Source organism: Mycolicibacterium bacteremicum, from assembly GCF_002086115.1.
Classification (GTDB): Bacteria; Actinomycetota; Actinomycetes; order Mycobacteriales; family Mycobacteriaceae; genus Mycobacterium; species Mycobacterium bacteremicum.
In genome coordinates this window covers 1-55,161 of the sequence record NZ_MVHJ01000027.1, presented here as the reverse complement: position 1 = coordinate 55,161, position 55,161 = coordinate 1, and the positions used below count along the sequence as shown (strand labels likewise).

General features: G+C 68.2%; 55 protein-coding genes, 2 tRNA genes, 1 other RNA gene and 1 pseudogene (2 of these 59 cut by a window edge). 37 read left to right on the top strand and 22 right to left on the bottom strand.

Features of this window, described 5'->3' with window-relative positions; translation table 11 throughout:
- Positions 1-13, top strand: the 3' portion of a protein-coding gene (locus BST17_RS23085) for a nuclear transport factor 2 family protein (RefSeq protein WP_083061233.1). Its footprint begins 374 nt before the window's first position; the window shows 13 of its 387 coding nt (coding positions 375-387); the start codon falls outside the window, past its left edge; its stop codon occupies positions 11-13.
- Here BST17_RS23085 and BST17_RS23080 read toward each other — a convergent pair.
- On the bottom strand, positions 1-2,180 hold the 5' portion of the coding sequence (locus tag BST17_RS23080; protein WP_165762335.1) for a putative bifunctional diguanylate cyclase/phosphodiesterase. 25 nt of this gene lie to the left of the window's left edge; 2,180 of the gene's 2,205 nt are visible here — the first part of the coding sequence; the start codon lies at positions 2,178-2,180; the stop codon falls past the left edge of the window. The genes BST17_RS23085 and BST17_RS23080 overlap by 38 nt on opposite strands.
- Before the next feature lie 253 nt (positions 2,181-2,433).
- Here BST17_RS23080 and BST17_RS23075 point away from each other — a divergent pair, with 253 nt between their 5' ends.
- Positions 2,434-2,934 carry a metallophosphoesterase family protein gene (locus BST17_RS23075; protein ID WP_083061231.1) on the top strand — a complete coding sequence of 167 codons (501 nt, stop codon included), beginning with the start codon at positions 2,434-2,436 and terminating at the stop codon, positions 2,932-2,934.
- Here BST17_RS23075 and BST17_RS23070 read toward each other — a convergent pair.
- Entirely contained in the window at positions 2,931-3,269 is a 339-nt protein-coding gene (locus tag BST17_RS23070; RefSeq protein ID WP_083061230.1) for a winged helix-turn-helix transcriptional regulator, read from the bottom strand. The genes BST17_RS23075 and BST17_RS23070 overlap by 4 nt on opposite strands.
- A 98-nt stretch (positions 3,270-3,367) precedes the next feature.
- On the opposite strand from BST17_RS23070, the gene BST17_RS23065 reads away from it, so the two are divergent.
- From BST17_RS23065 to BST17_RS23055, 3 genes are read left to right on the top strand one after another with little or no spacing between them, the layout of a single operon-like run.
- Entirely contained in the window at positions 3,368-4,210 is an 843-nt protein-coding gene (locus BST17_RS23065) for an NAD(P)-dependent oxidoreductase (protein ID WP_083061229.1), read from the top strand.
- On the top strand, positions 4,207-5,049 hold the full coding sequence (locus BST17_RS23060) for an NAD(P)-dependent oxidoreductase (RefSeq protein WP_083061228.1): 843 nt from the start codon (positions 4,207-4,209) through the stop codon (positions 5,047-5,049). The genes BST17_RS23065 and BST17_RS23060 overlap by 4 nt, the downstream gene beginning before the upstream one ends.
- 42 nt (positions 5,050-5,091) lie before the next feature.
- Positions 5,092-6,984: an alkyl/aryl-sulfatase gene (locus BST17_RS23055; protein WP_083061227.1), complete on the top strand. Its 1,893-nt coding sequence runs from the start codon at positions 5,092-5,094 to the stop codon at positions 6,982-6,984.
- Here BST17_RS23055 and BST17_RS23050 read toward each other — a convergent pair.
- Positions 6,981-7,793 (bottom strand): SDR family NAD(P)-dependent oxidoreductase, encoded by an 813-nt coding sequence (locus BST17_RS23050; protein WP_083061226.1) that lies wholly within the window; start codon positions 7,791-7,793, stop codon positions 6,981-6,983. The genes BST17_RS23055 and BST17_RS23050 overlap by 4 nt on opposite strands.
- On the opposite strand from BST17_RS23050, the gene BST17_RS23045 reads away from it, so the two are divergent.
- Both BST17_RS23045 and BST17_RS23040 read left to right on the top strand, forming a co-directional pair.
- A complete protein-coding gene (locus BST17_RS23045; RefSeq protein WP_083061254.1) occupies positions 7,770-8,369 on the top strand; it encodes a histidine phosphatase family protein in 600 nt (199 codons plus the stop codon). The two genes, BST17_RS23050 and BST17_RS23045, sit on opposite strands and share 24 nt — an antisense overlap.
- Before the next feature lie 9 nt (positions 8,370-8,378).
- Complete coding sequence (locus BST17_RS23040) at positions 8,379-9,392, top strand: phosphotransferase family protein (protein ID WP_083061225.1); 1,014 nt, start codon at positions 8,379-8,381, stop codon at positions 9,390-9,392.
- 8 nt (positions 9,393-9,400) lie between these two features.
- Here the strand turns inward: BST17_RS23040 and BST17_RS23035 are convergent, their stop codons facing one another.
- Entirely contained in the window at positions 9,401-9,760 is a 360-nt protein-coding gene (locus tag BST17_RS23035; protein ID WP_083061224.1) for a LapA family protein, read from the bottom strand.
- Positions 9,761-9,887: 127 nt separating this feature from the next.
- On the opposite strand from BST17_RS23035, the gene BST17_RS23030 reads away from it, so the two are divergent.
- From BST17_RS23030 to BST17_RS23010, 5 genes are read left to right on the top strand one after another with little or no spacing between them, the layout of a single operon-like run.
- Positions 9,888-10,829: an ABC transporter substrate-binding protein gene (locus tag BST17_RS23030; RefSeq protein WP_109750259.1), complete on the top strand. Its 942-nt coding sequence runs from the start codon at positions 9,888-9,890 to the stop codon at positions 10,827-10,829.
- An 8-nt stretch (positions 10,830-10,837) separates the two neighbouring features.
- On the top strand, positions 10,838-11,944 hold the full coding sequence (locus BST17_RS23025; RefSeq protein ID WP_083061222.1) for an ABC transporter ATP-binding protein: 1,107 nt from the start codon (positions 10,838-10,840) through the stop codon (positions 11,942-11,944).
- Entirely contained in the window at positions 11,945-12,592 is a 648-nt protein-coding gene (locus BST17_RS23020) for an ABC transporter permease (RefSeq protein ID WP_083061221.1), read from the top strand. It begins immediately after the preceding gene.
- Positions 12,589-13,347 carry an ABC transporter permease gene (locus BST17_RS23015; protein ID WP_083061220.1) on the top strand — a complete coding sequence of 253 codons (759 nt, stop codon included), beginning with the start codon at positions 12,589-12,591 and terminating at the stop codon, positions 13,345-13,347. Before BST17_RS23020 ends, BST17_RS23015 begins: the two co-directional genes overlap by 4 nt.
- A 4-nt stretch (positions 13,348-13,351) precedes the next feature.
- Positions 13,352-13,936: a putative glycolipid-binding domain-containing protein gene (locus BST17_RS23010; protein WP_083061219.1), complete on the top strand. Its 585-nt coding sequence runs from the start codon at positions 13,352-13,354 to the stop codon at positions 13,934-13,936.
- Here the strand turns inward: BST17_RS23010 and BST17_RS23005 are convergent.
- Complete coding sequence (locus BST17_RS23005; protein WP_083061253.1) at positions 13,899-14,843, bottom strand: prephenate dehydrogenase; 945 nt, start codon at positions 14,841-14,843, stop codon at positions 13,899-13,901. The two genes, BST17_RS23010 and BST17_RS23005, sit on opposite strands and share 38 nt — an antisense overlap.
- Before the next feature lie 93 nt (positions 14,844-14,936).
- Between BST17_RS23005 and BST17_RS23000 the strand changes: the two genes are divergently transcribed.
- The 3 genes from BST17_RS23000 (at position 14,937) to BST17_RS22990 (ending at position 16,036) form a co-directional block, all read left to right on the top strand.
- Positions 14,937-15,455: a tRNA adenosine deaminase-associated protein gene (locus BST17_RS23000; RefSeq protein ID WP_083061218.1), complete on the top strand. Its 519-nt coding sequence runs from the start codon at positions 14,937-14,939 to the stop codon at positions 15,453-15,455.
- On the top strand, positions 15,452-15,904 hold the full coding sequence (locus BST17_RS22995) for a nucleoside deaminase (RefSeq protein ID WP_083061217.1): 453 nt from the start codon (positions 15,452-15,454) through the stop codon (positions 15,902-15,904). The genes BST17_RS23000 and BST17_RS22995 overlap by 4 nt, the downstream gene beginning before the upstream one ends.
- Positions 15,905-15,945: 41 nt before the next feature.
- Positions 15,946-16,036 (top strand) — tRNA-Ser (locus BST17_RS22990).
- 57 nt (positions 16,037-16,093) lie between these two features.
- Here BST17_RS22990 and BST17_RS22985 read toward each other — a convergent pair.
- A complete protein-coding gene (locus BST17_RS22985; protein ID WP_083061216.1) occupies positions 16,094-17,764 on the bottom strand; it encodes a hypothetical protein in 1,671 nt (556 codons plus the stop codon).
- A 113-nt stretch (positions 17,765-17,877) separates the two neighbouring features.
- On the opposite strand from BST17_RS22985, the gene BST17_RS22980 reads away from it, so the two are divergent.
- Complete coding sequence (locus BST17_RS22980; RefSeq protein WP_083061215.1) at positions 17,878-19,041, top strand: zinc-binding dehydrogenase; 1,164 nt, start codon at positions 17,878-17,880, stop codon at positions 19,039-19,041.
- Positions 19,042-19,099: 58 nt separating this feature from the next.
- Positions 19,100-19,267, top strand: a complete 168-nt coding sequence (locus BST17_RS29385; protein ID WP_165762334.1) for a hypothetical protein — start codon at positions 19,100-19,102, stop codon at positions 19,265-19,267.
- Here the strand turns inward: BST17_RS29385 and BST17_RS22975 are convergent.
- Entirely contained in the window at positions 19,231-20,562 is a 1,332-nt protein-coding gene (locus BST17_RS22975; RefSeq protein WP_083061214.1) for a PE-PPE domain-containing protein, read from the bottom strand. The two genes, BST17_RS29385 and BST17_RS22975, sit on opposite strands and share 37 nt — an antisense overlap.
- 113 nt (positions 20,563-20,675) lie before the next feature.
- On the opposite strand from BST17_RS22975, the gene BST17_RS22970 reads away from it, so the two are divergent.
- Positions 20,676-21,014 (top strand): DUF732 domain-containing protein, encoded by a 339-nt coding sequence (locus BST17_RS22970; RefSeq protein WP_109750258.1) that lies wholly within the window; start codon positions 20,676-20,678, stop codon positions 21,012-21,014.
- 61 nt (positions 21,015-21,075) lie between these two features.
- On the opposite strand, the gene BST17_RS22965 is transcribed toward BST17_RS22970, so the two are convergent.
- Both BST17_RS22965 and BST17_RS22960 read right to left on the bottom strand, forming a co-directional pair.
- Positions 21,076-21,588 (bottom strand): lipoprotein LpqH, encoded by a 513-nt coding sequence (locus BST17_RS22965; protein WP_083061212.1) that lies wholly within the window; start codon positions 21,586-21,588, stop codon positions 21,076-21,078.
- Between the two features lie 118 nt (positions 21,589-21,706).
- Positions 21,707-22,153, bottom strand: a complete 447-nt coding sequence (locus BST17_RS22960) for a lipoprotein LpqH (protein ID WP_083061211.1) — start codon at positions 22,151-22,153, stop codon at positions 21,707-21,709.
- Positions 22,154-22,212: 59 nt separating this feature from the next.
- Between BST17_RS22960 and tgt the strand changes: the two genes are divergently transcribed.
- The 6 genes from tgt (at position 22,213) to BST17_RS22930 (ending at position 29,480) form a co-directional block, all read left to right on the top strand.
- Positions 22,213-23,451 (top strand): tRNA guanosine(34) transglycosylase Tgt, encoded by a 1,239-nt coding sequence (gene tgt, locus BST17_RS22955; RefSeq protein WP_083061210.1) that lies wholly within the window; start codon positions 22,213-22,215, stop codon positions 23,449-23,451.
- A 19-nt stretch (positions 23,452-23,470) separates the two neighbouring features.
- Complete coding sequence (locus BST17_RS22950; protein ID WP_083061252.1) at positions 23,471-24,721, top strand: cytochrome P450; 1,251 nt, start codon at positions 23,471-23,473, stop codon at positions 24,719-24,721.
- 79 nt (positions 24,722-24,800) lie between these two features.
- The gene (locus BST17_RS22945) at positions 24,801-26,006 is read left to right on the top strand and encodes a saccharopine dehydrogenase family protein (RefSeq protein ID WP_083061209.1); all 1,206 of its coding nucleotides are present in this window, start codon (positions 24,801-24,803) and stop codon (positions 26,004-26,006) included.
- Between the two features lie 195 nt (positions 26,007-26,201).
- Complete coding sequence (locus BST17_RS22940) at positions 26,202-27,530, top strand: acetyl-CoA hydrolase/transferase family protein (protein WP_083061208.1); 1,329 nt, start codon at positions 26,202-26,204, stop codon at positions 27,528-27,530.
- A gap of 43 nt (positions 27,531-27,573) precedes the next feature.
- A complete protein-coding gene (hpnE, locus tag BST17_RS22935) occupies positions 27,574-28,923 on the top strand; it encodes a hydroxysqualene dehydroxylase HpnE (protein ID WP_083061207.1) in 1,350 nt (449 codons plus the stop codon).
- Positions 28,920-29,480 (top strand): TetR/AcrR family transcriptional regulator, encoded by a 561-nt coding sequence (locus tag BST17_RS22930; RefSeq protein WP_083061206.1) that lies wholly within the window; start codon positions 28,920-28,922, stop codon positions 29,478-29,480. The genes hpnE and BST17_RS22930 overlap by 4 nt, the downstream gene beginning before the upstream one ends.
- Here BST17_RS22930 and BST17_RS22925 read toward each other — a convergent pair.
- The 5 genes and pseudogenes from BST17_RS22925 to BST17_RS22910 form a co-directional block, all read right to left on the bottom strand.
- The gene (locus BST17_RS22925; protein ID WP_083061205.1) at positions 29,455-30,237 is read right to left on the bottom strand and encodes an amino acid ABC transporter ATP-binding protein; all 783 of its coding nucleotides are present in this window, start codon (positions 30,235-30,237) and stop codon (positions 29,455-29,457) included. The two genes, BST17_RS22930 and BST17_RS22925, sit on opposite strands and share 26 nt — an antisense overlap.
- Complete coding sequence (locus tag BST17_RS22920) at positions 30,234-31,688, bottom strand: ABC transporter permease subunit (RefSeq protein ID WP_407937764.1); 1,455 nt, start codon at positions 31,686-31,688, stop codon at positions 30,234-30,236. Before BST17_RS22920 ends, BST17_RS22925 begins: the two co-directional genes overlap by 4 nt.
- Positions 31,689-32,135: 447 nt before the next feature.
- A pseudogene (locus tag BST17_RS29990) lies at positions 32,136-32,321 on the bottom strand (transporter substrate-binding domain-containing protein); the annotation flags it as partial.
- A 164-nt stretch (positions 32,322-32,485) separates the two neighbouring features.
- Positions 32,486-33,352: a tRNA glutamyl-Q(34) synthetase GluQRS gene (gene gluQRS, locus BST17_RS22915; protein ID WP_083061204.1), complete on the bottom strand. Its 867-nt coding sequence runs from the start codon at positions 33,350-33,352 to the stop codon at positions 32,486-32,488.
- On the bottom strand, positions 33,349-33,990 hold the full coding sequence (locus BST17_RS22910; protein ID WP_083061203.1) for an MBL fold metallo-hydrolase: 642 nt from the start codon (positions 33,988-33,990) through the stop codon (positions 33,349-33,351). Before BST17_RS22910 ends, gluQRS begins: the two co-directional genes overlap by 4 nt.
- Before the next feature lie 115 nt (positions 33,991-34,105).
- On the opposite strand from BST17_RS22910, the gene BST17_RS22905 reads away from it, so the two are divergent.
- The gene (locus BST17_RS22905) at positions 34,106-36,301 is read left to right on the top strand and encodes a molybdopterin-containing oxidoreductase family protein (protein WP_083061202.1); all 2,196 of its coding nucleotides are present in this window, start codon (positions 34,106-34,108) and stop codon (positions 36,299-36,301) included.
- Here BST17_RS22905 and BST17_RS22900 read toward each other — a convergent pair.
- Positions 36,298-37,392 (bottom strand): ATP-dependent DNA ligase, encoded by a 1,095-nt coding sequence (locus tag BST17_RS22900; protein WP_207573702.1) that lies wholly within the window; start codon positions 37,390-37,392, stop codon positions 36,298-36,300. The genes BST17_RS22905 and BST17_RS22900 overlap by 4 nt on opposite strands.
- Before the next feature lie 20 nt (positions 37,393-37,412).
- On the opposite strand from BST17_RS22900, the gene BST17_RS22895 reads away from it, so the two are divergent.
- Positions 37,413-38,708, top strand: coding sequence for an aspartate aminotransferase family protein (locus BST17_RS22895; protein ID WP_083061200.1), 1,296 nt, complete (start codon positions 37,413-37,415; stop codon positions 38,706-38,708).
- Between the two features lie 86 nt (positions 38,709-38,794).
- Here the strand turns inward: BST17_RS22895 and BST17_RS22890 are convergent, their stop codons facing one another.
- The gene (locus BST17_RS22890) at positions 38,795-39,859 is read right to left on the bottom strand and encodes a threonine aldolase family protein (protein ID WP_083061250.1); all 1,065 of its coding nucleotides are present in this window, start codon (positions 39,857-39,859) and stop codon (positions 38,795-38,797) included.
- 57 nt (positions 39,860-39,916) lie between these two features.
- On the opposite strand from BST17_RS22890, the gene BST17_RS22885 reads away from it, so the two are divergent.
- On the top strand, positions 39,917-41,071 hold the full coding sequence (locus tag BST17_RS22885; RefSeq protein WP_083061199.1) for an acyl-CoA dehydrogenase family protein: 1,155 nt from the start codon (positions 39,917-39,919) through the stop codon (positions 41,069-41,071).
- On the opposite strand, the gene BST17_RS22880 is transcribed toward BST17_RS22885, so the two are convergent.
- Positions 41,046-41,576, bottom strand: coding sequence for a DinB family protein (locus tag BST17_RS22880; protein WP_083061198.1), 531 nt, complete (start codon positions 41,574-41,576; stop codon positions 41,046-41,048). The genes BST17_RS22885 and BST17_RS22880 overlap by 26 nt on opposite strands.
- Positions 41,577-41,761: 185 nt before the next feature.
- Positions 41,762-42,433, bottom strand: coding sequence for a GntR family transcriptional regulator (locus BST17_RS22875; protein ID WP_234807785.1), 672 nt, complete (start codon positions 42,431-42,433; stop codon positions 41,762-41,764).
- A 96-nt stretch (positions 42,434-42,529) separates the two neighbouring features.
- Between BST17_RS22875 and BST17_RS22870 the strand changes: the two genes are divergently transcribed.
- From BST17_RS22870 to ligD, 7 genes are read left to right on the top strand one after another with little or no spacing between them, the layout of a single operon-like run.
- Positions 42,530-43,312, top strand: a complete 783-nt coding sequence (locus BST17_RS22870) for an HpcH/HpaI aldolase family protein (RefSeq protein ID WP_083061196.1) — start codon at positions 42,530-42,532, stop codon at positions 43,310-43,312.
- Positions 43,309-44,106 (top strand): carbon-nitrogen hydrolase family protein, encoded by a 798-nt coding sequence (locus BST17_RS22865; RefSeq protein WP_083061195.1) that lies wholly within the window; start codon positions 43,309-43,311, stop codon positions 44,104-44,106. The genes BST17_RS22870 and BST17_RS22865 overlap by 4 nt, the downstream gene beginning before the upstream one ends.
- Before the next feature lies 1 nt (position 44,107).
- Positions 44,108-45,187, top strand: coding sequence for a C4-dicarboxylate TRAP transporter substrate-binding protein (locus BST17_RS22860; protein ID WP_109750257.1), 1,080 nt, complete (start codon positions 44,108-44,110; stop codon positions 45,185-45,187).
- Positions 45,184-45,702, top strand: a complete 519-nt coding sequence (locus tag BST17_RS22855) for a TRAP transporter small permease subunit (protein WP_083061194.1) — start codon at positions 45,184-45,186, stop codon at positions 45,700-45,702. Before BST17_RS22860 ends, BST17_RS22855 begins: the two co-directional genes overlap by 4 nt.
- Positions 45,699-47,069 carry a TRAP transporter large permease gene (locus BST17_RS22850; protein ID WP_083061193.1) on the top strand — a complete coding sequence of 457 codons (1,371 nt, stop codon included), beginning with the start codon at positions 45,699-45,701 and terminating at the stop codon, positions 47,067-47,069. The genes BST17_RS22855 and BST17_RS22850 overlap by 4 nt, the downstream gene beginning before the upstream one ends.
- Positions 47,070-47,110: 41 nt before the next feature.
- Positions 47,111-48,163, top strand: a complete 1,053-nt coding sequence (locus BST17_RS22845; RefSeq protein WP_083061192.1) for an ATP-dependent DNA ligase — start codon at positions 47,111-47,113, stop codon at positions 48,161-48,163.
- Between the two features lies 1 nt (position 48,164).
- Complete coding sequence (ligD, locus tag BST17_RS22840; RefSeq protein ID WP_083061191.1) at positions 48,165-49,217, top strand: non-homologous end-joining DNA ligase; 1,053 nt, start codon at positions 48,165-48,167, stop codon at positions 49,215-49,217.
- On the opposite strand, the gene BST17_RS22835 is transcribed toward ligD, so the two are convergent.
- The 4 genes from BST17_RS22835 to BST17_RS22820 form a co-directional block, all read right to left on the bottom strand.
- Entirely contained in the window at positions 49,214-49,468 is a 255-nt protein-coding gene (locus BST17_RS22835) for a hypothetical protein (protein ID WP_133053573.1), read from the bottom strand. The two genes, ligD and BST17_RS22835, sit on opposite strands and share 4 nt — an antisense overlap.
- A gap of 774 nt (positions 49,469-50,242) precedes the next feature.
- On the bottom strand, positions 50,243-51,265 hold the full coding sequence (locus tag BST17_RS22830) for a S1C family serine protease (protein ID WP_083061189.1): 1,023 nt from the start codon (positions 51,263-51,265) through the stop codon (positions 50,243-50,245).
- A gap of 92 nt (positions 51,266-51,357) precedes the next feature.
- Positions 51,358-52,149, bottom strand: a complete 792-nt coding sequence (locus BST17_RS22825; RefSeq protein ID WP_083061188.1) for a lipid uptake coordinator LucA — start codon at positions 52,147-52,149, stop codon at positions 51,358-51,360.
- Between the two features lie 85 nt (positions 52,150-52,234).
- Positions 52,235-52,320, bottom strand: a tRNA-Ser gene (locus BST17_RS22820).
- Between the two features lie 81 nt (positions 52,321-52,401).
- Between BST17_RS22820 and ffs the strand changes: the two genes are divergently transcribed.
- The 3 genes from ffs to BST17_RS22805 form a co-directional block, all read left to right on the top strand.
- An RNA gene (ffs, locus tag BST17_RS22815) (signal recognition particle sRNA small type) lies at positions 52,402-52,496 on the top strand.
- Positions 52,497-52,524: 28 nt separating this feature from the next.
- Positions 52,525-53,811 (top strand): aspartate aminotransferase type Ic, encoded by a 1,287-nt coding sequence (locus tag BST17_RS22810; RefSeq protein ID WP_083061187.1) that lies wholly within the window; start codon positions 52,525-52,527, stop codon positions 53,809-53,811.
- A 28-nt stretch (positions 53,812-53,839) separates the two neighbouring features.
- On the top strand, positions 53,840-55,161 hold a 1,322-nt coding region (locus tag BST17_RS22805; RefSeq protein ID WP_083061186.1), incomplete at its 3' end, for a DNA polymerase III subunits gamma/tau.

The following is a 55,161-nucleotide window of genomic DNA, read 5'->3' as shown; positions in this document are numbered from 1 at the left end:
TGGGGCCCCGTGACGCCGCGCTCGGGCAGCGGTAGCTCGTCGGCGTAGACGGGTTCGCCGAAATAGCTGCCCTGGGCGACCGCGCAGCCGTACCCGCGTAGCAGCTCGGCGGTGTCGGGGCTCTCCACCCCCTCCGCGACGCTGGTGATGCCCAGCGTGTGGGCCAGCCGCACGATCGAGTGCACGATGGCCGCTGCGCGCGGGTTGGTCAGCATCGGCGCGACGAAGTGGCGGTCCAGCTTGAGCTCGTCGACCGGCATGTCGCGCAGATAGCTCATGGTCGCGTAGCCGCTGCCGAAATCGTCGATGGAAACCCGGAACCCGGCTGCCCGGAGTTGTTCGATGACATGGCGGGCCTGGTGCACGTTGGACAGCAGGTAGTGCTCGGTGATCTCGATGGTCACCGAGGTCGGGGTGAGCCCGTGCGTGGCAAGCACCGCGGCGATCCGGGCCGGCAGTGTCGCATCGTCGAACGACGGGGCGAACAGGTTGATGGCCACCGGGATCTCCCGGCCGCCGTGCCGGTGCCAGGCCGCGGCGTCCCGGGCCGCCTGTTCCACCACCAGATCGGTGACGGCACCCACCAGGCCACTGCGCCGGATGAGCGGCAGGAACTGATTGGGTGTCAGCACACCCAGCTCGGGATGGGGCCAGCGCACCAGCGCCTCGACCCCGACGAGCTCGCCGGTCGCCAGCGAGATCTGCGGCTGATACGCCAGCCGCAGTGCGCCGCCGGCGACGACGCGCCGCAGTTGGCCCAGCAGCGTGATCTCCGGCACCGTCGGCGTCGGGCGGGTGTCCTCCGCCCAGGCGGTGTCGGCATCGGCCAGAGCCATCCCCGGTGTGTATATCTGGACACCGCCCACCCCGGACCGTTTGGCGATGTACATCGCGATATCGGCCTGTCGCAGCAGTTCCTCGGTGCCGATCGGCTCCTCGACGGGCCCCGGCGCGACCGCCAGTCCGATGCTGGGCCGGATGTACACCTCCTGCCCGGCGAGCACGAACACCTCCTCGAAGGCGCGGACCACCCGCTCGGCGACGTTCTCCGGGGGTTCGATGCCGGGTTCGATGATCACCGCGAACTCGTCGCCGCCCAGCCGAGCCACGGTGTGGCCTGCGGGCAGCGCGGCCACCAGCCGGCCGGCGATATCGCGCAGCAGCTCGTCCCCGCAGTGATGGCCGAGATTGTCGTTGACCAACTTGAAATCGTCGAGGTCCAGCGACAGCACGGCCAGCGGCCGCCCGTCGCGGTGTTGCAGATCGATGGCGTGGTCCAGCCGGTCGGTGAACAGCAGCCGGTTGGCCAGCCCGGTGAGCGGATCCTGAAATGCGTGCGCGGCCACCTCGTCGAGCAGCCTGCGGTTCTCCACCAGCACGGTGAGCTGGCGGATCAGCGCCGAGATCACCAGGATCGCCGCCCCCAGCAGCACCGGGCGGATGTCGGCATCGGGCCACAGGTACACCACCGACGCCACGACGGCGAACGGCATCGGCGCGTACGGCAGCCACATGATGCTCGTCGGCATGGGGCGTTCGTCGTCGCCGCGGTGATCGCGGGTCGCGGCGGCCGACAGGTGCGCACCCGCCGCGAGCATCAGCAGGCCGGTCAGTCGGCTGATGACCGGGAAGGAGCCGACGCCCCCAGCGCCCTGCAGGTCATCCTGCGCGCCGATGTGCAGCTGGATGTAGAGCGCGGCCACCTCGCCCATCGCGATCGCGGCCAGTCCGGTGGTCACCAGGCCGAGGATCTGTCGGCGGCCGGGCGGAACGACGGTGAGCACCAGCATCGACAGCGTCACCATGGTCAGCGCGGCGATCGGGTAGACGGCGGTCAGTGTGGCCGCCCACCGGGTCCGCGTGCCGTCGGTGAACAGCGGGTCCAGCACCGTGACCCAGACCAGCAGGAACAGTGCCGATGCGATGACCGTGCCGTCCATCAGCTGCCGGAACGCCGAGAGTCGCCCGGTGCGCGCCCGCAGCACCCACACCACGCAGACGGCCACCGGCAGCGCCAGGAAGCCGAGGTCGGCCACCGAGGGGAACGGCGGCTCCTGCTGGCGGACCACCTGGTGGTAGGCCCGGAACAGGCTGCCGCCCACCCAGCCGAGCAGGCCGACGGCCAGTACCGACCAGGCCAGCCGGATGCTGCCATGCCCGGCCCGGGCGGCGGCAACCATACCTGCGCAGGCACATGCACTGAACGCAACGAGCCCGAGTGAACCGACGGTCGTCACGACCTGCGCACCGCCCCAACCCAGCAGCAACCAGCAAACAAACAACAGGTAAACCGCCATTCCGGCGGCATAGCCCATGTTCGTTCTGATAGCGCCCATTACGTGCAGTTTAGAGCGCCGGCGTGATAATGCGACAGCAATTCCGTCCAGTCCGTCCAGCAACGCCTTTCACAGGCGTTGCGCTAACCTCGAGCCGATGCGTCTGCTGCTGATCTCCGACACCCACCTGCCCACCCGGGCACGCGACCTGCCGGCCGAGGTCTGGGCGGCCGTGGATGCTGCCGATGTGGTGATCCACGCCGGGGACTGGATGTCTGTCGACCTGCTGGACCAGTTGGCCGATCGCGCCGCGCGGCTCATCGGGTGCTGGGGCAACAACGACGGTGACGATCTGCGTGCCCGGCTCCCCGAACGCGCCGATGTCACCCTCGACGGGGTGCGGTTCACCGTGACGCACGAGACGGGGGCGTCGGCCGGACGCGATGAGCGGATGGCCCGGCTCTACCCCGACACCGATGTGCTGGTCTTCGGCCACAGCCACATTCCGTGGGATGCGACGGCGTCGACCGGACTGCGGCTGCTCAACCCGGGCTCCCCCACCGATCGTCGGCGCCAGCCGTACTGCACGTACATGACGGCCGAGTTGGCCGACGGGGTGCTGGGGCCCGTGCAGCTGCACCGCCTGGAGCGGGCCTAACCGACCTTCGCGGTGCAGATCTGCTCGATGTGCTCCTCGGCCCAATCACTCAGCGGCTCCAGGGCATTCAGCAGTTTGGTGCCGGCCGGGGTCATCGAGTACTCCACCCGGGGCGGTACCTCGTGATAGCTCTCCCGGTGCACCACGCCGTGGCGCTGCAACTCCTTGAGATGCTGGGTGAGCATCTTCTGCGAGACCCCGGGCAGGCTGCGGTGCAGGGCGTTGAACCGCTTGGGTCCGCCCTGCAGTTCCCAGAGGATCAGCGGCTTCCACTTACCGTCCACCACGGCGAAAGCGGCATCCAGGCCGCAGGTGAACTCGCCCAGCTGCGTCATGATTGCTCCTGTTCAGCGTCATTACTTACCAATAGGTGAGTATCCCACTAATAAGTGGGTACTTGCCGCAAACTCCGTGTGCTGTCGAAGATGGTGCCATGAACATCAGCTTCTTGGGACTCGGAGAAATGGGTTCGGTGCTCGCCCGGACCGCCGCCGACGCCGGCCACCGCATCACCGTCTGGAACCGCAGCGCCGCGAAGGCGGGCGGGTTCGGTGCGGTCGCGGCCACCGTGCGCGACGCCCTCGCGGCCGACCTGGTCGTCGTGTGCCTGTTCGACCACCGGTCGGTGCACGACGTCCTCGATCCGGTCGCCGAACACCTCGCGGGTGCACAGATCCTGAACCTGACCACCACCTCGCCGGCGGGGGCCCGCGAATTGGCGCACTGGGCAACGAGTCTGGGCGCGACCTACCTCGACGGTGGCATCCTGGCGACGCCGGACATGATCGGCACACCGCAGTCGCGGATCTTCTACAGCGGGTCGGTCGAGGTGCTCGAGAGCCACCGCGAGGTGCTCGGCTTGTGGGGGACGGTGGAGTACTTCGGCGCCGATGCGGGCATGGCCTCGCTCTACGACCTGGCGTTGTTGTCGGCGATGTATGTCATGTTCACCGGCTTCTTCCACGGTGCGGCGCTGCTGGCACCGGCCGGGGTGAGCGCCGGCGAGTTCGCCGCGATGGCGGTGCCGTGGCTGCAGAACACCGCGGCGGCACTGCCGGAGTACGCCGAGGTGATCGACCGCGGCGATTACGCCGCGCCCGGTCAGCAGAGCCTGCTGTTCTCCGATCTCACCGACATCGTCGACACCAGCCGGGCCCAGGGGATCAGTACCGAGGTGGTGGACGTGGTGCAACGGCTCATCCGCCGCCAGATCGACGCGGGCCACGGGACCGACGGCTTTGCCCGCATCATCGAGGGTCTGCGGGTGGCGGCATGAACGTGACCGTGCTGGGCCTCGGCCCGATGGGGCAGGCCCTGGCCGGGGCGCTGCTGACGGCCGGTCACCGCACCACGGTGTGGAACCGGACCGCGGCCAAGGCAGAGTCGCTACGACAGCGCGGTGCGCAGGTCGCCGCGTCGCCCGGTGCGGGCGTCGCCGCATCCGAGGTCAGCCTCGTCAACGTCGTCGACCACGACGCGGTCCACGCAGTGCTCGCCGCCGCCGGTGATGCGGTGGCGGGCAGGCTCATCGTCGGGCTGACATCGGACACCCCCGAGCGGTCCAACCGCACCGCCGAACTGGTGGCCGGTCTCGGTGGTCGGTATCTGGACGGCGCGATCATGACCCCGACCGCCACGATCGGGACACCGGATGCCGCGATCCTGTTCGCCGGGCCCCGGGACCACTACGACGCGGGTGCCGGGGTATTCGGCGCACTCGGCACACCGAGGTGGCTGGGGGCCGAATACGACCGCGCGGCAACCCACGACATGGCCCTGCTCGACCTGTTCTGGACATCGGTCAGCGGCTTCCTGCACGCCCTCTCCGTCGCCAGGGCCCACGGCATCGGCGCGGCCGAGCTGCTCCCGCACGCCCTGGGCATCGTCGCGATCCTGCCGCCGATCTTCACCGAGATCGCCGAACGCGTCGAGGCCGGACAGCACGGCCAGTCGAGCGCCCCGGTCGCCTCGGTGGCCGCCTCGCTGCATCACCTGATCGCGACGTCGCGCGCGGCCGGTCTGGAGACCGGTGCGCTGGAGGCCTTCGAGCGCGTGGTCGCCGAGGCGGTCGCCGCCGGGCACGGCGATCAGGAAATCAGTGTGCTGGCATCGTGATACCGGCGCGGCGGGCGGCCGGTCGTGGCAGTGTCGTCGACCATGACAGTCAAACCGCCGAGTGCCGGCATCGCGGCAGCCAACCGTGCACACCGCGACGCCCCGGCGTTCCAGGACACCCGCGATTTCGCCGACGCCGACCGGGGCTTCCTCGCCGCCCTGGACCCGTGCGTCGTCACCGGCGCCGACGGGAAGGTGGTGTGGGACAACGACAGCTACTCCTTCCTCCTCTCGGGCTCCGGGCCGGACAGCGCGCCCGACAGCGTGCACCCGAGCCTGTGGCGGCAGTCCCAGCTGTGCGCCAAACAGGGCCTCTACGAGGTGGTCCCGGGCATCTACCAGGTGCGCGGCCTGGACCTGTCCAACATCAGCTTCATCGAGGGCGACACCGGAATCATCGTCATCGATCCGTTGATCTCCACCGAGACCGCCGCCGCGGCGCTGGCGCTGTACCGGTCGCATCGCGGCGATCGACCCGTCGTCGCCGTCATCTACACCCACAGTCACGTCGACCACTTCGGTGGTGTTCTCGGCGTGACGACCCAGGCCGACGTCGACGCCGGGCGGGTACAGGTCCTGGCGCCGGAGGGATTCGTCGAGCACGCGGTGCAGGAGAATGTCTACGCCGGTACCGCGATGACCCGCCGCGCGGCGTACATGTACGGCGCGGTGCTGGCCCGCGGACCACAGGGACAGGTCGGCTGCGGGCTCGGCCAGGCACCGTCGCTGGGCGAGGTCGCGCTGATCGTGCCGACCATCGACATCCGTCACACCGGCGAGACGCACACCGTCGACGGCGTCGAGATCGAGTTCCAGATGGCGCCCGGCACCGAGGCACCCGCCGAGATGCACTTCTATTTCCCGCAACTGCGCGCCCTGTGCATGGCCGAGAACGCTACCCACAACCTGCACAACCTGTTGACCCTGCGTGGCGCGTTGGTGCGCGATCCGCACGGCTGGGCCGGATATCTGACCGAGGCGATCGACTCCTTCGCCGACCGGACCGACGTGGTGTTCGCCTCCCACCATTGGCCCACCTGGGGGCGCGAGCAGATCGTGGAATACCTGTCGCTGCAACGCGATCTCTACGCCTACCTGCACGACCAGACACTGCGTCAACTCAATCAGGGCCACACCGGTATCGAGATCGCCGAGAATTTCCAGATGCCGCCGGCGCTGGAGCGGGCCTGGCACACCCACGGCTACTACGGATCGGTCAGCCATAACGTCAAGGCGGTCTACCAGCGCTACATGGGATGGTTCGACGGTAACCCCGGCCGGTTGTGGCAGCACCCGCCCGAGGCTGCCGGACCGCGCTATGTCGAGGCGATGGGCGGCCTGGACCGGGTGGTCGACACCGCCCGGTCGGCCTTCGACACCGGGGATTACCGCTGGGCGGCAACGCTGTTGGATCACGCCATCTTCACCGACCCGCAGCATGCCGCGGCGCGCGAGCTGTATGCCGACACCTTGGAGCAGCTTGCCTACGGCGCCGAGAACGCGGTGTGGCGCAACTTCTTCCTCTCCGGGGCGACCGAGCTGCGCGATGGCAACTTCGGGACCCCGACCAAGACCACGGCGCCGACCCTGCTGGCGCAGCTCACCCCGGAGCAGATCTTCGACACGCTGGCCATCAGTGTGAACGGCCCACGGGCCTGGGACCTCGATCTGACCCTCGACGTCACATTCGTCGACCTGGCCGCCGACTACCGACTGACGCTGCGCAACGGGGTGCTGGTGCACCGCAAGACCCCGGCCGACCCGGCGACGGCCACGGCCACGGTGACATTTGCGACCAAGGCCCGACTGCTGGCATTCGCGGCGGGGGACCGGGAGTCGCCGGGGGTCGAGTTCACCGGTGACGCGTCGGCGCTGGCCACCCTGCTCGGGGTGCTCGACGCGCCGGACCCCGATTTCGACATCGTCACGCCCTAGGGCAAACCGCCGTCGGCACGCAGGATCGAACCGGTGGTGAAGCTGGACGCGTCGGACATCAGAAACAATGCGGCACCGATGATCTCGGCGGGATCACCGGCCCGCTGCAGGGGAAAACCCGCGAACGGATTCACCTGGTCCGGGAAATCCCAGGCCTTGCTGATATCGGTGAGGAACGGGCCGGCCATCAACGTGTTCACCCGCACCGTGGGCCCGAACGCCTTCGCGAAACCCTCGGTGAGCGCGTTCAATCCGGCCTTGGCGGCGGCATAGGGCAGCATGTCGGGCGCCGGCCGCAGCGAACCCGAGGAGCTGATGTTGATGATCGACCCGCCGCCGTCGGCGACCATGCGCTCACCGATGAGCGTGGTCAACCGGAACGGGCCCTTGAGGTTCAGATTCACCACCGAGTCGAACAGCTTCTCGGTCACCGACCCGAGCGAGTCGTAGAGCGGGGACATCCCGGCGTTGTTCACCAGGACGTCCACCCTGCCGAACCGGGCATAGGCCGCCTCCACCAGCGGATCGAGCTGATCCCACCGCCCGATATGCACCTGGTGGGCCAGCGCGGCACGTCCGGTCGCCGCCGTGATCGCCTCCGCGGTGGCCACGCAGGTATCCAGATTGCGGCTGGCGATCATCACGTCGGCGCCACAGCGCGCGGCGGCGAAGGCCATCTCGCGACCGAGGCCACGGCTACCCCCGGTGATCAGCACCACCCGGTCGGTCAGGTCGAACAGTTCGTCGGCGTACGAGCGCGGTGACACGACCCATATGGTGTCACGGTGCAACTGCTTCTGGTCCGACATGCGCTGCCGCTGCGCAGCGCACCCGGTGAGGGTTCCGATCCCGATCTGTCCGCCGACGGCATCGCCCAGGCCGCGCGGCTACCCGACGCGCTGAAGCGATTCCCGATCACCCGGCTGGTCAGCAGCCCGCAGCGGCGCGCCCGGCAGACCGCCCAGCCGGTGGCCGACGCGCTCGGACTGCCGGTCGGCATCGACGAGCGGATCGCCGAGTACGACTACGGGTTGTCGCACTACACGCCCATCGAGGAGGCCTCCAAGGAGGACCTGCAGCGACTCATCGACGGCCACCTGCCCGGCGATGTCGACCCCGACGCGTTCCAGGACAGGATCTGGGCCGGTATCGACGACATCATCGCCGCGGCCGACCACGACGACACCGTGGCGGTGTTCAGCCACGGCGGGGTGATCAACGCCGTCGTGCACCGGGTGCTGGCGACCGAGCGGCTGCTGTGCGTGCAGGTCGACTACGCCGGTATCACCCGGGTGCTGTCCTCGCGCAGCGGCCGACGGTCCATCGCGGCGCTCAACGGCACCGAACACGTATGGGACCTGCTGCCGCGAAACACGCAATGGTAGACACGTCGCGTGACCAATCTTGACGGCCTGGACCTCGACGCCCTCGATCGCCATCTCCGTGCCGAGGGCGTGGCCCGCAGCGGTGAGCTGCGCGCCGAACTGCTCTCCGGCGGACGCTCGAATCTGACCTTCCGGGTCTATGACGACGCCTCGAAATGGGTGCTCCGCCGGCCGCCGCTGCACGGGCTCACCCCGTCGGCGCACGATATGGCCCGCGAATACAAGGTGGTGGCCGCGCTGGCCGGAACGGCCGTGCCGGTGGCAGCGGCGATCACCATGCGCAACGATGACACCGTGCTGGGCGCCCCGTTCCAGATGGTCGCCAATGTCGAGGGCAATGTGGTGCGCAGTGCCGAGGAACTGGAGACACTCGGCGGACCCGAGGTCATCGACGGCTGCGTGACATCGCTGATCACCGCGCTGGCCGATCTGCACGCCGTCGACCCGCAGGCCGTCGGACTCGGGGACTTCGGCCGCGCCGAGGGCTATCTGGCACGTCAGGTGAAGCGCTGGGGCTCGCAGTGGGCGCATGTCCGCCTCGACGACGACACCCGCGACGATGATGTGAAGAAGCTGCATTCGGCTCTGGCAGAACGGATCCCGGCCAGCCCGCGCGCGTCGATCGTGCACGGCGACTACCGCATCGACAACACCATCCTGGACGCCGAGGACCCGACCACGGTGCTCGCCGTGCTCGACTGGGAGCTGTCCACCCTGGGTGATCCACTCTCGGACGCCGCGCTGATGTGCGTGTACCGCAACCCCAATTTCGACGATGTGCTCGGCATGCGGGCGGCATGGACGTCACCGCTGCTGCCCTCGGCCGACGAGCTGGCCCAGCGGTACGCCCAAGCCAGTGGTCAGGAACTGCAGAACTGGGAGTTCTACATGGCGCTGGCCTATTTCAAGCTGGCGATCATCGCCGCAGGCATCGACTTCCGCGGCCGCTCCGGCGGTGACTCGCCCGACCGGGTCGGCGAGGCGGTCGCCCCGCTGCTCGCCGAAGGATTGCGGCTGATCTAGACGGCCGCTCAGGCAACCCGGCGCGCGGCCTTGAGGTTCTTGCGCGCCGCGATGCGCAACTGCACGATGCGCGCCGCGCCCACCAGCACCGCGAGCAGCCCGCCACCGACCGCGGCCAGCAGCAGCGCGACGCCCAACGGCAGCGTCCAGTTCCAGCCCAGGAAGTGGAAGGTGCCCGGATCGGTGTTCTGCGCAATGAAGATCAGCAGCACGATCAACACCAGGAACCCGATGATCAGCGACGACCACAGTGCGGCGGCCCGGGTGAACTTCACATTGTCCTCGGGCGGGGAGACAGAATCCGACGTGCCCAGGGGCTGGCTCGGCTGCTCGGGTTCGTAGGGCAGCGCGTTCGGGTCGGTCGTCATGGCCTTATCTTGCCCCGTCGGGGGCGATCGCAAACCATCTCAGCGTGAATCAAAGTCAGGCGTGTTGCCGCGCCGCCGGTTAATGTCGAGGAGATTGCCAGGCGCCACAGGGCCACCGAGGGGACATATGCGCAGCAGATCCAGGATCGTCGTGCTCATGGCAGCACTGGTCGCGTTGGTGACCGCCGGCTGCGGAAGTTCGAACCCGCTCGGCGGCGGCGAGATATCCGGCGACCTCAAGACCATTGCGGTCGGATCGGCGGACTTCACCGAATCGAAGATCATCGCCGAGATCTACGCGCAGGCACTGGAGGCCAACGGCTTCACCATCACCCGGCAGTTCGGTATCGGTAGCCGCGAGACGTATATCCCTGCCGTGCAGGACCATTCGATCGATCTCATCCCAGAGTACACCGGAAACCTGTTGCAGTACTTCGACAAGGATGCCACCGCGACGACCTCCGACGAGGTGTTGCTGGGGTTGCTGAAGGCACTGCCCGGCGACCTGTCGATCCTCTACCCGTCACCGGCCGAGGACAAGGACACCCTGGCGGTGTCCGAGACCATCGCGCTGGAGTGGAACGTCAAGACCATCGCCGATCTGGCGGCACGCTCTCCGGAGGTGAAAGTCGGTGGGCCCTCGGAGTTTCAGACCCGTCAGACCGGCCTGGTCGGGCTGGAGCAGAAGTACGGCCTGCGGATTGCGCCGGCCAATTTCATCGCCATCAGTGACGGGGGCGGGCCGGCGACCGTGCAGGCGCTGACCAACGGCACCGTCACCGCAGCGAACATCTTCAGCACCTCCCCGGCGATTGAGCAGAACAACCTGGTGGTGCTCGAAGACCCGGAGAACGTCTTCTTGGCCGCCAATGTGGTGCCGCTGGTGGCCTCGCAGAAGATGTCCGACGAGCTCAAGACGGTGCTCGACGCCGTCAGCGCCAAGCTCACCACCGAGGCGCTGATCGAACTCAACGGATCGGTGGAGGGCAACTCCGGCGTCGACCCCGACGAGGCGGCGCAGAAGTGGATCTCCGACAACGGGTTCGACCAACCCCTGCCCGGTAAGTGAGTGAGCCGATGATCAACTTCACCTCGGTCACCAAGACCTACGCCGACGGCACCGTCGCGGTCGATGACCTGACCCTCGACATCCCGGAGGGCACCCTGGCAGCCTTCGTCGGGCCGTCGGGCTGCGGCAAGACGACGTCGATGCGGATGATCAACCGGATGATCGACCCCACCTCGGGCACCCTCACGGTGAACGGCGCCGACGTCACCAAGGTCGACCCGGTCAAGCTGCGGTTGGGCATCGGTTACGTCATCCAGAGCGCCGGGCTGATGCCGCATCAGCGGGTGGTCGACAATGTCGCCACCGTGCCGGTGCTCAAGGGCCAGTCCCGCCGCGAGGCCCGCAAGGCCGCGCTCGGGGTGCTCGAACGCGTCGGCTTGGATCCCAAACTGGCGCAACGCTATCCGGCGCAGCTCTCGGGTGGCCAGCAGCAGCGCGTCGGGGTGGCCCGTGCGTTGGCCGCGGACCCGCCGATCCTGCTGATGGACGAACCGTTCAGCGCGGTGGACCCGGTGGTGCGTGAGGAGCTGCAGACCGAGATCCTGCGGCTGCAGAACGAACTGCGCAAAACCATCGTCTTCGTCACCCACGACATCGACGAGGCGCTGAAGCTGGGCGACAGGGTGGCGGTGTTCGGCCGCGGCGGCGTCCTGCAGCAGTTCGACCCGCCGCAGCGGCTGTTGTCCAATCCGGCAAACGATTTCGTGGCCGGCTTCGTCGGCGCCGACCGCGGCTACCGCGGGCTGCAGTTCGTGCCGAACACCGGGCTGCCACTGCACGACATCCGGCACGTCGGGGAGGAAGGCATCGACGCCCTGGACCTCGCGCCCGGCCAGTGGGTGCTGGTCACCAAGCCCGGCGGTGCGCCGTATGCCTGGATCAACGCCGAGGGGGTGGCGCTGCACCGCGGTGGGAGCTCGCTGTACGACAGCACCATCGCGGGCGGGTCGCTGTTCCGTCCGGACGGCACACTGCGGCTGGCCCTGGACGCTGCGCTGTCCTCCCCGGCCGGGCTGGGCGTCGCGGTCGACGAGAACGAGCAGGTGCTCGGCGGGGTCCGCGCCGCGGATGTGTTGGCCGCCATCGATGACGAACGCACGCAGCGGACCGGGTAGATGCAGTATCTGCTCACCCACCTCGACGATGCGTGGACGCTGACGCTGATCCACCTGCGGCTGTCCCTGGTGCCCATCGTGCTCGGCCTGCTGATCGCGGTGCCACTGGGTGCGCTGGTCCAGCGCACCACCGTGCTGCGCCGGGTCAGCACCGTGACGGCCAGCATCATCTTCACCATCCCGTCGCTGGCGCTGTTCGTGGTGCTCCCGCTGATCATCCCGACCCGCATCCTCGACGAGGCCAACGTCATCGTCGCGCTCACGCTCTACACCACCGCACTGCTGGTGCGCGCGGTGCCCGAGGCCCTGGATGCCGTCCCGCCCGCGGTGCGGGACGCCGCCACCGCCATCGGCTACCGGCCGTTCACCAGGGTCGTCAAAGTCGAGCTCCCGCTGTCCATCCCGATCCTGGTGGCCAGCCTGCGGGTGGTCGCGGTGACCAACATCTCGATGGTGTCGGTGGGCTCGGTGATCGGCATCGGTGGGCTGGGCACCTGGTTCACCGAGGGCTACCAGGCCAACAAGAGTGGCCAGATCATCGCGGGCATCATCGCCATCTTCGTGGTGGCCGTGGTGGTCGACACCCTGATCCTGTTGGTGGGCAAGGCCATCACCCCGTGGACCCGAGCCAAGGCAGGTGCCCGATGAACTTCCTGTCCGAGGCGCTGACCTTCATCTTCACCGGCGAGAACTGGTCCGGCCCGGCCGGGCTGGGCATCCGGATCGTCGAGCACCTTCAGTACACGGCCATCGCGGTGCTGTTCTCGGCGCTCATCGCCGTGCCGATCGGACTGCTCATCGGGCACACCGGCCGGGGCACCTTCCTGGTGGTGACGGGCGTGAACGCCCTGCGCGCACTGCCCACCCTGGGTGTGCTGCTGCTCGGCGTGCTGCTGTGGGGCCTGGGGCTGGTCCCGCCGACGGTGGCGCTGATGCTGCTGGGCATCCCACCGCTGCTGGCCGGCACCTACTCCGGGATCGCCGCCGTCGAACCCTCGGTGGTCGATGCCGCCCGTGCGATGGGGATGACCGAGCGGCAGGTGCTGTTCCGGGTCGAGGTGCCCAACGCACTTCCGCTCATCCTGGGTGGCCTGCGCACCGCCACCCTGCAGATCGTGGCGACCGCCACCGTCGCCGCCTACGCCAGCCTCGGCGGGCTGGGGCGCTACCTCATCGACGGCATCAAGGTCCGCGAGTTCTATCTGGCCCTCGTCGGCGCGCTCATGGTGACCCTGCTGGCATTGATCCTGGATGCACTGCTGGCCTCGGCGGTGTGGCTGTCGGCGCCCGGCACCGACCGGCTCGGCGGCAAGCGCGACCTGCCGCAGCCGCTGCTCGATGACGAGGTGGCCCTCGAATCCCCCAACGCGGCTACGCAGCCGGGGGGCCGTCGCATACGGTAGGAGGGTGACTGAACCAGCTGAGGAGTGGCCGGCAATCTTGACCTGGCGTGCACACGATGTGCCGCGGATGGAGTCGGTACGGGTTCAGCTTTCCGGTAAGCGGATCAAGGCCTACGGACGCATCGTGTCGGCGGCCACCCCGACCGATGCCGCCTTCAGCGCCTCCTACGACCTGGTGACCGACGAGGTCGGTGCCACCAAGCGGCTGTCGCTGACGATGACCCTCGCCGAGCGGGAGCGCCAGCTGTCCATCGCGCGTGACGAGGAGGGCATGTGGCTGGTCCGCGATCACCAGAACCAGACCAGCCGGGCCGCCTTCGACGGGGCCCTGGACGTCGACGTGGTGTTCAGCCCGTTCTTCAACGCGCTGCCGATCCGGCGTAACGAACTGCACCACGGCGGCCCCGACACGTTGACCCTGCCGGTGGTCTACGTGCGGTTACCGGACCTGACCGTCGAGCTGGAGAACATCACCTACACCCGCGAGGCGGCGGGGTTCGGCCTGAAGTCCCCGGTCGCCGAGACCACCGTGACCGTCGACGATGCCGGATTCATCCTCGACTACCCAGGACTGGCAGCGCGGATCTGATCACCCCGCCGGCCCGGCCGGCGGCGGCCAGTTCTTCGCGCCACTGCGGGGCGCCGACGGTGACGTGCAGGATGTCGGGGCGTCGAAAGCTGTCGTAGCGGACGCGCGCCGCGTGCCCGGCCTCGACAAGGTCGGCCACCGAGGTGTGGGTGGCCAGATGCGTGCGCGCCTCGGTGAGCAGTTCGATGGCCCGGTCCAGACCGGTCACCAGATGATCGGCGTTGGCCTCGCACATGGCGCGCACCAGATCCGGGGCCGTCGCCGCGACCCGGGTGCCGTCGCGGAACGAGCCGGCGGCCAGCGCGAATGCCAGCGGGACGTCGGCGGCCGTGACCGCCAGGGCCTCGGCCAGCAGGTGGGGCAGATGCGAGATGGCGGCCGCGGCGGCGTCGTGTTCGTCGGACCGGGCGGGCACCACCACCGAGCCACAGTCCAGGGCCAGGTTCTGCACCAGGGTGAAGACCTCGGCGTCGACGTCATCATCGACACTGATGACCCACGGGGCGCCGACGAACAGTGTCGCGTCCCCGGCCGACCACCCCGAATGCGCGGTGCCGGTCATCGGATGGCCCCCGACGAAGCGCGGCCGCAGGCCGAACTTCTGGACCTCGCGCAGCACCGCGCCCTTCACGCTGACCACATCGGTCAACGGGCAGTTCGGCGCGATCGCGCGGATGTGGTCGAGCATGGTGGCCAGTGCGGGCATCGGCACCGCCAGCACGATCAGGGCGCCGGTGTCGGCGGCGCGGGTCAGGGCCTCGTCGAGGCCGGTGGTGGCGTCGAATCCATCGGCCGATGCGGCCTCGACACCGTCGACCGAGCGGTTGTAGCCGAACACGGTGCGGCCCGCCGCGGTGGCGGCCCGCAGCAGAGAACCGCCTATCAGTCCCAGGCCCAGCACGCACACCGGTGTGTCGGTCACCGGTCAAGGTTGGCACATGGCTGTGACCACCGGTCTTTGGGTAGTCACAGCCCCTGCGTGCGACTAGCGTTAGCGGCCATGGGAGCACAGCGTGCTACGGCGCAGCAGACTGCCGACCTGCCCGGCGGGTTCGGCGTCGCGGTCGTCCGCGAGGACGGCAAGTGGCGCTGTAGCGCGTTGCGCCGGGCGGCGTTGAACAGCCTCGCCGCGGCCGAGACCGAACTGCGTGAACTGCGCAGCGCGGGCGCGGTGTTCGGTCTGCTCGACGTCGACGAGGAGTTCCTGATCATCCTGCGGCCCGCCCCGGCCGGCACCCGGTTGCTGCTCTCGGATGCCACCGCCGCCCTGGACTACGACATCGCCGCCGAGGTGCTCGACAAGCTGGACGCCGATATCGACGACGAGGATCTCGAGGACACCGATCCGTTCGAGGAGGGCGACCTGGGTCTGCTTTCCGATATCGGCCTGCCCGAGGGCGTGCTGGGTGTGATCATCGCCGACGACGAGTCCGAGATCGAGGAGCAGATCACCGCGATCGCCGAGCGGTTGGGCTTCGACAGCGAGCTGTCCGCGGTGCTCGACAAACTCGGTCGGTGAGCTCGGACACCGAGCTGATCCGACGGGCGCTGGATGCCGCCCGGCTGGCCGGTCCCGACGATGTGCCCATCGGCGCGGTGGTGTTCGGCCCCGACGGCACCGAGCTGGCCCGCGCCGCCAACGCGCGTGAGGCGCTGGGGGACCCGACCGCGCACGCGGAGATCCTCGCCATCCGCGCGGCGACCGGCGTACTGGGTGATGGCTGGCGGTTGGCGGACTGCACGCTGGCGGTCACCGTCGAACCGTGCACCATGTGTGCCGGCGCGCTGGTGATGGCCCGGATCGGGCGGTTGGTGTTCGGGGCCTGGGAGCCCAAGACCGGGGCGGTCGGATCGCTTTGGGATGTGGTGCGGGACCGGCGGCTGACGCACCGCCCGCAGGTGCGCGGTGGCGTGCTCGCCGCCGAATGCGCGGCCCCGCTGGAGGAGTTCTTCGCCCGGCATCGCTAGACGATTAGGGCGCACGGCCCGCGGCCGGTAAGCTTCCCGCCGGTGGCGTGTCCGAGCGGCCTAAGGAGCACGCCTCGAAAGCGTGTGACGGGTAACCCCCGTCCGAGGGTTCAAATCCCTCCGCCACCGCCACAAACCGCCCGCCTGCGTGCCAGGTACGGGCGGTTTCTGGGTTCTGGGCGCGTCAGCTCATACGGCCAGCGTGACCATCCGCACGGCCGGGACCGACCCGACCACCACACCGGTGGCGGTCCCGTTCGGCGTCGGGATGGCGATGGTGGACCCCGGCACCAGCTCGTCACCGTTGTCGGTGTCGCCGGCGAACCAGTCGTTGAACCATTCGGTGGTCAGCTGCTTCACCGCCTGCTGATTCTGCGGCTTCGGGAAGCCCGCGATCAGATAGGCGCCGAACTGGATCAGCGGGTTGCCGCCGCGCATCGAGTCCATGTGCACACCCCCGGCGAGCACCACGCCGTTGAAGCGGCCCGGCCGCGCCGCGTTCAGCGCCTGCTTCACATTGCTGATCGAGTTGAACGCATTGCTCGGCGCGCCGATCTCACGCACCGGGATGTAGCGGCCCGTCGCATCCTGGTAGGCCTGCAGCTTGGCCAGCGCCGTCGACATCACCGAGCCCGTCGGCACCCCGTCGAGCGTGATCACGCCGACCAGGTTGTCGGCGGCCCCGTTGTCGACGAGGTAGCCGGCCACGGCCGCCACCAACTGACCACCCGCGGAATGGCCGGCCAGCCCGAACTTCTCGGGCAGCACCCCGTCGAAGCCGGCCGCGCGGGCGCTGTCGTTCAGTGCGGTCCGGTCACCGGCGAACAGGTCGGCAATGTTGCTCCACATGCCTGCGCCGTTGAGCCAGGCGTCGTCGCGGGCGAAGAAGTTCGACGACAGCGTCGGGGTCACCACGATGCTGTTGGTGCTCACCGCCAGATCGGCCGCGGTGTGGCTGTACATCGGGCCGAGCGCGAAGAAGCCGTGCTGCAGCAGGATCAACCGGTCCGGCGGATCGGCACCCTCCGCGACGTCGGGGAAGTACCAGTTCGCCTGCACCCGTTGGCCGTTGGCCAGCAGGATATTCGAGGTGCGGACCGTCACGGGGCTGCTCGCCGGCACCGCGGGCGGGCCGGTCACCAGCGCCTCCAGCGCCTGGATGGTGTTGATCACCAGCGAGCCGATGCCCCTGACCACCGAGTCGGCCAGGCCCTGCAGCCAGCGCGCCAGGTTCGGGATGCGGGGTGCGGAGGCCTGCTCGACGGCGGGCTGCTGGACCGCGACGGCCATCGACACCGCGGGTGGCCCGGCCACCCGCGCCGTGGTGGCCGCCCGGTCGGCGGTGGTTCTCGCGGCGATCACCAGCGGAGCGGACACCGCCGGTTCGGCGCTGGTCTCGATGATCTGCGGTGTGCCCACCGCGGTGGCGGGTTCGGATTCGGCCGCGGGTTCGGTGTCCTCGGTGTCCTCGGTGTCCTCGGTGGCCTTGAGGCCGGATGCCCCGGGGCGCTTCTTCTTGCCGGGGACGGCGGGTTCGGCGTCGGGAGCTTCGGCCGACGGGGTGTCGGGGGTGAGCTGCCCGTCCGGCTCCGGGTCGGGCTCGGCGTCGGACTCCGGTTCGGCCGCGGGTTCCTGCCCGGTCCCGGTCTCGGTCTCGGTGTCCGGGTTCGGCGGGGTGGCGGTGCCGGCTTCGGACGTTGTCGGGTCCGGCTTGGTGGCGGAGGCGGGTCCCGACGACGCGCCGGAGTCCGAACCGCCGGTCGCGTCGTCGGCCACCGCGACGCCCGCGCCGGCCAGCACCGCCGCCGATACGCCGGCCGACAACAGCCCGGCACTGACCCACACCGAAAGGCGTTCCATGAAATCCCCTGATCCCGAGTTTGCAAACCGATTCGAATATTGACACCCACGACAGAGCGGCGGGGTGCTTTCGCCCTACAGCCATACTCGGGTACTGACGAAGGGAAATACCGATGAAGGCTGTCAGTTGTGTGTCCGGCGAACTGTCGGTGATCGACCTGCCCGCGCCCCGTCCGGCGGCCGGCCAACTCCTGCTCGACGTGCGGCGCTGCGGGATCTGTGGCTCTGACCTGCATGCCAAGGATCACGCCGACGAACTCACCGATGTCATGGCGGCCGTCGGCTACGACGATTTCATGCGCGGGGACACCCCGGTGGTGCTCGGCCACGAGTTCAGTGGCGAAGTCGCCGAGCGCGGCCGCGGAGTGGCCAAAGAGTTCAAAACCGGCACGACCGTCGTGTCGTTCCCGCTGCTGCGCGCCAGCGGCGGCGTGCACCTGACCGGTCTGTCCCCGTTGGCCCCCGGCGGGTACGCCGAACAGGTGCTGGCCGAGGCGTCGATGACGTTCGTCGTGCCCAACGGACTCGACATCGACACCGCCGCGCTCACCGAACCGATGGCCGTCGCCCTGCACGCGGTGCGCCGCAGTGAGATCGGCCGGCGCGACACCGCGGTCGTCGTCGGATGCGGACCGGTGGGCCTGGCGGTCATCTGCCACCTCAAGGCCAAGGGGGTGGGCACCATCATCGCCAGCGACTTCTCCCCGGGCCGCCGCGCCCTGGCCGCCCGATGTGGTGCGCACGTGGTCGTCGACCCGGCCGTCGACTCGCCGTACGAGCGGTTCGACCGGCAGAAGGGCGTCATCACCGCCGCCCCGCAGCTCTACGAACTCGGGGTCGGATCGATGGAGAAGCTGCGCAAGCTGCCCGGCTGGTCGCATCTGTACCGGGTTGCCGAGTCGCTGGGGGCGGCCGGGCCGAAGCGTCCGGTGATCTTCGAATGCGTCGGCGTGCCCGGCATGATCGACGGTGTGCTGGCGGCGGCGCCGGTGCAGTCGCGGGTGGTGGTGGTCGGGGTCTGCATGGGCGAGGACCGGTTCCGGCCGACGCTGGCCATCGGCAAGGAGATCGACCTGCGTTTCGTCTTCGGGTACACGCCGCTGGAGTTCCGCGACACCCTGTACCTGCTGGCCGAGGGCAAGGTCGACGCCTCGGCGTTGGTCACCGGGACGGTTGGACTCGACGGTGTCGACGCCGCCTTCCGGGCGCTCAGTGACCCGGAGGCGCATGCCAAGGTGCTCATCGACCCACGTAGCTCCGCCGTCGAACCCGGTTAGCCCGAATATCGAAAGGTGTTCACCCGCGGTTTGTTTCGCCGACTCGAGGGTTGGCCGCGTGCTGTGCCACAGTGGGATCACCATGCGCAGCAACGTCAAGAAACCCGCGGGATGGCGTGACCCGTTGTCGATGTCCTTCGAGATGCACCGCCGGGTTCTGCTGGCCCGGCTGCGGCGCCGCCAGCGTCGTCAGGCGGCCTCGGCGCCGGCGTCGCGGTCGTCCTGACCCGAGTCCGAGCTGGTGGCCGCATCCTTCTTCGGGCCCCGCCCGACGGACCTGTCGGGGGCCACGGCGGTGCGGACGCGGTAGGGGCTGCGGACCGTGGGGACGGTGCGCGGGGTCTTCTTGACGGTGACCCCGGCGTCGGCGACCTCCTCGGGCTCTTCGACCGCCTCGGTCTTGTCGATCTCGGTCTCGGTCTGGTCGGCCTCGGGTTCCGCTGTGCCCGTTGTTGCTTCGGGTTCGGTCGCGGTGGGAACGCTGCGCAGGCCGGTGGCGGGTTCGGGCGCCGGCTCGGGTGTACGCGGACCGTGCACCAGATTGTGCAGGCCCTCTTCGATGGCGCCGGGCACCGCGCGCAACGCCTCGGCGATCTTGTGCGGCGGGGTGAACAACGAGAACGGGGTGTTCTTCTCGGGGTTGAGGTTCAGCCGGTCGGTGTAGCCCATGTCGACGATCACCCGCAGCAGCGGTTCGATGGCACCGAGCAGCCGTTCGGCCACCGGCGAGATGCCCAGGTGGTAGGCGATGTCGCGCAGCGGGCCGAGCAGCGGCAGCCGGGTCGCCGGCACCAGGATGTAGGTCTCGGTGCCGCCGGTGTCGGGGTCGGTCACCGACTTGACCAGGTTGGCCGGGTCGGCCGGGTCGATGGCGTCGTACCACTTGTCGACGTGGGCGTACTCATGGCCGAGCACGGCGTTGAGAATCGACACCGGGTTGAAATAGGCGGGGAAGTCGCCCCACAGGTCGTACTCGTTGACGATGTAGGTGGTGTCGTACTGGGTGGGCTGCCCGGGTCCCATCGGAGACACGACGTTCGGGATGGCGATGCCGGGGAACCGCGCGAAGATGCCGCCGTTGGGCACGAACGGCGTCGCGATCTGTAGGAAGCTCAACTCCGATGGCGACGGCGGGTTCGGCGAACCTGCGACATCCCGCTTGAGCTGCTCGACCAACAGCGCGCCCAGCGAATATCCGGCAACCAGGACCGTCCCGGAGGTGGTCACCAACTCCTGGTGCAGCACCGGCATCCCGATGCGCACGCTGCGGTCCAGGTTCAGCGATGCCGGGTATTCGGTGCCGATATAGCTGTAGCCGGACGGCACCACGGTGCTCTGCAGCTTTGCCGGGAGTCGCTCGGAGAGTGGGTCCTTGCTGCCGCCGACACCGATCACGGTGTTGACCAGACCGACCAGCGGTCGCAGTCCGGTCGCGCCGAGCGCATGCCCGCAGATCAGCGCGATGGACACGGCCATCGCAAACAATGCCGTGCCGAGTCGTCTCAGCTGTGTTCCCGCCATCTTCTCCCCCTCGCCGACTGGACGGTACCGCGGTATTGCCGACGGGAGAGGGGATTTGCCACGTTCGCATCGGGCGGGGATTAGAGTCAGCCCCCATGACGGTCTTTCGGGGAATGGTCGCGGTCGGACTGGTTGCCGCCGGGCTCGGCGGGGTGGGTGCCGCGGCAGCGCCCTCGGCCGCGGCCGACACGGTGGCCTATCTGGTCAACGTGCACGTGCGGCCCGGATACAACTTCCCCAACGCCGAGGCCGCGATCGGCTACGGCAACACCATCTGCGACCGGGTCGCGGCCAAGATGCCCTACGCCGAGCTGGTCAACCAGCTCAAGGGGGATTTCCGCACCACCGACTACTACCAGGCCGGTTATCTGATCAACCAGGCGATCAACGAGCTGTGCCCCGCGCAGATCTGGCAGTTGCGCCAGTCGGGGGCCGGCTACACCGGCCGCTGAGGACGGCAAAAAGCAACGGCGGCGCCCCGAGCCGGGACGCCGCCGCGCGGTTGTGAGCCCGTCAGGGGCAGGTGACGACGATCTCGAACGGCTTGTTCACCGGGGTCATGGGGTTGGCCATGTCGACGCCGGTGGCGGTCCCGTTGATGGTGTAGGTCTTGCCGTCCACCGAGCCGCTGGCCTCGCCGCCGGCACCGGCCGTGAAGCCCAGCGTGACGCCGTTGACGTTGCCCAGGCCGACCGAGGTGACGGTCTTGCCGTCCTCGCTGACGACGGCCGCGATGCCGGTGGCGGCGTCACCGATGGCGATGTTCATGTTGCCGCCCATGGCCGCGCACACCACGGAACCCTCGACCGCCTGGTCCTGGCCGTCGATGGTGACCTTGGTGGTGCCCGAACCGGTGGCGGCGGTGGGAGATTCGGATGCGGCGGCGCTGGTGGTCTCCTCCGCCGACGTGGCTGCCGCACTCGTCTCCGAGGTGGCAGATGATGACTTGTTGTCCGAGGAACAACCGGACAGACCGGCGATGACGAGCGCTGCGCCCCCGACGGCTACTACGAACCCACGCTTCACCACAGTTCTCCTTCGTTTGTGCGACCGATCAAGATCGCCCGATGATCCAGGAGCAGTATGGTGCGCGAAACGGACATAGGAAACAGATTGAGTAAAAATCTTGGCAGGTTGCGCCAGGTCAGCAGGCGACCCGGACGGTGAACTTCCCGTCGGCGGTGAAGCTGGCCGCGTCGGTGCGGAACCCGGTCGCGGTACCGGTGATGACGAACGTGGGGCCGATCATGCTGACGTCGGCGTCCGGCTCGCCGAGTCCGGCGTTGTAGTTGCCGGTGAACCCGGCCAGGTCGCGGATGGCCACCGACTGGGCGGACAGTTCGTCGCCGCCGGACACCAGCGCAGCCACGCCGGACTTCGCGTCACCGGTGGTGATCTCGGTGGAGAACCCGCGCGACACGCACTGCACCTGCTCGGTGGTACCCGCGTCACGGCCGTCAATCGTGATGTGCGCGGTGCCGGCCGGTAGCCCGCCCTCGGGAACGGGCGCGGCGGCGTGTTCGGACGAGCACGCGGCGCACGCGGCCACCACGCCGAATGCCAAGGCCAGGGCCGGCCAGTTTTTCCTCATGGCAGTGAATCTAGCGGCGGCGCGGGGGCGGGCACACCGGCTTGGTTGAATGTTCTCCCGTGAGTGAGCAGTTCTTCGACGTGCAGGCCGAGTTGCCGGGACGACCCGGACGTGTCGGCACCATCCACACCCCGCACGGCGATATCCAGACCCCCGCCTTCATCGCGGTCGGCACCCAGGCCACCGTCAAGGCGGTGCTGCCCGAAACCATGAAAGAGATTGGTGCGCAAGCCGTTCTGGCCAACGCCTACCATCTGTACCTGCAGCCCGGCCCGGATGTCGTGGATGAGGCCGGTGGTCTGGGTGCCTTCATGAACTGGCCTGGCCCGACCTTCACCGACAGCGGTGGGTTCCAGGTGCTGTCGCTGGGCGTGGGGTTCAAGAAGGTGCTGTCCATGGACGCCACCCGGGTCCAGGCCGACGACATCATCGCCGAGGGCAAGGAACGGCTGGCCCACGTCGATGACGACGGGGTCACCTTCCGCTCGCACCTGGACGGGTCGACGCACCGGTTCACCCCTGAGGTCTCGATCGGTATCCAGCATCAGCTGGGCGCGGACATCATCTTCGCCTTCGACGAGCTGACCACCCTGGTCAACACCCGCAGCTATCAGGAACAGTCGGTGCAGCGCACCCACGAGTGGGCGGTGCGCTGTCTGGCCGAGCATCGCCGCCTCACCGAGGTGCGCCACGACAAGCCGTACCAGGCGCTGTTCGGGGTGGTGCAGGGCGCACAGTACGAGGACCTGCGCCGGCAGGCCACCCGCGGGCTGGTCGACATCCGCGATGCCGACGGTCGCGGTTTCGACGGCTACGGCATCGGCGGCGCGCTGGAGAAGCAGAATCTAGCCACCATCGTCGAGTGGGTGACCAGTGAGCTGCCTGCGGACAAGCCACGGCATCTGCTCGGCATCAGCGAACCCGACGATCTGTTCGCCGCGGTCGCGGCCGGCGCGGACACCTTCGATTGTGTGTCACCCTCGCGGGTCGCCCGCAATGCGGCGGTGTACTCGGTGAACGGTCGGTACAACATCACCGGCGCCCGTTACAAGCGGGACTTCACCCCGATCGACGCCGAGTGCGACTGTTACACCTGCGCGCATTACACCCGGGCCTATATCCACCACCTGTTCAAGGCCAAGGAGATGCTGGCCTCGACGCTGTGCACGATCCACAACGAGCGTTTCACCATCGCGCTGGTCGACCGGATCCGGGCGTCGATCCTGGCCGGCGAGTTCGACGAGCTGCGCGAGCATGTGCTGGGCCGCTACTACGGTGGCGACCTGCGCTCTTCCTAGACGTGTGCACAATGAGGCCATGACGACAGACGGGGCCGCCGACGCGTCGGGAGACCACTCTGATCCGCAGACGCTGTTGTTCGGAATGCTCGACCCGGCCATCCGCGCCGACCCTTATCCGCTGTTCGCCCGGATCCGGGAACACGGTCCGTTGGTGATGCCGGGGTCCAACATGGTCGTGCTGTCCTCCTTCGCCGACTGCGACGAGGTGCTGCGACATCCGGACTCCTGCAGTGACAGCACGAAATCATCGGTGGTGCAACGGCTTCTGGAAGCCGGAACGATGCCTCCGCGAGGAAACACACCGGGATTCCTGTTCCTGGACCCGCCCGACCACACCCGCCTGCGCCGGCTCGCCCAGCAGGCGTTCGCGCCGCGGGTGGTCCGGTCCCTGGAACCGGAGATCGAGTCGACGGTGGACCGGCTGCTCGACGGCATCGCCGAGGCCGGTTCGGCCGACCTGATCGCCGATCTGGCCTATCCGCTGCCCGTCGCCGTGATCTGCCGGATGCTCGGGGTGCCGGTCGAGGATGAGTCGACATTCAGTTGGGCCGCAGGGCTTGTCGCGCAGTCGCTGGATCCCATCATGTCGATCACCGGCGCGCCCGACCCGCAGGCGCAGGAGCGCATCGACGCCGGTGACTGGTTGCGCGGGTACCTGCGTGAGCTGGTCGAGGCCCGCCGGGCCGAACCGCGCGAGGATCTGATCTCGGCGCTGATCGCGGCCGAGGAGGACGGCGATCAACTGACCGCCGAGGAGATCGTCGCGACCTGCAACCTGCTGCTCATCGCCGGGCACGAGACGACGGTCAACCTGATCGCCAATGCCGCACAGGAGATGTTGCTGCACCCCGAACACTGGTCGGCGCTGGCCGCCGATCCGGACCTGGCGCCCGCAGTCGTGGAAGAAACGCTGCGCTTCGACCCGCCGGTGCAACTGGTGATGCGGATAGCCGGGGCGGATATGCGGGTGGGTGATCTGACCGTTCCCAAGGGCGACACCATGTTGTTGCTGCTGGCCGCGGCCCAGCGCGACCCGGTGATGTACGAGGCGCCCGACGAGTTCCGGCCCGACCGCGGGCCGACACGGCACCTGTCCTTCGGGCTGGGACCCCACTTCTGCCTCGGCGCACCGCTGGCCCGGTTGGAGGCCCGGGTGGCGCTGACCAAGCTGACCGCGCGCTTCCCGAACGCCAAGCTGGCGGCCGAACCGGTGTACAAACCGAACGTCACGCTTCGTGGGCTCGCTACGCTTTCAGTTGCCGTCTAGCCTTTGAACGATCAAATCGGTGTAAAACTGTGCGAAGAATCCACCATTTCGACAGTCACAGGCCCGTAGGGTGTGCGTCATGCGAATTCTCCTGGTGGGTGCCGGCGGCGTCGGCTCGGCCTTCTGTGCCATCGCGGCACGCCGTGATTTCTTCGAGCAGATCGTCGTCGCCGATTACGACCTGGCCCGTGCCGAGCGAGCGGTCGCCGGGGTCGGGGACACCCGGTTCAGCGCGGCCAGGGTGGACGCCACCTCCGCCGACGCGGTCGCCGAACTGGTCCGGGCACACGGCATCACCCACGTGATGAACGCCGTCGACCCGCGGTTCGTGATGCCGATCTTCGATGGTGCGCACACCGGCGGTGCCGACTACCTCGACATGGCGATGAGCCTGTCCGTGCGGCATCCCGACAAGCCCTACGAGCTGACCGGGGTGAAGCTGGGCGACGAGCAGTTCGAGGCCGAGCAGCAGTGGCGTGACGCCGGCCGGCTGGCTCTGGTCGGCATCGGGGTGGAGCCCGGTCTGTCCGACGTGTTCGCCCGCTATGCCGCCGATCACCTGTTCTCCGAGATCGACGAGCTGGGCACCCGCGACGGTTCCAACCTGACGGTGGACGGGTATGACTTCGCGCCGTCGTTCTCGATCTGGACCACGATCGAGGAATGCCTGAACCCGCCGGTCATCTGGGAGGCCGACAAGGGTTGGTTCGTCACCGAACCGTTCAGTGAGCCCGAGGTTTTCGACTTCCCGGACGGTATCGGACCGGTCGAGTGCGTCAACGTCGAGCACGAAGAGGTGCTGCTGATGCCGCGCTGGGTGGACTGCAAGCGGGCCACCTTCAAATACGGTCTCGGCGAGGAGTTCATCGACGTCCTCAAGACCCTGCACAAGCTCGGGCTGGACCGCACCGAGAAGGTGAGGGTCGGTGGGGTCGAGGTGTCCCCGCGCGATGTCGTCGCCGCCTGCCTGCCCAACCCCGCCGATCTGGGTCCGAAGATGAAGGGCAAGACCTGCGCCGGGCTGTGGGTGACCGGCACCGGCAAGGACGGTGCGCCGCGGTCGACCTACCTGTACCACGTGGTCGACAACGAATGGTCGATGTCCGAGTACGGCCACCAGTGTGTGGTCTGGCAGACGGCGGTCAATCCCGTTGTCGCGCTGGAGCTTTTGGCCAACGGGACGTGGAGCGGAACCGGCGTGCTGGGTCCAGAGGCGTTCGACGCGGTGCCGTTCCTGGAACTGCTGACCGCCTACGGCTCGCCCTGGGGTGTCAAGGAGCTCTGAGCCCGTCCCCCTGTTCCCGGCGAGCGTGCGTGTCTGCACCCCGACACGCCGCGCAGATCACCGAGTATGCGCACGCTCGCGAGGCCGGTGCCCGCGGTCTCTGCGGGGCGCGAGCGTGCGTGAACTCCTCTCCCGATGCGGCGTGTCGGGTGCAGACACGCACGCTCGCCGGGAAGGGAACGTAGCGTCGGGGGCATGCCAGAAGAGCTCACCGCCGAGCAGGCCGCCGCGCGGCTGAAGTCCACCGACACCCTGGGCATCCCGCTCGGACCCGGTCAACCGCCGACCTTCCTGCAGGCGCTGGGCGAGCGCGACGATTGGACCGACCTGCGGGTGTACGGCGCGCTGCTCGCGGTGCTGACCGAGCTGTTCTCCCGCGAGGGGGTGCACTACCTGTCCGGGTTCTTCGGCCCACTGGAACGTGCGCTGCGGGACAGTGGCGCCGGGGTGGAGTTCGCGCCGGCCGACTTCCGGCGCTTCGGCCCGCTGTTGCAACGCCAGTCGCCGCGGGTGATGACGACCGTCTGCGCACCGCCGGACTCCGACGGTTGGTGCTCGTTGTCGTTGCATGCCGGTGGCACCGTGGACGAATTACGCCGCGCCGGAGCCGATCCCGACCGGCTGCTGATCGTCGAGGCCTCGTCGCAGTTCCCGCGGACCTACGGCCTGGGCGAGAGTCGGCACGCACTGCACGTCGATGAGATCGACATCCTGATCAGCTCCGACGCTGAACCCCTCGCCCTGCCCGGCGGTGACGCCGAACCCACCGACGTGGACCGGGCGATCGCCGAGAACGCCGTCGCCTATATGCCGTCCGGGGTGACGCTGCAGACCGGTATCGGCACCATCCCCAACCAGATCGCAACCCTGCTCGCCGAGGGCGATGGGGACCAATATGGGCTGCACAGTGAGATGTTCACCGACGGCTGCATGAAGCTGCACCGGGCCGGCAAGATCGCCAACACCCGCAAGGGGCAGTACGACGGGGTGAGCGTGACGACGTTCGCCTTCGGGTCGCCGGAACTCTACGCCTGGCTCGACGACAACCGCGATATCGCGTTCCTGCCGGTCGAGATCGTGAACTCACCGGAGGTGATCGCGCAGAACAACCGGATGGTCACCATCAACGGTGCGCTGGCCATCGACATCCAGGGCCAGGTGGTCGCCGACACCATCAACGGCAGCCAGTTCAGCGGGATCGGCGGTGCCGAGGACTTCGTCGCCGGTGCCGGCCTGGAACTCTCGGACCGCTCGCTGATCTGCCTGCCCTCCACCTATGAGAAGGACGGCCGACTGCAGTCGCGGATCGTGCCGTGGTTCGGCGCGGGCGCGGTCATCACCACGCCCCGCCACCATGTCGACGTCATCGTCACCGAATACGGCACCGCGGAGTTGGAGGGCCTGACGGTGCGGGAGCGTGGTGAGGCGCTGGCGGCGATCGCGCACCCGGACTTCCGTGAGGACCTGCTGCGGGCCGCCGAACGCGCGGCGGGCGGACGCTCACCGGTGATCAGATTCGTCTGAGGCCCGCTTGCCTAACTAACAATATGTAAGTTAGCGTCCTGGCATGGCGGAGGACACCCGGCGCTTCGTGGTCATCGGTGGCGGACTGGCGGGACTGGCCGCGGCGGTGTGGCTCGCCGAAGCCGGTAGGAACGTCACCCTGTTGGAGCGGCGCGGCAGCCTCGGCGGTCGCGCCCACGCCATGCGCGCCGAGGCGGTCGACGATCTGCCCGACAACGGCCAGCACGTCATCGCCAGCGGCTACCAACACCTCTACCGCTATCTGAGCAGCGTCGGCACCCGGGAGCACATCGCGTTCCCGAAATCCTCGACGCTGCGCTGGCCCGACGGTCGCAAGGTCACCATGCACACCACCGGACTCGGCGCGGTCCGCACACTTTTCGGTGTGCACCCGGACGCGAGCTGGGCCGACCGACTGCGCGCGGCGCGGGCCACCGTGCTGCTCGGCTGGCAGGCGATCCGGCAGCCTGCCGATCTGGCCGATCTGTCCACCGAACAGTGGTTCGACCGCGTCGGCATGCCGGCCCCGGCCCGAGAAGCGTTGTGGGACTGGCTGGCTCTTGGCATCGCCGCCGAACCCGTCGCGCAGGAATCGGCGAAGGTCTTCGCAAACGTGCTCGGCACCGGAATCCGCCTCGCGGTGAAGCACCGCACTCCGGTCACCATCGGCTACCCGACCGTCGACCTGGACACCCTCTACATCCAGGGGGCGCTGCGGGTCTTCGAGGAGCGCGGTGTCGACGTCCGCTATCGCGCGGTCGCCCGCCGCATCCGCATCGAGAACGGCGCGGTGACCGGCGTCCTGCTGGCCGACGGATCCGAGGTCGAGGCCGACGCCGTCGTCTGCGCCGTCCCCAACTCCCACATCGGCGGACTGCTCGACGACCTCCCCGAGCACTCCGAGATCTATTCTGCAGCTGACAAACTCGGCTACACCCCGATCGTCAGCACCAACCTCTACCTGGACCGTCCGCTGGGTACCGAGTCCGCATTCGAGGGCTTGATCGGCGGTACCGGCGTCATCGACGAGGTGTTCGACCGGCAGATCATGCACGGCCGCAGCACCGAGAAGGCCTGGTTGTACTGCCTGACCACCAGTGGCGCCTACGAACAGATCCACAAGAGCAACGACGAGATCGTCGCCGAACAACTCGCGCTGTTGCGCCGCTACTACCCGGCCGCCGAGCAGGCGAACGTCATCGAAGCGCAGGTCGTCAAGATGCCGCGCGCGACGTTCTCCCAGGTGGTCGGGCTGGATGCGCTGCGGCCGCCGCAGCGCACCTCGGTGCCGTCGCTGGTGCTGGCCGGAGACTGGACCGCCACCGACTGGTCGGCCACCATGGAAAGTGCCGTGCAGAGCGCGGCCAAGGCCGTCGATCTGCTGCTGCGATGACGCGCCGCAGACTCAGCGGAGCGCAGCGCCGCGCGCAACTGCTGGACGTCGCCCGCGACATCGTCGCCGCCGACGGGTATCCCGCGCTGACCGTCGAGCGGGTCGCCGCGCAGTCGGGCGTCACCAGAGCGGTTGTCTATCAACAGTTCACCGACCTCAGCGGATTGACCGAGGCGATGCTGGACCGGGAGGCCGCGGTCGCGTTCGCCGGGATGGGTTCGGTCGAGTCGGCTTCCGGAATCGACGAACTGGGGCGCGGCATCCTGGCCTATCTGCACGCGGCACCGGCGAGTTGGCGCATCATCCTGCGGCCGCCCGACGGTGCCCCCGCCGGCGTGCGGCAGCGCATGGAGATCGGCCGGGCCTACGCCCGGCGGGTCGCGGGCCGGCACCTCGGTGCCGATCCCGATGCCACCGCCATCCGAATCCTGTTGGCCGCCATCGAGGAACTGGCCCGGCTGCATCTCGACGATCCGGTAGCGCATCCGGACGACGAGGTACTGGCCCACCTGCGCTCGCTGACGGCGTGGGCTACAGCGGGTTCAGGATCCGGTTGAGGAACTGGCGGGTGCGTTCCTCCTTCGGATCACCGATCACCGCTGCCGGCGGACCCTGCTCCAGGATGATGCCCTGGTCGGTGAACAACACCTGATCGGAAACCTGCTTGGCGAACTGGATCTCGTGGGTCACGATCACCAGCGTCCAGCCGTTGTCCGCCAGATCTTTGATCACCGCGAGCACCTCACCGACCAGTTCCGGGTCCAGCGCCGAGGTCGGCTCGTCGAACAGCACCACCTTCGGCTTGAGCGCCAGCGCCCGGGCGATCCCGACGCGCTGCTGCTGGCCACCGGAGAGCTGGAACGGGTATTGGTCGGCCTTGGCGGCCAGGCCGACCTGCTCCAACAGCGTGCGCGCCTCGGCGACGGCCTCCTCCTTCGGCCGCTTCTGCACGATCACCGGACCCTCGATCACGTTCTGCAGCACCGTCTTGTGCGGAAAAAGGTTGTGCCCCTGGAAGACGAAGCCGCTGCGCGACTGGAAGCGGCGCACCTCGGGTTTGGGAGTGGGGGTGGAGAAGTCGATCTCGACATCGTCGACACGGATCACCCCGGCGTCGGCCCGGTCGAGGGCGTTCAGTGTCCGCAACAGCGTGGTCTTACCCGAGCCGGAGGGTCCGATGATGGCGGTCGCCGTGCCGGTGGCCACCTTGAAGGACACCCCGCGCAGCACTTTGTTCTCGCCGAACGCCTTCTCGACATCGGTCGCCTCGATTGTGTATTCGACGCCTCCGGCGTCGGTCGTATGCTCGGTCATCGCGCCACATACCTTTCCAGTCGGTGCTCCACCCGGGCCTGGCCGAAGGACAGCACCAGGCAGATCACCCAGTAGTAGATTGCCGCCGTGCCGTAGAGCGCGAAGAACTCGAACGTCGGCGCCGCCACGATCTGGGCCTGCCGCAGCAGTTCGGTGACCAGGATGGTCGAGGCCAGCGATGTGTCCTTCACCAGTGATATCAAGGTGTTCGACAACGGGGGCACCGCAACGCGGGTGGCCTGGGGCAGGATGATCCGCCGCAGTGCACCCGTGTAGTTGTATCCGATGGTCTCGGCCGCCTCCCACTGTCCCTTCGGCACGCTCAGGATCGCCGAACGGATGATCTCGGCCGCATAACCGCCGACGTTGAGACTGAAGGCGATCACCGCTGCCGGGAAGGGGTCGATCTTCACCCCGAACTCGGGCAGCGCGTAGAACACGATGAACAACTGCACCAGCAGCGGTGTGCCGCGAATGATCGAGATGTAGAAGCGGGCGATGTTGCTCAGCACCACATTCGAGGACAATCGCGCCAGCGCCACGCCCAGCGCGAGCACCAGGCCGATCGCGAAGCTGATGATGGTCAGCGGGATCGTCATCGTCAACGCTGCCTTGGCCAGCGGCCACAGGTTGTCGGCGATCAATTCCCACGCCGAACGCGCCTGGGGTGCCGGTTGATCGGTGGCCTGCTGGGCAGGTTGCCCCTGGGGGCTGCCGGTCGCGTCGGCCTTCAGGTACTTCTGCGAGATCTCGGTGAGTGTGCCGTCGGCGCGCAGTTCGTCGAGCGCGCCGTTCAGTTCGGGCAGCAGTCCGCTGTTCTTGCGGGCAGCGAAGCCTTGATCGCTGGTTTCACCGGTCTGTGCGGCAATCTTCACCGAGGTGTCGCCGGTCTCGGCAAGGTAGGCGTAGACCGCCACGCTGTCGTTGACCGTGGCATCCACCCGGCCCTGGTTGAGCAGTGTGATGGCCTGCGCGAAACCTTCCACCGCCTGCACATCGGCCCCGGCATCGCGGGCCACCTGGGCCCAGTTGCTGGTGATCGACTGCGCGGTGGTCTTGCCTCGCAGGTCCTCCAGTGATGTGATCGAATCGTCGTCGGCCCGGGTGACGATCACTCCCTCGCCGACCGTGTACGGCTGGGACAGATCGTATTTGGCCTGTCGCTCGGGATTGATGGTGACCTGGTTGGCGACCACGTCGAACCGGTTGGCCTCCAGTGCGGCGAAGATCGAGTCCCACGGCGTCTCGACGAATTCCACCGGTACACCCAGCTTCTCACCGACCGCACGGGCGACGTCCACGTCATACCCGGTCAGCTGATTGGTCGCCGGATCGTGATAGCTGAACGGGGCGTAGGTGCCTTCGGTGCCGACGCGCAGCACGCCGGCCTCCCGGATGGGGGTGGACGCGGGCGAGCCGGTGGCGTCGGCCTTGAGGTAACGCTGGGAGATCTCGGCGAGGGTGCCGTCGACGCGCAGCTCGCTGAGCGCGCGGTCCAGCTCGGGCAGGTAGCCGCTGTCCTTGCGGGCGGCGAAGCCCTGCTCGCTCTTCTCCCCGACGGTGCCGGCGATCTTGACCGACTTGTCGCCGGTCTCGGCGAGGTAGGCGTAGACGGCGATGCTGTCGTTGATGACGACATCGACGCGCCCCTGATTGAGCAGGGTGATGGCCTGGGTGAAGCCCTCCACGGCCTCGACGTTCGCGCCGGCGTCGCGCGCGACCTGCGACCAGTTGCTGGTCGCGTTCTCGGCGGCCGTCTTGCCACGCACGTCGGCCAGGGTCTTGATGGTGTTGTCGTCGGCCCTGGTGACGATGACGCCTTCGCCGACGGTGTAGGGCTGAGACAGGTCGTATTTGGCCTGTCGCTCGGGATTGATGGTGACCTGGTTGGCGACGATGTCGAAGCGGTTGGCCTCCAGTGCGGCGAAGATCGAGTCCCACGGTGTCTCGACGAATTCGACCCGCACGTCCAGCTTTTCGCCGACGGCCTTCGCGACGTCGACGTCGTAACCGACGAGCTCACCGGTATTGGGATCGTGGTAGCTGAACGGTGAGTACACCCCCTCGGTGCCGACCCGCAGCACACCGGCCGCCTGGATGGGGTCCTTGCCCGCATCACCGGAGGAGCCGCAGGCCGCGACGCCGGCGATGACGAACGCGCCGAGAAGGAGGGCGAGCAGGACCCGCCGGAGGTTTCCGAACACGGCCGGACGGTAGCAATGACCGCCCGCCGGGGCCAGGGTTTCGCTCACACCGGGCGGTATACCCACGGTTGGCGCGGTAATGCCGCGGGATCGAATTCGGCCAGCATGCCCTCCAGCGTGCGTGCCCGGTATCCCAGCGAGTCCGCGATGAGGGCCAGCGCATGGTCGACACCGAGTTCGGCCAGCGTCACCGCACCGTCGCGTTTGGCCAGCCGCTTACCCTCGACGTTGAGCACCAACGGGACATGTGCATAGCTGACCGACGGATAGCCGAGCAACCGGGCCAGGTAGGCCTGCCGCGGTGACGAGGACAACAGGTCGTCACCGCGCACCACCTGATCGATGCCGCCTGCGGCATCGTCCACGACGACCGCCAGGTTGTAGGCCGTCACACCGTCACCGCGGCGCAGCACGAAATCGTCCACCACGCCGGTGAACTCGCCGTGCAGCAGATCGACCACGGTGAACGGGGCGTTGTCGCTGCGCAGCCGCAGCGCCGGCGGACGGTCGTGCTCCGGAGGGCGCACCCGGTCGCGGCAGGTGCCCGGGTACGCGCCCTCCGGTGCGTGCGGCGCCCGCGGCGCGGCCAGGATATCCTTTCTGCTGCAATAGCATTCGTATACCAGCCCGCGGTCGCGCAGATCGCCGATGACGGTGTCGTAGCGCGCGGTGTGCGCGGTCTGGAACTCGGGTGGATCGTCGGCATCGACGCCGATGGCGGCCAGGTCGGCGAGTTGGCGGGAGGCCACCTCGGTGAATGTGCGATCGTCGAGATCTTCCACCCGGATCAGGAAGCGACGACCGGTGGACCGGGCGAACAGCCACGCCAGCGCGGCGGTGCGCAGGTTGCCGATGTGCAGGTCGGCCGACGGGCTCGGCGCGAACCGGCCCGCGCCGGCAGGGCTGATCATGCCGGCAATTTAACCCCTGCCCGGGCCTGCTCCACACAAGCCGCCCACCGGGAACCCGGCACCTGCACCGCAGATTCGGCCGGGAAGGCGCTGGAGATCACCAGGTCGGGATGTTCGTGGCCGAGGACGTGCAGGCTGTCCCGCAGGGTCGCGGCGTCGCTGTACCCCGGCAGGTAACCGGCCGCCCAGTCGCCGTCCTCGCCGAGGAATATGGTGTCGCCGGTGAACAGGTAGCTCTGGCCGTTGGCCCCGGGCACCAGGTAGCAGGTGCTGCCCGGGGTGTGGCCGGGGGTCGGGATCACCTCGATGCCCGCGGCGTCGACATGACGGCCGGCCAGCGGGACATCAATGGTGGCGTACTTGCCGATATCGGCCTCTTCGATGGCAGGGGCGTGCAGCACGGCACCGAACCGCTCCTTGATGATGCCCAGTTGCGGGCCGGCCTCGTCGCGGTGGGACAGATACTGGTGGGCCACCCCGCCGAGAGCGGTGATCGCGTCGAAATCGGCGTCGGTCGCGGTGCTGTAGAACAGCACGTTCCCGTGCTGACCGCCGGTCCACAGGTAGGCGTGCGTGGTCAGGCCGGGGAACGGATTGTCGGGCCGGGTCTCCCACAGGTCGCTGCGGATCTGCCGCATGGTTCCTCCTCGATGTCGGATGCCTCCACCCTGCGACCTGAACCGTTGTTGAGGTCAAGAGGGCACTTCTCGCAAACCGCCACGGCAATGCTGTGCAGTCGCTTAGCATCGGGTGATGCCGACCACCAAGCCCGGGATCTGCCGCATCTGTTCCGCGCATTGCGGGGTGCTCGCCACCGTCGCCGACGGCAAACTCGTCAAGGTCACCGGCGACCCGGACAACCCGATGTTCCAGGGCTACACCTGCGACAAGGGCCGGGCATTGCCCGATATCCACAACAATCCGCACCGGCTGCTGCACAGCCAGAAACGCACCGCCGACGGCGGGTACGCACCCATCGCGTCCGAACAGGCCACCGACGAGATCGCGGCGAAGCTGCAGCACCTCATTGCCGAGTACGGTCCCCGCTCGGTGGCCATCTACCTGGGCACCAACGGGCTGCCGTATCCAGCCTCGGCGTTGACCGCCAATGCGTTCATCCGGGCCATCGAATCGCCGATGTTCTTCACCGCCAACACCATCGACCAACCCGGTAAACAGATCGCACTCGCCGCGCACGGCCACTGGCTCGGCGGCGACATCCCCTTCGACGAGGCCGACAGCTGGCTGCTCATCGGGACCAACCCCCTGGTGTCGAAGGCGATCGGCATACCGGGGCAGAACCCGTCACGCAATCTGCGCGAGGCGATCAACCGGGGAATGCGGCTCATCGTCATCGATCCCCGTCGCTCGCAGACCGCAGCGCGGGCGAGCATCCACCTGCAACCCCGACCCGGCGAGGACGCCACCATCCTGGCCGGGATCATCAATCTGATCATCACCGAGAAGCTCTACGATCCGGCATTCGTCGAACAGAACGCAGCAGGTTTCGCCGCACTTGCCGATGCGGTGTCCGGTTTCACCGTCGACTACGTCGCCGAGCGTGCCGACATCCCGCGCGATCAGTTGGTGGAAGCAGCAAGGGTTTTCGCCACCCACGGTGACCGCCCGGGCATGGTCAACGCCGGTACCGGGGCCAACTTCGGACTGCACGGCAGCCTCGTCGAATACCTGTGCCTGTGCCTGACCACCCTCTGCGGCCGCTGGCAGCGCGCTGGGCAACGGGTGACCCGGCCCAACACGCTGATGCCGGCGTTCACGGCCAAGGCCCAGCCGCACCCACCGTACGAGGGCTGGGGTTATGGCGAACGACTGCGGGTCCGCGGGCTCACCGACACCGTCAGCGGGATGCCCACCGCGGCACTGGCCGACGAGATCCTGCTGCCGGGCGAGGGTCAGGTCAAGGCGCTGATCTGCATCGGCGGAAATCCGATGGCGGCCTGGCCGGACCAGCGGAAGACCGAACGCGCCTTGCAGTCACTGGAACTGCTGGTCACCCTGGACACCGAGATGTCGCTGACCTCCCGGCTGGCGCATTACGTGATGGCGCCGAAGATGCAGATGGAAACCCCGGCGATGACGCAGGGCAGCGAACTCATCAAGTACTACACCAGTGGCACCGGGATCCCGGCCGCCTACGCGCAGTACGCGCCGCGACTGGTCGATCCGCCGGCCGGATCGGACCTGATCGAGGAGTGGCAGTTCTTCCTCGGATTGGCCAAACGGATGGACCTGCAGATGTTCTTCGTCAACTTCTTCGGCGGGGGAGGTGGCCGCTTCATGGAGTCCCCGCCGGTGGTGGTCGTCATGGACAAGGACACCGAGTTGACGACCGAGGAGTTGTTCGCGCAGATGTGTGCGAATTCCCGAATTCCGTTGGAAGAGGTGGCCGGCCACGAACACGGCCACATCTTCGACGTCGACGCGGTGGTGCAGGAGCGTGACCCGGAATGCACCGACCGGCTGGACATCGGCAACGCGGCGCTGCTCGGCGAACTCGCCGATGTGCTCGCCGAGGATTTCCGCGCCGCCCGCGCCGACCGGGACCATCCGTTCCGACTCATCCCGCGACGGCACAAGAACTTCATGAACAGCTCCGGAACGCAACTGCCGAAACTCAACGGAGGGAAGGCATACAACCCGGCCTACATGCATCCCGAGGCCATCGCCGATCTCGGCCTGGACTCCGGCAGCCTGGTCACCATCGCCTCGCCACACGACTACATCCCGGCCGTCGTGGAGGCCGACGACACGCTGCGCCGCGATGTCATCGCGATGCATCACGCATTCGGTGGGCTGACCACCGAGGACGACGAAGTGCGCGACCGCGGCAGCAATGTCGGGCGGCTGGTGCCCACCGATATCGAATTCGATGCGATCACCGGGCTGCCGCGTCAGGGCAACATCCCGGTACGGGTGACACCGGTCTAGAGTCCGGGAAGGATGTCGCTGAGCCGGAACGTGATCGGCTCATCGAGCTGTTCGAAGGTGCACGAGCGTGGGTCCCGGTCCGGGCGCCACCGGTTGAACTGGGCCATGTGCCGAAATCTCGGACTTCCCCCGTCGCTGCGCCCGCCCCCGGGACCGCGCTGCATGTGCTCATAGCGCACCTCGACCACCCGCTCGGGCCGGAGCGGGACGAACGACAGGCTCTTCTCCGGATTCCAGCGTGAGTTCGCCGTGCGTCGCACCGACGGTTCCACCGGGATGTGCTCGGCCCAGTTCCACGGGTGGTTGTCGAATGTGGTGACCAGCGGCTGTAATTCGTCGAACAACTCGCGGCGCCGAGCCATCGTGAACGCCCCGATGACGCCGACGGAGGCGAGTGCGCCGGCCCGGTCGTACAGGCCGAGCATGAGCGATCCGATGGCGTCGTCACCGGATTTGTGCAGCCGGTAGCCGGCCACCACGCAATCGGCGGTGCGCACATGCTTGACCTTGAACATGACCCGCTTGTCCGGTTGGTAGACCCCGTCGAGCGGTTTGGCGATCAGACCGTCCAGCCCGGCGCCCTCGAAATCGGTGAACCAGCGGGCTGCGGTGTGTTCGTCGGTGGTTGCCGGGGTCAGGTGGAAGGTGGGCCCGCAGCCGGCCAGTGCCGCGGTCAGCGCCGCCCGCCGGTCGGCGAACGGCCGCCCGGTCAGGTCCTCGTCGCCGACGGCGAGCAGATCGAAGGCGATGAAGGCGGCCGGTGTCTCGGCCGCCAGCTTGCTCACCCGCGACGCCGCGGGGTGCAGCCGCAACTGCAATGCCTCGAAATCGAGCCCCGAGTCACCGGCGATCACGATCTCACCGTCGACCACGCAGCGCGGGGGCAGTTCGGTGCGGGCGGCGGCGACGAGTTCGGGAAAGTAGCGTGTCAGTGGCCGCTCGTTACGGCTGCCCAGTTCCACCTCGTCACCGTCGCGGAACAGGATGGAGCGGAAGCCGTCCCATTTCGGTTCATACGATGCGCCGTGCGGTATCCCGCGCACCGATTTGGCGAGCATCGGGGACACCGGTGGCATGACGGGCAGTCTCATCATGATCCAAGATAGACCGCATGGATGCAGAGCACTTCTGGTCGGCAGCCAACCGCCACCTGGTGCGTTACGGCGCGTCGTTCGTGCCTCGAATCATCACCGCCGCCAAGGGGTGTCATGTCTATGACGAGAACGGTGCGGCCATCCTGGACTTCACCTCCGGCCAGATGAGTGCCGTGCTCGGGCATTCGCACCCCGACTTGGTGGCATGCGTCAGCGAGTCGATGAGGACTCTCGACCACCTTTACAGCGGCATGCTGAGCCGGCCGGTGGTCGACTTCGCCCGGGCACTCGCGGCCACGCTGCCGGCGGGGCTGGACAAGACACTGCTGCTCACCACCGGTGCCGAATCCAACGAGGCCGCCATCAAGATGGCCAAGCTGTACACCGGGCGCTACGAGGTGGTGTCCTTCGACCGGTCCTGGCACGGGATGACCTCCGGGGCCGCGTCGGCCACCTTCAGCGCCGGTCGCCGTGGCTACGGCCCCCCGCTGCCGGGCAATCTGACCCTGCCGACCCCGAACGCCTATCGATCGCCGTTCCGGCATGCCGACGGTAGCTACGACTGGTCCACCGAGCTCGACTACGGGTTCGCGATGATCGACGCGCAGTCCGCGGGCAGTCTGGCGGCCTGCCTGGTCGAGCCGATCCTGTCCTCCGGCGGCATCATCGAACCGCCGGTCGGCTATCTGCGCCGGCTCAGGGAGCGGTGCGATGAACGGGGCATGCTGTTGATCCTCGATGAGGCGCAGACCGGGATCGGACGGACCGGGACCATGTACGCGTTCGAGCGTGACGGCGTCGTGCCCGATCTGCTGACACTGTCCAAGACGCTCGGCGCGGGCCTCCCGGTTGCGGCTGTGGTGACCACCTCCGAGATCGAAAACATCTGCCACGAACGGGGTTTCCTGTTCTTCACCACCCATGTGTCCGATCCGCTGGCCGCGGCGGTGGCGCTGACGGTGCTCACCGTGGTGGAACGCGACGGGCTGGTGCAGCGTGCGGCTGACCTCGGTGTTCGGCTGCGGGCGGGTCTCGACGAGCTGCATCAGCGGCACGAGCAGGTCGGCGACATCCGCGGTCGCGGGCTGTTGCAGGGAATGGAGTTGGTGGCCGACAAGACCAGCAAGGCCCCGGCCGACGCGCTGGGCGCCGAGGTCACCGCGGCCTGCCTCAAGCGCGGACTGCACATGAACATCGTGCAGCTACCGGGGATGGGCGGCATCTTCCGGATCGCGCCGCCGCTGACCATCACCGAATCCGAACTCGACGAGGGCCTGGGCATCCTGGGAGACGCGTTGGCCGACGTGCTCTAGCCCGACACAGAGCCGAACAGTGAAACCGGCCGCGGTCGGGCGGTGCGGCGCAGGCACCTGGTGGTGGCGCGCCGCAGCACACTGCATCAGGCGCGTTGCAACTCCGCACGGATGACGGCGACGAAGTTGTCGACGTCCTCGGCGGTGGTGTCCCAGGCGGTCATCCAGCGCACCTCGCCGCGACCCCGGTCCCAGTCATAGAAGCGCACCTGATCGCGGATGCGGTCGGCCGCGTCGGTGGGGAGGGTGGCGAAGATGGCGTTGGCCTGGCTGTCTTGGGTGAAGGCCAGGCCGGGTAACGACGCTGCCTCCAACGCGGTGCGCAGTCGCTGAGTCATCGCGTTGGCGTGCCGGGCGCTGCGCAACCCCAGTTCGTCCTCGAACAGGCTCAGCAGTTGTGCCGAAGCGAACCGCATCTTGCTGGACAGCTGCATCAGCAGCTTGCGCAGGTAGACCAGCCCGTCGACGCGATCGGGGTCCAGCACCACCACGGCCTCCGCACCCAGCAGTCCGTTCTTGGTGCCACCGAGGCTGAGCACGTCGACGCCGGCATCGGTGGTGAAGGCGCAAAACGGGACATCCAGGGCGGCGGCCGCGTTCCACAAGCGCGCCCCGTCCACGTGCACAGCCATCCCGTGCGAGTGCGCGAAATCGGTGATGGCGCGGATCTGTTCGGGGGTGTAGAGGGTGCCCATCTCGGTGGACTGGGTGATGCTGACGGCCAGCGGTTGGGCACGGTGTTCGTTGCCCCATCCGTGCGCCTCGCGGGCGATCAGGTCGGGGCTCAGCTTGCCGTCCGGGGTGGGAACGGTCAGTAGCTTGTGGCCCATCACGCGTTCCGGGGCGCCGGCCTCGTCGGTGTTGATGTGCGCGGTCTGTGCGGTGATCACCGCACCCCAGCGCGGCAGCAGCCCGGTCAGCGCCACGACGTTGGCCCCGGTGCCGTTGAACACCGGGAACGTTTCGGCGGCTGCGCCGAAGTGAGAGCGGACGACCTCCCGCAATCTGGCGGTGTATGCGTCCTCGCCGTAGGCGATCTCGTGTCCGCCGTTGGCCGCGGACAGTGCGGCGAGCACCTCGGGGTGGACGCCCGCGTAGTTGTCGCTGGCGAAACCGCGCCGGCCGGGATCGTGGAGTGTGGTGACAGGCACCAGCCCATTCTCCCAGTGCGGCGGTTGCTGCCGGCGCGGTGCCGATAGATTGCTCTCATGGTGCTCGCGGCCGAAGAAGAGGCGATCGTCCGAACTGTCCGGGAGTTCGTCGACAAGCAGGTCAAGCCGGTGGTGCGCGAGCTCGAGCACGCCAACACCTATCCCGAGGACCTCATCGAGACGATGAAGGAGATCGGTATCTTCGGCCTGTCCATCCCGGAGCCCTACGGATTCGGCGCGGTGTCGATGCCCTGCTATGTGCAGGTGGCCGAGGAATTGGCGCGCGGCTGGATGAGTCTGGCCGGGGCGATGGGCGGCCACACCGTGGTGTCCAAGCTGATTCTGCTCTTCGGTACCGAGGATCAGAAGCAGACGTATCTGCCACGGATGGCCACCGGCGAGCTGCGCGCCACGATGGCACTCACCGAACCCGGCGGCGGCTCGGACCTGCAGGCCATGCGCACCGTGGCCCGCCGCGACGGTGATGACTACGTGATCGACGGGGCCAAGACCTGGATTTCCAATGCCCGCCGCTCGGATCTCGTTGCGCTGCTGTGTAAAACCGACCCGGATGCCACGCCGGCGCACACCGGGGTGTCCATTCTGCTGGTGGAGAAGGTGCCGGGCTTCACCATCTCCAAGGATCTGCCCAAGCTCGGTTACAAGGGCGTCGAAGCCTGCGAGCTGAACTTTGCCGGTGCGCGGGTTCCCGCGGGTGCGCTGCTCGGCGCCGATGAGGGCAAGGGCTTCGCGCAGATGATGAAAGGTCTTGAGGTGGGCCGACTTCAGGTCGCCGCCCGAGCCACCGGAGTCGCCCGGGCGGCCTTCGAGGATGCCCTGCGATACGCCCAGGACCGGGAGAGCTTCGGCAAGCAGATCTGGGAGCACCAGGCGGTGGGGAACATGCTTGCCGATATGGGTACCAAACTGGCCGCCGCCCGGGCCCTGTTGCTCTCGGCTGCCGAGAAGTTCGACTCGGGTGAGCGGGTGGACATGGAGGCCGGGATGGCCAAGCTGTTCTGTTCGGAGACCGCCATGCAGATCGCCCTCGACGCCGTCCGGGTGCACGGCGGTTACGGCTACTCCACCGAATACGATGTCGAGCGCTATTTCCGGGACGCCCCGTTGATGATCGTGGGGGAGGGCACCAACGAGATCCAGAAGGGCGTCATCGCAAAGCAACTCGTCAAGCGCGGCGGTCTGGGTATCTGAGCGGTCTGGGTATTTGAGCGGTCTGGGTATCTGAGCCGGTCGCGGTGATCTGTTCGCGCAGGATGTCTGCGTGGCCGGCATGCCGGGCGAACTCCTGGATCATCAGGATGAGCGTCCACCGCAGGCTGACGGTGCCCTCCGACGGGGTGTCCATCGTCGCCTCGAGGTCGAACCCGGCCGCGATCTCCCGCGAGCGGTGACTGGCCCGCTCGAACTCGGCGATCACGTCCTCGACGGACTCGTCATCGGCGACGGCGAAGGTTCCCTCGTCGCGCCGGGAGTACCCGTCGCACGCCGACTCGTCGAGGCCGGCCCAGAACCGTTGGAACCAGATCCTTTCCGCGGCAGCAGCGTGCTTGATCAGCGCGATCGGAGTGGTCAGTGAGACGACGAGCCGGCGCCGGGCGTCGGCGTCGGACAGTCCCCGCACAGTGGCGATGAGCGCCTCGCGGTTGGCGTCGAGCATGTGCTCGAGGATCGCGCGCTCGGTGCCGGTGGTGACCATGTCGTGCTCCGTCCAGGGTGGATCGGACGCCGACGGTCGTGCCGCCGACGCCGGTGTGGATGTGGGTGTGGGTGCTGAAATGTCAGCCAGATCACGGACCCGCAGAGTGCGGCCGTTCGCACTGAGTATGGAACGTGACGCCGCGACTGTAAACCCCGGCCGGGCGGGACCGCCCGGCCTGCCGGTCACGACGAATGGGAGTCTGCGATCCCGTTGCCGCCGAACGCATCCACCAATTCCGGGACTTCCCGCAGGTGGCTGCGTAACACGCTGACGCAGGCGTCGGCATCCGCGCTGCTCATCGCGGTCATCAGGGCGCGATGTTCGGCCTCGATGGTGGACAACCGGCCCGGCGCCTCGACGAGGGTGCGGGTGCCGAGGCGCACCTGACGGGGTTGCAGCGTGTCGTAGAGGTCGGCGATCACGGCGTTGCGCTGATGGCGCACGATCGCCGCATGGAACATCTGGTCGAGCTGAGCGAATCTGTTCCAGTCCCGATCCACGCCGGCCTGCTCCATCTGAGCTATCAGGGCATCGGCGGAATCCGGCGGGCCTGCCCGCCGCGCGCAGATGGTGCGCAGCGCCTCGGATTCCAGCAGGAACCGCGCCTGGTAGATCTCGCGCATCTCGGCCGCGGTGACCACGCGCACCTGTGCTCCGCGCCGGGGGAGTAGTTCGATGTACCGCTCGACCTGGAGTCGTTGCAGTGCTTCGCGGACCGGGGTGCGGGAGGTGCTCACTTTCTCGGCGAGCGCCACCTCATCGATGAACTCGCCCTCGGCGAAGTCGCCGCGCAGGATCGCGTCGCGGATCCATTCGTAGGCGCGCTGGCCCGCGGACGGCTTGCTGGACGACATGACAAGCATTCAACCATTTACACGCCGTGCATTTTTGTTGTATACAAGGTGTCGACAAGTTGTGTTTTGGGCCGTGTCCGCGTCGAAAGGTGCCCTATGTCATCGCCAACAGATCCGAGCCCGGCTCGCCTGGATGCGCACGTCGCGATCTGGCTCACCGAGCCCTCGACGGCATCGGTCGAGATGGGTCGCCTTGCCGGATACGACAGCGTCGTACTCGACATCGAGCACGGTTGTTTCGATCTGCGTGAACTCGACGCGATCATCCCGTTCATCCGCGCCACGGGCATGCGGGTGATCGCCAAGGTGCTGGGCCCGGAGCGGGGGCCGATCCAACAGGCACTCGACTTCGGTGCCGACGCGGTGGCGATTCCGCACATCACCTCTGCCGAGCACGCCGCCGAGATCTGCGGATTCGCCAAGTTCCCGCCCCTGGGTGACCGGTCCTTCGCCGGCGGGCGGACCTCGCAGTACCGCGGCTTCACCGACGGTTGGGTCGCCGACCAGGACCGGGGCACGCACTGCTATCCGATGATCGAGGATGCCTCCGCGTTCGCCGAGATCGAGGCCATCCTGGCCCTGCCCGTCGTCGACGGCATCTTCATCGGACCGTCCGATCTGTCGCTGCGCCGTGACCGGGGCGCATACGCGGTGACCGAGGCCGACCTGACCGACCTGCGCCACCTCGCCGGTGCGGCGAACGCCGCCGGCAAACCGTGGCTGCTGCCGGCCTGGAGCGCCGCCGAACAGAAGCTCGCAGTGCAGGAGGGCGCGCACACCATCGTCGCCGCGATGCAATACGGGGCCATGCTGGCCGGTTTCACCGCGACCCGACAGAATCTGCAGCAGATCCAGTCCGAGGTGGTGGGCGCCCGATGAACCTGACCGCCGCCATCGCACAGTTCGCACCCACCGAGGACAAGGCTGCGAACATCCAGACCATGGTCGATCTGCTCGGGCGGGCCGCAGCCCGCGGCGCCGAATTGGTCGTGCTGCCCGAGTACGCCGTCTTCACGGTGCCCACCATGGACGACCGCTTCGTCGAGACCGCCGAACCGTTGGACGGTCCGTCGGTCACCCGATTGGCCGAGCAGTCGGCGAATCTCGGCCTCACCGTCATCGTCGGTGTGAACGAATCCGCCACCGACGGCCGGATTCACAACACGTTGGTGGCGCTGCAGGATGGCGCCGTCGCTGCGGTGTACCGCAAGGTGCACCTCTACGACGCCTTCGGCTACAAGGAATCCGACCGGGTCATCGCCGCAGACCCGGCGGCGCCGCAGCTGTTGGAGCTCAACGGGTTCACGATCGGCATGCAGACGTGTTACGACCTGCGGTTTCCCGAGACCTCCCGGAGTCTCGTCGACGCAGGCGCCGATGTGATCGCACTGCCAGCCGAATGGGTGCCCGGACCGCTCAAGGAGTACCACTGGAACACGCTGCTGCGGGCGCGGGCGATCGAGAATACTGTCTATGTTCTTGCCGCCGACCAGATTTCGCCGGCCGGCTCGGGTAACAGCACCATCCTGGACCCGATGGGCATCCCGCTCGCCGCGCTCGGCGAGGCGGCCGGTGTCGGGGTCGCCGTGCTGGAGCGCGACCGGATCAACCATGTCCGTACCGTCAACCCGGCCCTGACGCTGCGGCGTTACCGGGTCCAGCCGGAGACCTGAGATGGGCGGCGCGCGGCGGATCGCCGCGGCGATGGTGACGGTCGCAACCGCGTCGGCGTTGGTGTCCTGTGCACAGGACGACGGCCGGTACGTGCTGCACTACACCACCTACTCGTCACCCACCTCGGACCAATCACTGACCGTGCAACGTTGGGCGAAAGAGGTCGAGGATCTCACCGACGGTGGGGTGCAGGTCCGGTTCCATTACTCGCAGAGTCTGGTGGGCGCCGACGAGTCGGTGCAGGCCACCCTGGACGGACGGGCCGACCTGGCGCAGGTCGGCTCGCTCTACGCCGCGTCCGATCTGGCCATGTACACCGTCATCGAGTTGCCGTTCGAGACGAAGAACCCCGAAGTCCAGATGACGGCCATCGAGCGCCTCTATGCCGAAAACGACACCTACCGTGACGATTTCGACAGGCAGGGTGTGCACCTGCTGTTCCCGCTGCCGCTGGGCATTGCCGTGGTCGGCTTGAAAGAACCGGCCGCGGTGCCCGCTGATCTGGCCGGCCGCAGCATCCGCTCCGGCGGGCTGACCTCCGAGGCGCTGCTCACTGTCGGGGCGAACCCGGTCGCCATGACGGCAACCGATGTCTATGAGTCGATGGAACGCGGTGTGGTGGACGGCTATACGTCGCTGGCCATCGCCAATCTTCCGACGTTCGGGTTGGCGCGCAACACGCCGTACCTCATCGACCCCGGCATCGGTAGCTACGGCTCGTCGATCGTGGTGATCAACTCCGAACTGCTCGCGGGCATGCCCGAGGAGTATCAGGATGCCCTCGCGCAGGCATCCGAGAACGCCATCCCCAACGGGCTGGAGGAGATGGACGCCCTCGGCGAACGGGCCTGCACCGAGTTGCGCGAGACCGGGACACAGCTGTCGTCGATGCCCGCGGACTCCGTCGGGACGTGGAAGCAACAGGCCGGAATCGCCGAGCAATGGGTCGAGCGGTACACCGAGCGCGGCTATGACGCCGAGGGTGTGCTGGCGGACTATCGCCGGATCGTCGGCGAGGAATCCGCCCGCTCGGCCTACGCCGACCCGTTCATCGAATGCCTGAAAGGACAGGGCCGGTGAGCGCAGACGTCACCTTGCCCAGGCCGCTGACGGTGGTGATCCGCGGTCTCGGGCTGGCCGCCGGGGTGTTGTTGCTGCTGATCATCCTGCTGACCGTCGCCGATGTGGTCAGCCGGAATCTGCGCGATCGCTCGATCGTCGGCACTGTCGACATCACGACGATGCTGCTGGTGGCCACGGCCTATCTGGGTCTGGCATCGGCAGAGGCCGACGGTCGGCACGTCTCCGTCGAACTCATCGAGAGCAGATTGGGGGCGCGGACGAAACTGGTGTTCTCCGTGCTGCGCTCGGCACTGTTGGTAGGGCTCGGCGTGCTGATGACCTGGGGACTGACCGAGGTGCTGATCAGCGCGGCCGAGCGGGGTGAGACCACCAACGACATCCTGCGACTGCCGACCTGGCCGGCAAAGGTCGTCCTGCTCATCTCCTTCGCGGCCTTCTTCGTCGTCGCCATCTGGCGTGAACTGCTGATCTTCTCCACCGCCCGCACGGAACAGAAAGGGGCACAACGATGACCGCTTCCACCATCGGTGCACTGATCGTCGTGCTGGCCCTGTTCTTCGCGCTGCTGGCCATCCGGCTACATGTCGGGCTGGCGTTGATGCTCTCGGCACTGGCCGGGGTCCTCATCCTGCGCGGCACCGGTGCCGCGGTGAGCACGGTGGCCAATCAGCCGTTCTCCACCGCGGCCGACTACTCGCTGACGATCATCCCGTTGTTCATCGTGATGGGCGTGTTCGCGGTCCGGGCAGGGCTTGCGCAGGCGGCCTTCGACCTGGCCACGTCGGCGTTCCGACGGCTGCCGGGCGGGCCCGCGCTCGCCTCGCTGGCCGGGTCGGGGATGTTCGCCGCCGTCACCGGCTCCAGTGTCGCGACGGTCGCGACGATGGCCCGCGTGTCGACCGATGCCATCGTGCGGGCCGGCTACAACATCAAACTCGCCGCGGGCGTGGTCTGCGCCGGCGGAACGCTCGGCGTACTGATTCCGCCCTCGATCGTGCTGGTGCTCTACGGTGTGGTCACCGAGGAGAGCATCGGGCAGCTGCTCATCGCCGGTATCGGACCCGGCCTGCTGACCATCGCCGTCTACGCGGTGACGATCGTCGCGCTGGTGGCCTGGCAGCGTCGTCGCGCCGCGAACCGGGCCGAGGCGCTGGTCGCCACCACTGGATCGGGTTGGGCGACAGGCGAGGTCACGGATGCACCGGAGGATCCGCGCAGCCGGGACATCACCGGCTTTCTGTATCTCGTCGTCATCTTCGCGGTATCGGTCGGCACCATCTACCTCGGGGTGGCGACCCCCACCGAGGCGGCGTCCTTCGGCGCGTTCGCCGCGCTGATCATCCTGCTGCTGCGCAGCCGCCCGTCGGCGTGGCTGCGCAACATCGAGGAGTCCCTGCGGGAGGCGGTCGGGCTGACCGCGATGACGTTCCTCTTGATGGTCGGGGCGGGCGTGTTCACCTACGTGCTCGCCCTCAGCGGCGCGAGCACCTCGCTGGTGACCGCGGTGACGGCGGCCGACCTGCCGCCCTACGTGGTGCTGGTGGCCTGTCTGGCGGTGCTGCTGCCCCTCGGGATGTTCCTGGACGGGATCTCGATGATCCTGATCGCCGCACCGCTGCTGCACCCGATCCTCACCGGGTACGGCTTCGACGGGATCTGGATCGGTGTGCTGGTAGTCAAGGTCGCCGAGATGGCCTTGATCACCCCGCCGGTCGGCATGAACGCGTTCGTCTACTCCGGCGCGGTTCGCGAGGCCGGTCTTGGCCGGGTCTTCCGCGGCATCGTGCCGTTCGTGGTGGCGGACCTGATCGTCGTCGCGCTGCTGATCGCCTTCCCCGCGGTGGTCACCTTCCTGCCATCGATGTCCGGGGCGCAATAGCGGTGCGATGACATTGCCGGGGTACCCGGGTCTACGTGAATATGGATGTTGTGGACCTCCCGGTCATGCCTCCGCTGGAGCCGATGCTGGCCAAGGCGCAGACGAAGGTGCCCGACGAGCCGGGCGTGTGGTCCTATGAGCCGAAGTGGGACGGTTTCCGGGCGCTGGTCTTCCGCTCTCGTGACGCCGTGGTGCTGTTGTCGCGTAGCGGTAAGGACCTCGGCCGGTACTTCCCGGAAGTCGTCGACGCGGTCCGCGATGAGCTCGCGCCCCGCTGTGTGCTGGACGGGGAAATCGTGGTCCCGCGGGAGATCGCCGGCCGGACCCGGCTGGACTGGGAGTCGCTCAGCCAGCGCATCCATCCCGCCGAGAGCCGCATCGCGCGACTGTCGAAGGAGACACCGGCGCACTTCATCGGCTTCGACGCACTCGCCGTCGGCGACACGGGACTGCTGAAAGAGCCGTTCCGGGTGCGCCGGGCGGCGTTGCTGGAGGCCGTGGACGAACGGGACTGGTGCCATGTCACCCGCACCACCGAGGAGTCCGCGCTCGGGACGCAATGGCTGCAGGAGTTCGAGGGCGCCGGCCTCGACGGCGTGATCGCCAAACGCCTCGAGGGTGCCTATCTGCCCGGGAAGCGGGAGATGGTGAAGGTCAAGCATCACCGGGACGCGGACTGTGTGGCCATCGGCTACCGCATCCACAAGAGTGGCGAAGGCATCGGGTCCATTCTGCTGGGCCTCTACCGCGGGGACGGCGAACTCCAGATGGTCGGTGGCGCCGCATCGTTCACCGCGAAGGCGCGGCTGTCGCTGCTGGCCGATCTGGAGCCGCTGCGCCTCGGTGACGATGTGCGCGACGGTGAGCCCAGCAGGTGGAACTCCGCGGCGGACAAACGCTGGATCCCGGTGCGGCCCGAGCGGGTGTGCGAGGTCGCCTACGACCAGATGGAAGGCAACACCGGGGCCGTCCGGTTCCGGCACGCGGTCAAGTTCCTGCGCTGGCGTCCGGACCGGGACCCGGCAAGCTGTACCTTCGGTCAGCTGGACGTCCCGTTGAACTACGACCTGCGTGATGTGCTGGAGGGCTCCTGACATGGCAAGCGTTGCAACAGAACTCGATGTCGACGGGGTGAAGGTCCGGCTGACGAACCCGGACAAACCGTACTTTCCCCGGCTGGGGGCCGCCGGCACCAAGGGCAAGCTCGTCGACTACTACCTGGCCGTCGCCGACGCCATGGTGACGTTGTTGCGTGACCGTCCGGTGCATCTGCAGCGCTTCCCGGACGGGATCGACGGTGAGGAGATCTACCAGAAGCGGGTTCCCCAGAAGCACCCCGACTACCTGCAGACCTGCACGGTCACCTTCCCGTCGGGGCGCACCGCCGACGCCCTGAAGATCACCCACCCGTCGGCCATCGCGTGGGCAGCCCAGATGGGCACCGTGACCCTGCATCCGTGGCAGGTGCGTTGCCCCGATACCGAGCATCCCGACGAGTTGCGCATCGACCTGGATCCGCAGCCCGGAACCGGGTTCACGCAGGCCCGCGAGATCGCGGTCGGTGTGCTCAAACCGGTGCTGGACGATCTGGGCCTGGTCGGCTATCCGAAGACCTCCGGTGGCCGTGGGGTGCACGTGTTCGTGCGGATCAAGCCGGATTGGGACTTCATCGCGGTGCGGCGGGCCGGGATCGCGCTGGCCCGCGAGGTCGAGCGCCGGGCACCCGACGCGGTGACCACCAGCTGGTGGAAGGAGGAGCGCGGCGAGCGGCTGTTCATCGACTACAACCAGAACGCCAGGGACCGCACCTTCGCCTCGGCGTATTCGGTGCGCAAGACGCCGATCGCCACCGTGTCGATGCCGCTGAGTTGGCAGGATCTGGCCGATGCCGAGCCGGACGACTTCACCATCGCGACGGTGCCCGCGATCGTTGCCGAGCGTGCCGACCCGTGGGCGGGCATCGACGACACCGCGCATTCGCTGGACGGGTTGTTGGAGCTTGTGGCGGCTGACGAGCAGGAGCGCGGTCTGGGCGACCTACCGTACCCGCCCAGCTATCCGAAGATGCCGGGCGAGCCCCCGCGGGTGCAGCCGAGTAAGAAGGTGGCCGAGCACTGGGATGCCGAGGGCAACCGCGTCGCGGATTAGCGCAGCGGAACCACGCCGGCGCCGACGAGTTCGGCCGGCTCGGACTTGAGGTGGTTGGCGGCGCTGGAAGCGACCGCGACCGAACTGAACTCCACCGCGCCGAGCAACAGCAGTGGCCACAGCGTCGCGGCCACGGCGCTGAGCACCAGCCCGTGCGGCGAAGGGCTGTTCTGGTCGTTGAGACGCCGGCTGGCCCCGTAGATGATCGCTGTGCTGACGACCCAACCGATCAGGTATCCGACGACTGTCATCTCGACCACGGTGTCTCCCCCTTCCACCGCCGGATCGGATTGTGCGGGCCACAAGCCTGGGGCGCTGATGTTCAGCTAAATGTAACCTCCGCCCGATCTTGGCGGAAGCCCTCCGCGGGCCCCGGGTTTGCCGTCATTTGCCAGGTCAAAGACCATATCGTCGGGCCAGCAACCTCACAGGAGGTTGCCAGCCGGCACCGTTCGGGTAGCGGTCGCGCACCCGTTGTCCACCGGTGCGGTCATGCTGCGCGCACGTCGGCCCGACTCCCCGGAGGCCGGCGCGGGCGCCGTACCCGACCGTGCTCGGCCGGCCGCGGTCGAGACACGTTCGGTCGCTTGCCCGGGCCGACGCGCCCGCGCTCACCGCGGTCATCTGGAGCTCGATAGCCGTTCTGCCACTGTGTCTTTGCTGAGCGTGGCCGCGGTTCCCCTGGGCAACCGGTCGTGCCGTTCGCTGCGGCCGGGCGCGGCGTTGCTCGGCCGCAGGGCGGATCCGGGTGGGCGATCGGGTTGCGCCGATGGCGGCGCCGGCCTGTCCGAGCGGGCCGGGATCGGCCCCGGGTAGTGGTCCCGCACACAGTGGGCGGCCGACTGTTGCGCCGGTCACCGAGGGTCGCCGATGCGTTGCCGAGCAACCCCGTGCGGCCGCCGCGCGCAGCGGTCGTGATCATTGGTGGATTTCCACCTACGACACGTGTCGCCCGTGTGTCGCGCACCGCCGCCCGCCGTGTCCGGCGATTCGGGTGTCGAAATTGAGCGGTTGCTCAGCGTGTGTCAGGCCCCAGCGAGCAACGCGGCTTTGCCGGTCCGCTGCTGTCCGGCGCGGTCCACCCAGGTGAGGTCGAGGACATCGCCGGGGTAGTGGCGGTCCAGGATCCGGGTCAGGTCACTGGCGGACTCGATGCGCACACCGTCGATGGTGAGGATGACGTCCCCGTTGGCCAGCCCCGCGCCGGCGGCCGGCCCGCCCGGCATCACGTCGTGCACCAGGACGCCGGGGAACGACTCGTGCTGCTCGGCGTTGCTCACGCCGACACCGAGCAGTGTCGGCGGGCCGATGTGCACGGTGTCCGACGGCGTGCGGGCGCGAATCTGGTTCGCGATACCCAGCGCGTCGTTGATCGGTATGGCGTATCCCTCGCCACCGGGGCCCATCCGGAAGTTCACCGAGGCCGCCGTGGTCACGCCGATGACCTGGCCGCCGGCGTTGACCACCGGACCGCCGGAGTCGCCGGCCCGCACCGGCGCGGCGAACTCGAACAGCCCGGTCATCTCGGTCGCGGTGCCGGACAGCTCGTCCTCGGCACTGATGGACCGGCCGAGTGCGGTGATGGTCCCGAACTCGCGGGTCAGTGGATTGGCGCTGCCCTGGGCGTTACCGATGGCGACCACCGGCTCACCGATGATCAACCGGGACGAGTCGCCCAACGGCGCGACGGGCAGCCCGCCGGCACCCCGCAACTGCAGGACGGCGATGTCGCGATTGCGGTCGTAGCCCAGGATGTCGGCACCGAAGGTTGCTCCGCCCACCACGGCGTTGATCACGTCGGCGCCCTGCACCACGTGGTAGTTGGTCAGGACCTGACCGCCCGGATCCAGGATGATCCCGGTCCCGGTGCCCAGGACGTGCTGATAGTCGACGACGGTATCGATGCGGACCACCGAGGGTTCGACCCGTTCGGCGGCGGTGGTCACCTCGGGAGGCTCGGCCAGGGCGGTGCCCGTGCCGACGAGCAGGACGAGCGACAGGGCGGCGGCTGACGCCGTGGCCCATCGTCTGATCTGGACTATGCCCATGTGCCGTCCACTAGCCTTCCGCGCGCCCGACGTCTTCCCTCAATACTGACGGCGACAGTGCGAACTGTCGACGTCACCGGGCGCAGGCTGCGTCAATCCTCGGTCGCGACGCCGCCGCGGCTGCGGGTACGGCGGGTCTTGCCCGACGGCCGACGATTGCGCAGCTTGCTCGCTTCGGCCTTCTCGCCGGCCTGCTCGGTTGCCTCGGCCGCGGGCTCGTCGGCGGTGTTCTCGACCACCTGGGCGTCGGTCACCTTCGGATCGCCGCTCTGCGCGTCCACCTTCTCGGCGTTGACCTTCTCGGCGTCGGTCTCGGGCTCGGCGTCAGCGGTCGACTCGCTGTCGTCCGCCGACGCGGTCTCGTCGGCGCTCTCGGGCCCGGCCGGCTTCTCGGCCTCCTCGTCGTCGCGACGGCGGCTGCGCTTCTCCCGCTTGGGTGCCAGCGGCTTCGGCGGCGGAGGCGGTAGCTCGGCGACGAACGCCAGGTAGAAGGCAAAGGCGCCGAGCAGTGCGAGCGCCGCGGCCGCCCCGTAGATGCCGAACAACCACTGTCCGGCGTCGTCGAGGTCGAGCCAGATCTCGGCGATGCCCGCGCCCAAGATCAGCGCACCGGCCGCCACATGGCCGACGATCGACCACACCCGCAGCTGAAGGGCCAGGGTCGGAGTCCCGAGTTCGGGCCTGCGGGTCCGGCGCAGGGTCAGCAACACCGGCAGGGCGGTCAGCGCCACCAGCACGCCGCACACGATGCGCATGACGGTGCCCAGTGTCGTAGGCCACTGCCCGGTCAGTTCGAACCAGCGCGGCAGGACGAAGAGGAAGTAAAGGGCTCCGGCGATTACCAGCGACGATGCATGCCACAGCGATGCGATACCGCGTCGCATATTCCTCCCTTGACGTCCTCCGGGACGATCGTTGTGGTCCCGGGGCGTGACCTCGATGATCACCGGTCACGCCCCGGACCAACTGCGGAGGATAGGGGATTTGAACCCCTGAGGGCTGTTAACCCAACCCGCGTTCCAGGCGAGCGCCATAGGCCACTAGGCGAATCCTCCGTCGGCAATGGTAGCCGACGGCGGGGGCAGCTCCGACCAACCGCCGGTCTCACGACGCCGCACGGGGTACTACACTCGGCACTCGGACCCCGCGCGGCGTCCATCCTGTGAACTCCCCCAGGGCCGGAAGGCAGCAAGGGTCAATGGGCTCTGGCGGGTGCGCGGGGTCCCCTTCATGTTCACGGCTTGTCGGAAAGGCCCGCAGTGTCGTTTGAGTCCCTCGGCCGTGACGAACTGGCTGCGCAGCACGAACTGCAGCAGCGCAACTATGCCGATCTATTGGCCACCGGCCTCGCGCTCGACCTCACCCGCGGCAAGCCTTCGCCCGAGCAGCTGGATCTGTCCAACGAGCTGCTGGAGCTCCCGGGAAACGGCCCCGACGCCTACAAGGACGGGGGCGGCACCGACACCCGCAACTACGGCGGACTGCACGGGCTGCCCGAACTGCGCGCCATCTTCGGTGAGCTGCTCGGCATCGGAGTGCCCAACCTGATCGCGGGCAACAACGCCAGCCTGGAGTTCATGCACGACGCGGTGGTGTTCTCGCTGCTGCACGGCGGTGTCGATTCGCCGCGGCCGTGGTCCCAGGAGCCCGGCGTCAAATTCCTCTGCCCGGCACCGGGATACGACCGGCACTTCGCGATCACCGAGAGCTATGGCATCGAGATGATCCCGGTGCCGCTGCGTGACGACGGCCCCGACGTCGACCTCATCGAGGAACTGGTGGCCCACGACCCGGCGGTCCGGGGCATGTGGTGTGTGCCGGTCTACTCGAACCCGACCGGCACCACCTACTCACCGGAGATCGTGCGCCGGCTGGTGCAGATGCCGACGGCCGCCCAGGATTTCCGGCTGTTCTGGGACAACGCGTACGCCGTGCACACCATCACGCCCGAGTTCGTGGAGCAGGTCGACGTGCTCGGCCTGGCCGCCGAGGCGGGCAACCCGCACCGCCCGCTGGTGTTCGCGTCCACGTCGAAGATGACCTTCGCCGGTGCCGGGGTGAGCTTCTTCGGCGGCTCGGAGGCCACCATCGCCTGGTACCTGCAGCACGCCGGGAAGAAGTCGATCGGCCCGGACAAGGTGAATCAGTTGCGGCATCTGCGCTTCTTCGGCGACGCCGCCGGCGCATTGCGGCACATGCAGAAGCATCGCGAACTGCTGGCGCCGAAGTTCGCGCTGGTTGCCGAGATCCTCGAAGACCGTCTCGGTGAGTCGAAGATCGCCTCGTGGACCGATCCCAAGGGTGGCTACTTCGTCAGCCTGGATGTGCTGCCGGGCACCGCCAAGCGGACCATCGCGCTGGCCAAGGATGCCGGTATCGCCGTCACCGCCGCGGGTGCCGCCTTCCCGTACGGAAAAGACCCGGACGACAAGAACATTCGGATCGCGCCGAGCTTCCCCTCGGAGTCCGACCTGCGCGCGGCCATCGACGGGTTGTCGACGTGCGCGCTGCTGTCGGCCACCGAAGCGCTGCTGGCGCGCGACTAGTCGGCCCCGCTGGGTAACCTGGGCGACCGTGGCGCTCTACCGCAAGTACCGACCCGCAAGCTTCGCCGAGGTGGTCGGCCAGGAGCATGTCACCGCGCCGCTGTCGACCGCGCTGTCGGCCGGACGCATCAATCACGCCTATCTGTTCTCCGGCCCCCGCGGCTGCGGTAAGACCTCCTCGGCGCGCATCCTGGCGCGCTCGCTCAACTGTGAGCAGGGCCCGACCCCGACCCCGTGCGGGGTGTGCGACTCGTGCGTCGCGCTGGCGCCCAACGGGCCGGGCAACGTCGACGTCGTCGAACTCGACGCCGCCAGCCACGGTGGTGTCGACGACACCCGTGAGCTGCGGGACCGCGCTTTCTACGCACCGGCGCAGTCGCGGTACCGGATCTTCATCGTCGATGAGGCGCACATGGTCACCACGGCCGGCTTCAACGCGCTGCTCAAGATCGTCGAAGAGCCGCCCGACCACCTGATCTTCGTCTTCGCCACCACCGAACCGGACAAGGTGTTGCCCACCATCCGGTCACGCACGCACCACTACCCGTTCCGGCTGCTGGCGCCCAAGACGATGCGCGGCCTGCTGGAAAGGATCTGTGCCGACGAGGGCGTGACGGTCGACGACGCGGTCTACCCGTTGGTGATCCGGGCCGGCGGGGGGTCGCCGCGCGACAGCCTCTCGGTGCTCGACCAGTTGGTGGCCGGCGCCGAGGGGAACCGGGTGGTCTACCAGCGGGCACTCTCGCTGCTGGGCGCCACCGACGTCGCGCTGATCGACGACGCCGTCGACGCCCTGGCCGCCGGGGATGCCGCCGCGCTGTTCGGTGCCGTCGAATCGGTGATCGACGCCGGTCATGACCCGCGCCGATTCGCCACCGACCTGCTGGAACGGTTCCGCGATCTCATTGTGATGCAAGCGGTCCCGGACGCCGCCGATCGCGGTGTGGTCGACGCGCCGGACGGTGTGCTGGAACGGATGCGCCAACAGGCCACCCGGCTCGGGGCGGCAACACTGGCCCGCTACGCCGAGGTGGTGCACGCCGGCCTGGGTGAGATGCGCGGCGCCACCGCGCCCCGGCTGCTGCTGGAGGTGGTCTGCGCGCGGCTGCTGCTGCCGTCGGCGCACGACACCGAATCGGCGCTGCTGCAACGCATCGAGCGCATCGAGACGCGGCTGGACATGGCCATCCCGGGTGCGATGCCCAACGCGGCCCCGGCCGAGACACCACCGGCGCCGGCCCGCCAGTTCGTGCGTGCCAGCCGAGCCCAGGCCCAGGCGGAGGCGGCGGCCGCCACGCCCCCGGCGCCGCCTCCGACGCCACCCCCGGTGCGAACGCCACCCCCGACGCC

What these genes read in the sequence shown, in the direction of transcription:
- BST17_RS23075 (WP_083061231.1), top strand. Translation starts at nt 2,434, where the DNA reads ATGCGTCTGCTGCTGATCTCCGACACCCACCTGCCCACCCGGGCACGC.
- BST17_RS23070 (WP_083061230.1), bottom strand. Translation starts at nt 3,269, where the DNA reads ATGACGCAGCTGGGCGAGTTCACCTGCGGCCTGGATGCCGCTTTCGCC.
- BST17_RS23065 (WP_083061229.1), top strand. Translation starts at nt 3,368, where the DNA reads ATGAACATCAGCTTCTTGGGACTCGGAGAAATGGGTTCGGTGCTCGCC.
- BST17_RS23060 (WP_083061228.1), top strand. Translation starts at nt 4,207, where the DNA reads ATGAACGTGACCGTGCTGGGCCTCGGCCCGATGGGGCAGGCCCTGGCC.
- BST17_RS23055 (WP_083061227.1), top strand. Translation starts at nt 5,092, where the DNA reads ATGACAGTCAAACCGCCGAGTGCCGGCATCGCGGCAGCCAACCGTGCA.
- BST17_RS23050 (WP_083061226.1), bottom strand. Translation starts at nt 7,793, where the DNA reads ATGTCGGACCAGAAGCAGTTGCACCGTGACACCATATGGGTCGTGTCA.
- BST17_RS23035 (WP_083061224.1), bottom strand. Translation starts at nt 9,760, where the DNA reads ATGACGACCGACCCGAACGCGCTGCCCTACGAACCCGAGCAGCCGAGC.
- BST17_RS23030 (WP_109750259.1), top strand. Translation starts at nt 9,888, where the DNA reads ATGCGCAGCAGATCCAGGATCGTCGTGCTCATGGCAGCACTGGTCGCG.
- BST17_RS23025 (WP_083061222.1), top strand. Translation starts at nt 10,838, where the DNA reads ATGATCAACTTCACCTCGGTCACCAAGACCTACGCCGACGGCACCGTC.
- BST17_RS23020 (WP_083061221.1), top strand. Translation starts at nt 11,945, where the DNA reads ATGCAGTATCTGCTCACCCACCTCGACGATGCGTGGACGCTGACGCTG.
- BST17_RS23015 (WP_083061220.1), top strand. Translation starts at nt 12,589, where the DNA reads ATGAACTTCCTGTCCGAGGCGCTGACCTTCATCTTCACCGGCGAGAAC.
- BST17_RS23000 (WP_083061218.1), top strand. Translation starts at nt 14,937, where the DNA reads ATGGGAGCACAGCGTGCTACGGCGCAGCAGACTGCCGACCTGCCCGGC.
- BST17_RS22985 (WP_083061216.1), bottom strand. Translation starts at nt 17,764, where the DNA reads ATGGAACGCCTTTCGGTGTGGGTCAGTGCCGGGCTGTTGTCGGCCGGC.
- BST17_RS22980 (WP_083061215.1), top strand. Translation starts at nt 17,878, where the DNA reads ATGAAGGCTGTCAGTTGTGTGTCCGGCGAACTGTCGGTGATCGACCTG.
- BST17_RS22975 (WP_083061214.1), bottom strand. Translation starts at nt 20,562, where the DNA reads ATGGCGGGAACACAGCTGAGACGACTCGGCACGGCATTGTTTGCGATG.
- BST17_RS22970 (WP_109750258.1), top strand. Translation starts at nt 20,676, where the DNA reads ATGGTCGCGGTCGGACTGGTTGCCGCCGGGCTCGGCGGGGTGGGTGCC.
- BST17_RS22960 (WP_083061211.1), bottom strand. Translation starts at nt 22,153, where the DNA reads ATGAGGAAAAACTGGCCGGCCCTGGCCTTGGCATTCGGCGTGGTGGCC.
- BST17_RS22950 (WP_083061252.1), top strand. Translation starts at nt 23,471, where the DNA reads ATGACGACAGACGGGGCCGCCGACGCGTCGGGAGACCACTCTGATCCG.
- BST17_RS22945 (WP_083061209.1), top strand. Translation starts at nt 24,801, where the DNA reads ATGCGAATTCTCCTGGTGGGTGCCGGCGGCGTCGGCTCGGCCTTCTGT.
- BST17_RS22940 (WP_083061208.1), top strand. Translation starts at nt 26,202, where the DNA reads ATGCCAGAAGAGCTCACCGCCGAGCAGGCCGCCGCGCGGCTGAAGTCC.
- hpnE (WP_083061207.1), top strand. Translation starts at nt 27,574, where the DNA reads ATGGCGGAGGACACCCGGCGCTTCGTGGTCATCGGTGGCGGACTGGCG.
- BST17_RS22930 (WP_083061206.1), top strand. Translation starts at nt 28,920, where the DNA reads ATGACGCGCCGCAGACTCAGCGGAGCGCAGCGCCGCGCGCAACTGCTG.
- BST17_RS22925 (WP_083061205.1), bottom strand. Translation starts at nt 30,237, where the DNA reads ATGACCGAGCATACGACCGACGCCGGAGGCGTCGAATACACAATCGAG.
- gluQRS (WP_083061204.1), bottom strand. Translation starts at nt 33,352, where the DNA reads ATGATCAGCCCTGCCGGCGCGGGCCGGTTCGCGCCGAGCCCGTCGGCC.
- BST17_RS22910 (WP_083061203.1), bottom strand. Translation starts at nt 33,990, where the DNA reads ATGCGGCAGATCCGCAGCGACCTGTGGGAGACCCGGCCCGACAATCCG.
- BST17_RS22905 (WP_083061202.1), top strand. Translation starts at nt 34,106, where the DNA reads ATGCCGACCACCAAGCCCGGGATCTGCCGCATCTGTTCCGCGCATTGC.
- BST17_RS22900 (WP_207573702.1), bottom strand. Translation starts at nt 37,392, where the DNA reads ATGAGACTGCCCGTCATGCCACCGGTGTCCCCGATGCTCGCCAAATCG.
- BST17_RS22895 (WP_083061200.1), top strand. Translation starts at nt 37,413, where the DNA reads ATGGATGCAGAGCACTTCTGGTCGGCAGCCAACCGCCACCTGGTGCGT.
- BST17_RS22885 (WP_083061199.1), top strand. Translation starts at nt 39,917, where the DNA reads ATGGTGCTCGCGGCCGAAGAAGAGGCGATCGTCCGAACTGTCCGGGAG.
- BST17_RS22880 (WP_083061198.1), bottom strand. Translation starts at nt 41,576, where the DNA reads ATGGTCACCACCGGCACCGAGCGCGCGATCCTCGAGCACATGCTCGAC.
- BST17_RS22875 (WP_234807785.1), bottom strand. Translation starts at nt 42,433, where the DNA reads ATGTCGTCCAGCAAGCCGTCCGCGGGCCAGCGCGCCTACGAATGGATC.
- BST17_RS22870 (WP_083061196.1), top strand. Translation starts at nt 42,530, where the DNA reads ATGTCATCGCCAACAGATCCGAGCCCGGCTCGCCTGGATGCGCACGTC.
- BST17_RS22865 (WP_083061195.1), top strand. Translation starts at nt 43,309, where the DNA reads ATGAACCTGACCGCCGCCATCGCACAGTTCGCACCCACCGAGGACAAG.
- BST17_RS22860 (WP_109750257.1), top strand. Translation starts at nt 44,108, where the DNA reads ATGGGCGGCGCGCGGCGGATCGCCGCGGCGATGGTGACGGTCGCAACC.
- BST17_RS22850 (WP_083061193.1), top strand. Translation starts at nt 45,699, where the DNA reads ATGACCGCTTCCACCATCGGTGCACTGATCGTCGTGCTGGCCCTGTTC.
- BST17_RS22845 (WP_083061192.1), top strand. Translation starts at nt 47,111, where the DNA reads ATGGATGTTGTGGACCTCCCGGTCATGCCTCCGCTGGAGCCGATGCTG.
- ligD (WP_083061191.1), top strand. Translation starts at nt 48,165, where the DNA reads ATGGCAAGCGTTGCAACAGAACTCGATGTCGACGGGGTGAAGGTCCGG.
- BST17_RS22835 (WP_133053573.1), bottom strand. Translation starts at nt 49,468, where the DNA reads ATGACAGTCGTCGGATACCTGATCGGTTGGGTCGTCAGCACAGCGATC.
- BST17_RS22830 (WP_083061189.1), bottom strand. Translation starts at nt 51,265, where the DNA reads ATGGGCATAGTCCAGATCAGACGATGGGCCACGGCGTCAGCCGCCGCC.
- BST17_RS22825 (WP_083061188.1), bottom strand. Translation starts at nt 52,149, where the DNA reads ATGCGACGCGGTATCGCATCGCTGTGGCATGCATCGTCGCTGGTAATC.